The organism is Citrifermentans bemidjiense Bem (assembly GCF_000020725.1).
In the GTDB taxonomy this organism is placed as follows: Bacteria; Desulfobacterota; Desulfuromonadia; order Geobacterales; family Geobacteraceae; genus Geomonas; species Geomonas bemidjiensis.
This window is the reverse complement of record NC_011146.1, coordinates 3,477,448-3,535,118: the sequence shown is the minus strand read 5'-3', so window position 1 is coordinate 3,535,118 and position 57,671 is coordinate 3,477,448. Positions and strand designations below refer to the sequence as shown.

At 60.1% G+C, this 57,671-nt stretch carries 45 protein-coding genes (2 of these 45 only partly in view); 39 read left to right on the top strand and 6 right to left on the bottom strand.

Annotated elements, in window-relative coordinates:
* The 4 genes from GBEM_RS15240 to GBEM_RS15225 form a co-directional block, all read left to right on the top strand.
* Window positions 1–133, top strand: the end of a protein-coding gene (locus GBEM_RS15240; RefSeq protein ID WP_012531487.1) for a peptidylprolyl isomerase. Its footprint begins 845 nt before the window's first position; only the last 133 of its 978 coding nucleotides appear in the window; its start codon lies off the left edge, out of view; its stop codon occupies window positions 131–133.
* A gap of 24 nt (window positions 134–157) precedes the next feature.
* Window positions 158–9,892, top strand: coding sequence for a putative Ig domain-containing protein (locus GBEM_RS21320; RefSeq protein ID WP_012531486.1), 9,735 nt, complete (start codon window positions 158–160; stop codon window positions 9,890–9,892).
* A gap of 105 nt (window positions 9,893–9,997) precedes the next feature.
* Window positions 9,998–13,429, top strand: a complete 3,432-nt coding sequence (locus GBEM_RS15230; RefSeq protein ID WP_012531485.1) for a CxxxxCH/CxxCH domain c-type cytochrome — start codon at window positions 9,998–10,000, stop codon at window positions 13,427–13,429.
* 247 nt (window positions 13,430–13,676) lie between these two features.
* Window positions 13,677–16,520 (top strand): MASE3 domain-containing protein, encoded by a 2,844-nt coding sequence (locus GBEM_RS15225; RefSeq protein WP_012531484.1) that lies wholly within the window; start codon window positions 13,677–13,679, stop codon window positions 16,518–16,520.
* A gap of 186 nt (window positions 16,521–16,706) precedes the next feature.
* Here GBEM_RS15225 and mobB read toward each other — a convergent pair whose 3' ends face one another.
* Window positions 16,707–17,207: a molybdopterin-guanine dinucleotide biosynthesis protein B gene (mobB, locus tag GBEM_RS15220; RefSeq protein WP_012531483.1), complete on the bottom strand. Its 501-nt coding sequence runs from the start codon at window positions 17,205–17,207 to the stop codon at window positions 16,707–16,709.
* A gap of 49 nt (window positions 17,208–17,256) precedes the next feature.
* Window positions 17,257–17,454 (bottom strand): twin-arginine translocase TatA/TatE family subunit, encoded by a 198-nt coding sequence (locus tag GBEM_RS15215; RefSeq protein ID WP_012531482.1) that lies wholly within the window; start codon window positions 17,452–17,454, stop codon window positions 17,257–17,259.
* A 276-nt stretch (window positions 17,455–17,730) separates the two neighbouring features.
* Between GBEM_RS15215 and tssJ the strand changes: the two genes are divergently transcribed.
* From tssJ to GBEM_RS15115, 20 genes are all read left to right on the top strand, one after another.
* Window positions 17,731–18,219, top strand: a complete 489-nt coding sequence (gene tssJ, locus GBEM_RS15210) for a type VI secretion system lipoprotein TssJ (RefSeq protein ID WP_012531481.1) — start codon at window positions 17,731–17,733, stop codon at window positions 18,217–18,219.
* Window positions 18,216–19,610, top strand: a complete 1,395-nt coding sequence (gene tssK / locus GBEM_RS15205; protein WP_012531480.1) for a type VI secretion system baseplate subunit TssK — start codon at window positions 18,216–18,218, stop codon at window positions 19,608–19,610. Before tssJ ends, tssK begins: the two co-directional genes overlap by 4 nt.
* Window positions 19,611–19,630: 20 nt before the next feature.
* On the top strand, window positions 19,631–20,290 hold the full coding sequence (locus GBEM_RS15200; RefSeq protein WP_012531479.1) for a DotU family type IV/VI secretion system protein: 660 nt from the start codon (window positions 19,631–19,633) through the stop codon (window positions 20,288–20,290).
* Between the two features lie 15 nt (window positions 20,291–20,305).
* The gene (locus tag GBEM_RS15195) at window positions 20,306–23,707 is read left to right on the top strand and encodes a type VI secretion protein IcmF/TssM N-terminal domain-containing protein (RefSeq protein WP_012531478.1); all 3,402 of its coding nucleotides are present in this window, start codon (window positions 20,306–20,308) and stop codon (window positions 23,705–23,707) included.
* Between the two features lie 10 nt (window positions 23,708–23,717).
* Window positions 23,718–25,037, top strand: coding sequence for a type VI secretion system protein TssA (gene tssA, locus GBEM_RS15190; protein ID WP_012531477.1), 1,320 nt, complete (start codon window positions 23,718–23,720; stop codon window positions 25,035–25,037).
* Window positions 25,038–25,061: 24 nt separating this feature from the next.
* Window positions 25,062–25,592 carry a type VI secretion system contractile sheath small subunit gene (gene tssB, locus GBEM_RS15185; protein WP_012531476.1) on the top strand — a complete coding sequence of 177 codons (531 nt, stop codon included), beginning with the start codon at window positions 25,062–25,064 and terminating at the stop codon, window positions 25,590–25,592.
* A gap of 11 nt (window positions 25,593–25,603) precedes the next feature.
* Window positions 25,604–27,091: a type VI secretion system contractile sheath large subunit gene (gene tssC / locus GBEM_RS15180; RefSeq protein ID WP_012531475.1), complete on the top strand. Its 1,488-nt coding sequence runs from the start codon at window positions 25,604–25,606 to the stop codon at window positions 27,089–27,091.
* A 12-nt stretch (window positions 27,092–27,103) separates the two neighbouring features.
* A complete protein-coding gene (locus GBEM_RS15175; protein WP_012531474.1) occupies window positions 27,104–27,601 on the top strand; it encodes an Hcp family type VI secretion system effector in 498 nt (165 codons plus the stop codon).
* Window positions 27,602–27,603: 2 nt separating this feature from the next.
* On the top strand, window positions 27,604–28,083 hold the full coding sequence (gene tssE / locus GBEM_RS15170) for a type VI secretion system baseplate subunit TssE (protein ID WP_012531473.1): 480 nt from the start codon (window positions 27,604–27,606) through the stop codon (window positions 28,081–28,083).
* A 7-nt stretch (window positions 28,084–28,090) separates the two neighbouring features.
* A complete protein-coding gene (gene tssF / locus GBEM_RS15165) occupies window positions 28,091–29,863 on the top strand; it encodes a type VI secretion system baseplate subunit TssF (RefSeq protein ID WP_012531472.1) in 1,773 nt (590 codons plus the stop codon).
* Between the two features lie 14 nt (window positions 29,864–29,877).
* The gene (gene tssG, locus GBEM_RS15160) at window positions 29,878–30,909 is read left to right on the top strand and encodes a type VI secretion system baseplate subunit TssG (RefSeq protein WP_012531471.1); all 1,032 of its coding nucleotides are present in this window, start codon (window positions 29,878–29,880) and stop codon (window positions 30,907–30,909) included.
* 21 nt (window positions 30,910–30,930) lie between these two features.
* Window positions 30,931–32,037 (top strand): hypothetical protein, encoded by a 1,107-nt coding sequence (locus tag GBEM_RS15155; protein WP_012531470.1) that lies wholly within the window; start codon window positions 30,931–30,933, stop codon window positions 32,035–32,037.
* A 1-nt stretch (window position 32,038) separates the two neighbouring features.
* Entirely contained in the window at window positions 32,039–32,869 is an 831-nt protein-coding gene (locus tag GBEM_RS15150; RefSeq protein WP_041262811.1) for an ankyrin repeat domain-containing protein, read from the top strand.
* A 46-nt stretch (window positions 32,870–32,915) separates the two neighbouring features.
* Window positions 32,916–34,967 (top strand): type VI secretion system Vgr family protein, encoded by a 2,052-nt coding sequence (locus tag GBEM_RS15145; RefSeq protein WP_012531468.1) that lies wholly within the window; start codon window positions 32,916–32,918, stop codon window positions 34,965–34,967.
* Between the two features lie 35 nt (window positions 34,968–35,002).
* Complete coding sequence (locus tag GBEM_RS15140; protein WP_012531467.1) at window positions 35,003–35,536, top strand: DUF4123 domain-containing protein; 534 nt, start codon at window positions 35,003–35,005, stop codon at window positions 35,534–35,536.
* A gap of 20 nt (window positions 35,537–35,556) precedes the next feature.
* Window positions 35,557–35,955, top strand: coding sequence for a hypothetical protein (locus GBEM_RS15135; protein WP_012531466.1), 399 nt, complete (start codon window positions 35,557–35,559; stop codon window positions 35,953–35,955).
* Between the two features lie 177 nt (window positions 35,956–36,132).
* The gene (locus tag GBEM_RS15130; protein ID WP_012531465.1) at window positions 36,133–36,876 is read left to right on the top strand and encodes a DUF3793 family protein; all 744 of its coding nucleotides are present in this window, start codon (window positions 36,133–36,135) and stop codon (window positions 36,874–36,876) included.
* Between the two features lie 53 nt (window positions 36,877–36,929).
* Complete coding sequence (locus GBEM_RS15125; protein WP_012531464.1) at window positions 36,930–37,220, top strand: DUF2325 domain-containing protein; 291 nt, start codon at window positions 36,930–36,932, stop codon at window positions 37,218–37,220.
* A 162-nt stretch (window positions 37,221–37,382) separates the two neighbouring features.
* Window positions 37,383–37,979 (top strand): phosphatase PAP2 family protein, encoded by a 597-nt coding sequence (locus tag GBEM_RS15120; protein ID WP_226373869.1) that lies wholly within the window; start codon window positions 37,383–37,385, stop codon window positions 37,977–37,979.
* A gap of 254 nt (window positions 37,980–38,233) precedes the next feature.
* Entirely contained in the window at window positions 38,234–38,680 is a 447-nt protein-coding gene (locus GBEM_RS15115; protein WP_012531462.1) for a hypothetical protein, read from the top strand.
* A gap of 84 nt (window positions 38,681–38,764) precedes the next feature.
* On the opposite strand, the gene GBEM_RS15110 is transcribed toward GBEM_RS15115, so the two are convergent.
* Window positions 38,765–41,029 carry a Tex family protein gene (locus tag GBEM_RS15110; RefSeq protein WP_012531461.1) on the bottom strand — a complete coding sequence of 755 codons (2,265 nt, stop codon included), beginning with the start codon at window positions 41,027–41,029 and terminating at the stop codon, window positions 38,765–38,767.
* Window positions 41,030–41,334: 305 nt separating this feature from the next.
* Here GBEM_RS15110 and GBEM_RS15105 point away from each other — a divergent pair, with 305 nt between their 5' ends.
* The 8 genes from GBEM_RS15105 (at window position 41,335) to GBEM_RS15070 (ending at window position 47,892) form a co-directional block, all read left to right on the top strand.
* Window positions 41,335–41,790, top strand: coding sequence for a deoxycytidylate deaminase (locus tag GBEM_RS15105; protein ID WP_012531459.1), 456 nt, complete (start codon window positions 41,335–41,337; stop codon window positions 41,788–41,790).
* Window positions 41,787–42,239, top strand: a complete 453-nt coding sequence (gene nrdR, locus GBEM_RS15100; RefSeq protein ID WP_012531458.1) for a transcriptional regulator NrdR — start codon at window positions 41,787–41,789, stop codon at window positions 42,237–42,239. Before GBEM_RS15105 ends, nrdR begins: the two co-directional genes overlap by 4 nt.
* Before the next feature lie 9 nt (window positions 42,240–42,248).
* Window positions 42,249–43,358: a bifunctional diaminohydroxyphosphoribosylaminopyrimidine deaminase/5-amino-6-(5-phosphoribosylamino)uracil reductase RibD gene (gene ribD / locus GBEM_RS15095; protein WP_012531457.1), complete on the top strand. Its 1,110-nt coding sequence runs from the start codon at window positions 42,249–42,251 to the stop codon at window positions 43,356–43,358.
* Between the two features lie 139 nt (window positions 43,359–43,497).
* On the top strand, window positions 43,498–44,142 hold the full coding sequence (locus GBEM_RS15090) for a riboflavin synthase (protein ID WP_012531456.1): 645 nt from the start codon (window positions 43,498–43,500) through the stop codon (window positions 44,140–44,142).
* A gap of 107 nt (window positions 44,143–44,249) precedes the next feature.
* The gene (locus GBEM_RS15085) at window positions 44,250–45,452 is read left to right on the top strand and encodes a bifunctional 3,4-dihydroxy-2-butanone-4-phosphate synthase/GTP cyclohydrolase II (protein WP_012531455.1); all 1,203 of its coding nucleotides are present in this window, start codon (window positions 44,250–44,252) and stop codon (window positions 45,450–45,452) included.
* A 140-nt stretch (window positions 45,453–45,592) separates the two neighbouring features.
* On the top strand, window positions 45,593–46,060 hold the full coding sequence (gene ribH / locus GBEM_RS15080) for a 6,7-dimethyl-8-ribityllumazine synthase (RefSeq protein WP_012531454.1): 468 nt from the start codon (window positions 45,593–45,595) through the stop codon (window positions 46,058–46,060).
* Window positions 46,061–46,498: a transcription antitermination factor NusB gene (nusB, locus tag GBEM_RS15075; protein WP_012531453.1), complete on the top strand. Its 438-nt coding sequence runs from the start codon at window positions 46,061–46,063 to the stop codon at window positions 46,496–46,498.
* 83 nt (window positions 46,499–46,581) lie between these two features.
* Window positions 46,582–47,892, top strand: a complete 1,311-nt coding sequence (locus tag GBEM_RS15070; protein WP_012531452.1) for a homoserine dehydrogenase — start codon at window positions 46,582–46,584, stop codon at window positions 47,890–47,892.
* A 264-nt stretch (window positions 47,893–48,156) separates the two neighbouring features.
* Here GBEM_RS15070 and GBEM_RS15065 read toward each other — a convergent pair whose 3' ends face one another.
* The 3 genes from GBEM_RS15065 to GBEM_RS15055 all read right to left on the bottom strand — a co-directional run bounded on the left by GBEM_RS15065 (window position 48,157) and on the right by GBEM_RS15055 (window position 49,479).
* A complete protein-coding gene (locus tag GBEM_RS15065; RefSeq protein ID WP_012531451.1) occupies window positions 48,157–48,708 on the bottom strand; it encodes a hemerythrin domain-containing protein in 552 nt (183 codons plus the stop codon).
* 1 nt (window position 48,709) lies between these two features.
* The gene (locus GBEM_RS15060; RefSeq protein WP_012531450.1) at window positions 48,710–49,168 is read right to left on the bottom strand and encodes a hypothetical protein; all 459 of its coding nucleotides are present in this window, start codon (window positions 49,166–49,168) and stop codon (window positions 48,710–48,712) included.
* Between the two features lie 86 nt (window positions 49,169–49,254).
* Window positions 49,255–49,479, bottom strand: coding sequence for a hypothetical protein (locus GBEM_RS15055; RefSeq protein WP_012531449.1), 225 nt, complete (start codon window positions 49,477–49,479; stop codon window positions 49,255–49,257).
* A 184-nt stretch (window positions 49,480–49,663) separates the two neighbouring features.
* Between GBEM_RS15055 and GBEM_RS15050 the strand changes: the two genes are divergently transcribed.
* From GBEM_RS15050 to GBEM_RS15020, 7 genes are all read left to right on the top strand, one after another.
* Window positions 49,664–50,317 (top strand): peroxiredoxin-like family protein, encoded by a 654-nt coding sequence (locus GBEM_RS15050; RefSeq protein WP_012531448.1) that lies wholly within the window; start codon window positions 49,664–49,666, stop codon window positions 50,315–50,317.
* Window positions 50,318–50,670: 353 nt separating this feature from the next.
* Window positions 50,671–51,750 carry a 6-phosphofructokinase gene (locus GBEM_RS15045; RefSeq protein ID WP_012531447.1) on the top strand — a complete coding sequence of 360 codons (1,080 nt, stop codon included), beginning with the start codon at window positions 50,671–50,673 and terminating at the stop codon, window positions 51,748–51,750.
* A 115-nt stretch (window positions 51,751–51,865) separates the two neighbouring features.
* Window positions 51,866–53,857 (top strand): methyl-accepting chemotaxis protein, encoded by a 1,992-nt coding sequence (locus tag GBEM_RS15040; protein WP_041263329.1) that lies wholly within the window; start codon window positions 51,866–51,868, stop codon window positions 53,855–53,857.
* Between the two features lie 341 nt (window positions 53,858–54,198).
* On the top strand, window positions 54,199–55,002 hold the full coding sequence (panB, locus tag GBEM_RS15035; protein ID WP_012531445.1) for a 3-methyl-2-oxobutanoate hydroxymethyltransferase: 804 nt from the start codon (window positions 54,199–54,201) through the stop codon (window positions 55,000–55,002).
* Window positions 54,999–55,838: a pantoate--beta-alanine ligase gene (gene panC / locus GBEM_RS15030; RefSeq protein ID WP_012531444.1), complete on the top strand. Its 840-nt coding sequence runs from the start codon at window positions 54,999–55,001 to the stop codon at window positions 55,836–55,838. Before panB ends, panC begins: the two co-directional genes overlap by 4 nt.
* A gap of 5 nt (window positions 55,839–55,843) precedes the next feature.
* Window positions 55,844–56,248 (top strand): aspartate 1-decarboxylase, encoded by a 405-nt coding sequence (gene panD, locus GBEM_RS15025; RefSeq protein ID WP_012531443.1) that lies wholly within the window; start codon window positions 55,844–55,846, stop codon window positions 56,246–56,248.
* Between the two features lie 282 nt (window positions 56,249–56,530).
* Window positions 56,531–57,671, top strand: partial view of an amidohydrolase family protein gene (locus tag GBEM_RS15020; RefSeq protein ID WP_012531442.1) — the 5' portion only. The gene runs 104 nt beyond the window's last position; only the first 1,141 of its 1,245 coding nucleotides appear in the window; it begins with the start codon at window positions 56,531–56,533; the stop codon falls past the right edge of the window.

Here is a 57,671-nt window from a genome sequence, read left to right as displayed (position 1 = left end):
TCGGGTTCAGGAATTTGCCGAGGTTAAGGGTTTGTTGGAGAAGTTTCTTCTTAACCAGTACCAGGAGAGAAAGCGTACTGAAATTGCTATGGAACTAAGGAGAGATGCTCGCATCGAGGTTTCTCTTAAATAGAATGCAATTCAATAAGGAGGGATGATGAGAGGGATTACCATCAAAGCGCTGCTTGCGCTTTGTGTACTCATGGGAGCCTTGCTCTGGGGGGGCGATTCACAAGCCGACGACATAGATGGCACCAGTATCTGGACCATCGGCAACCTGGACATGGGAGTTATCGATGTATCCGGGTACGATTACAACCTTTATCCCAATGGCGCTACGGACTGGTACATTTCGTCGGCTATGTGGGACCCGCTGTACAAGCAGTGGTTTTGGTACCGGCTAGGAACTGCCGAGACGCAGACTCCGTTCAACTCGCTCCCGGTGACTGCCTCCTACAGTGCCGACCGCACCAGTGTCACGGCGGTTTACACTGCTCCGGAATTTGTGGCCACGGTTGTCTTCACCGTCCCGGACAAACTGGACGATTCCTTAAACTCCACCTTCGTGAAGAGTGTCAGCATACAGAACACCACCGCTGCGGATCTCGATCTCCATCTGTATAGCTACAACGATTTCGATCTCTCAGGCCTGGATAACGTACAGATCGTCGAGGGGAGCAGAGCGGCGCAGAGCGACATGCTCGGCATGACGCTGGTTCAAACCTCCTCCATCAAGCCGAGTCACTACGATATCGACATGACGGCCTTCGCTATAATCGACACGCTGCAAAACGGAATTTCTCCGCTTACTCTTTCCGACGCCGCGGGCCCCTTCCCCGAAGCGGGCGACATGCAGTTCGCCTTTCAGTATGACCTCACCATCCCTGTCAACGGCTCCTCTTCTGTCGTGGTCACCGACAAGACGTACACCACGCTGCCGCTGGACATCAGCTACTCGCAGGTGGGGGGCGCCTGTGGCAGCAACGGCAGCAACACCACCTATCAGGTCTGTGTGGGCAACTCCAACCTCGTCGACATCAACAACGTGAAGGTCAGCTCCGTCGTGACGCCGGGCGCTAGCGACATTCTCGGCACCTTCTCCTTTGTAAGCGCCACGAGTGGGGGGACCTATGACCCAACCACCAAAAGCGTGAATTGGACCATTCCGGTTCTTGCCGCCGGCGCTGCAGGCCAGTGCTATCAGGCGACGGTCCTGACAAACTTTATGGATGGTTTCAGCTCCAAGGCGAAAACCTACGGCGACGAAACCTACCCGGCACAGGCTGAGGTCGCCACTCCCCTTTGCAACTACCCTCCGGTTGTGACCTCGACCGCGGTTACCAAAGCAACCGTCGGCATGCCCTACGCCTACCAGATAACGGCAACGGACCGCGAACTCGACGCCCTCTCCTACACGTTGGTCCAGTCACCTGTGGGAATGACCCTGGACCCGGCTACCAACACCTTGAACTGGACCCCGACCATAGACCAGAGGGACGTCTATACCCCGGTCCAGGTCGACGTCAGCGACGGATATTCCGTGGTGTCGCACAAGTTCGGGGTTGTGGCCGAGGTTTTGAACCAGCCTCCCACCGCGCCGGCAACGCAAAGCGTCACCGGCCTGGCCACGGAACCCTTCTTCTACATGGTTCAGGCTTCCGATCCCGACCGGCAGGTGCTTAACTATTCCACCGCGGACCTGCTCCCTCCCGGGCTTTCGCTCGGCAATACCGGTCTCATCAGCGGCATCCCCACTGTGGAAGGGACCACTACCGTCAACGTGAAGGCAACGGATCCCAGTCTGGCCGCTGTGTTTACAGCGGTGACCATCACCATCGGCCCCGCTCCGATTCGTCCGCCCACCATCGCCTCCATTCCCGCCGCCAAGGTAATCGCGGGTATCGACTTCAGCTACCCGGTGGCGGCAACCGACCCGCAGGGGCAGACGCTAACCTACGGCATTACCGGGAATCCCCCGGGGATGACCATCAGCAGCACCGGTTTGATCAGTTGGCCCAAGACCGTAACCGGGACCTATACCATCACCGTCAGCGTCACCAATACCAGCATACTCAGCGCTGCCACCAGCTTTGTCCTGACCGTCACCAACTCCGCGCCTGTGGTGACCCAGATCGATAACCAGTTCAACTATCAGGGAGCCGTCATAAGCCTTCCGGTTGTGGCCATGGACGCAAACGGCGACACCCTCATCTACAGCGCGACCGGGCTCCCGCTAGGGCTCAGCATCAACAGCGCGACCGGTCTCCTCAGCGGCACGATCACCTACCTGGCCGCCGACACCCGCACCACCGTGACGGTCACGGACGGCGCCCTCTCGTCCCAAATGGGCTTCATGTGGTACGTCGTCAAGGTGAACAACCCGCCGACGGTGACGAACCCCGGCGCCAAGACCAATACCCCGGGGACCGCGGTCACGCTGCAGATCAAGGCAACCGATCCAAACGGCGACACGCTCACTTACAGCGCCACCGGTCTTCCCGAGGGCCTCAGCATCAACAGCGCCACCGGTTATATCAGTGGATCGATTTCCTACACCGCACTTGCAACCAACAACGTGACAGTAACCGTAACCGACGGCACCGCTCCGGTTTCGGTCAGCTTCGTCTGGAGCGTTACCGGGGGGCATGCGCCGGTAGTAACCAATCCCGGCATACAGATGAGCGCCCAGGGCGACGCGGCGACCCTGCAGATCGTAGCCACCGACGTCAACGGCGACGTCTTAAGCTACAGCGCGACCGGTTTACCGGACGGCCTTAGCATCAACGCCTCGACCGGTCTCATCAGCGGTACTGTTTCTTCCCTCGCACTCCTCAACAACAGCGTCACCGTGACCGTGACCGACGGCTTGGCTCCGGTTTCGGTCTCCTTTGTATGGAATGTCAGCAGGATAAACGCGACTCCGGTGGTAACCGCCCCTGGGGCGCAGACCAGCGTTCAGGGCGCGGCGGCGAGCCTGCAGATAATGGCCAGCGACGCCAACGGCGACGCCCTCAGCTACAGCGCCACCGGTCTTCCCGCGGGCCTGTCCATCAACGCAGCCACCGGTCTCATCAGTGGCACTATTTCTTCCATCGCGCTTGCCATCAATAACGTCACCGTCACTGTGAGCGACGGCGCGGCCTCGGTTTCGACCAGCTTCGTCTGGAACGTTACCAAGGTGAACGTGGCGCCTGTGGTAACCGCCATCGGCGCGCAGACCACTGCCCAGGGGGCGGCAGCGAGCCTTCAGGTCATAGCTACCGACGGCAACAACGACACCCTCAGCTACAGCGCCACCGGCCTTCCGGCTGGACTCATCATCAACGGCTCGACCGGTCTCATCAGCGGTATCGTTTCTTCCAGCGCACTTCTCACCAATAACGTCACGGTGACTGTCACCGACGGCACCGCTTCTGCTTCGACCAGCTTCACCTGGAGCGTCACCAGCGTGAACCCGGCGCCAGTGGTGACCCCGCTCGACAACCAGTTCAACTATCAGGGGGCGACGGTAAGCGTTCAGATCGTCGCCACCGATGCGAATGGCGACACACTCAGCTACAGCGCCACCGCGCTGCCGGCCGGCCTCAGCATCAACAGCGCGACCGGTCTCATCAGCGGTACGATCACCTACACCGCCGCCGATACCCGCGTCACCATAAACGTCACAGACGGTGTCGCCACCGTTCCGACCAGCTTCGTTTGGTATGTCACCAAGCTGAACAAGGCTCCGACCGTCACCAACCCCGGCGCTCAGAGCAGTACACCGGGGTCGGCGGCCTCCCTGCAGATCACGGCAAGCGACGTCAACGGCGACACGTTGACCTACAGCGCCACCGGCCTTCCGGCGGGCCTCAGCATCAACAGCGCCACCGGTCTCATCAGCGGGACCGTTTCCTACACCGCAGTTTTAAGTAACAGCGTGATCGTGACCGTCACCGACGGCACCGCTCCGGTTTCGGCCAGCTTCGTCTGGAGCGTCACCGGGGGGCATGCGCCGGTAGTCACCAATCCCGGCATACAGGCGAGCACCCAGGGCGCGGCAGTCTCCCTGCAGATTGCGGCTACCGACGCCAATGCTGACGTCCTCAGTTACAGCGCCACCGGCCTTCCTGCCGGCCTCGGCATCAACGCCTCGACCGGCCTTATCAGCGGTACTGTCTCTTCCACGGCACTTGCCAACAACAACGTGACCGTCACCGTAACCGACGGCACGGCTCCGGTTTCGGTCTCCTTCGCCTGGAACGTCAGCAGCATCAACGCGGCTCCGGTGGTAACCAACCCCGGGGCACAGACCGGCACCCAAGGGACGGCAGCGAGCCTGCAGATCGTCGCTAGCGACGCCGACGGCGACACCCTTAGCTACAGCGCCACGGGTCTTCCGGCGGGGCTTACCATCAACGCCTCGACCGGTCTCATCAGCGGCACCGTTTTCTCCACCGCGCTTTTGACAAACAACGTCACCGTCACCGTGACCGACGGCAAGGCTCCGGTCTCCGTCAGTTTCGTCTGGAACGTTACCAAGGTGAACGTGGCGCCTGTGGTAACCGCCATCGGCGCGCAGACCACTGCCCAGGGGGTGGCGGCGAGCCTGCAGGTAATAGCTAGCGACGGCAATGGCGACGCCCTCAGCTACTCCGCCACCGGGCTCCCGGTTGGGCTTAGCATCAACGCCTCGACCGGTCTCATCAGCGGTGTCGTTTCTTCCAGCGCACTTCTCACCAATAACGTCACCGTCACTGTCACCGACGGCACCGTTTCTGCTTCGACCAGCTTCACCTGGAGCATCACCAGAGTGAACCAGGCGCCGGTGGTGACCCCGATCGACAACCAGTTCAACTATCAGGGGGCGACGGTAAGCGTTCAGGTCTCCGCCACCGATGCGAATGGCGACACACTCAGCTACAGCGCCACCGCGCTGCCGGCCGGCCTCAGCATCAACAGCGCGACCGGTCTCATCAGCGGTACGATCACCTACACGGCCGCCGATACCCGCGTCACCATAAACGTCACAGACGGTGTCGCCACCGTTCCGACCAGCTTCGTTTGGTATGTCACCAAGCTTAACAAGGCTCCGACCGTCACCAACCCCGGCGCTCAGAGCAGTACCCCCGGGGCCGCGGCCTCCCTGCAGATCGCAGCCAGCGACGTCAACGGAGATACGCTCAGCTACAGCGCCACCGGCCTTCCCACCGGCCTCAGCATCAACAGCGCAACCGGTCTCATCAGCGGGACCGTTTCCTACACCGCAGTTTCAAGTAACAGCGTGATCGTGACCGTCACCGACGGCACCGCTCCGGTTTCGGCCAGCTTCGTCTGGAGCGTCACCGGGGGGCATGCGCCGGTAGTGACCAATCCCGGCATACAGGCGAGCACTCAAGGTGCTGCAGTCTCCCTGCAGATCACGGCGAGCGATGCTAATGCTGACGTCCTCAGTTACAGCGCCACCGGCCTTCCTGCCGGCCTCACCATCAACGCCTCGACCGGCCTTATCAGCGGTACTGTCTCTTCCACGGCACTTGCCAACAACAACGTCACCGTCACCGTAACCGACGGCACGGCTCCGGTTTCGGTCTCCTTTGTATGGAATGTCAGCAGGGTAAACACGGCTCCGGTGGTCACTACGCCCGCAATGCAGACCAGCGCGCAGGGCGCGGCGGCAAGCCTGCATATCATGGCTAGCGACGCCGACGGCGACACCCTCAGCTACAGTGCCAGCGGACTTCCGACGGGGCTCGTCATCAACGGCTCGACCGGTCTCATCAGTGGCACGGTTTCTTCCATCGCACTTCTCACCAACAACGTCACCGTCACCGTAAGCGACGGCGCCGCTTCGGTTCCCGTCAGCTTCGTCTGGAGCGTCACCAAGGTGAACGTGGCGCCTGTGGTAACCGCCATCGGCGCGCAGACCACTGCCCAGGGGGCGGCAGCGAGCCTTCAGGTCATAGCCAGCGACGGCAACGGCGACGCCCTCAGCTACAGCGCCACCGGGCTCCCAGCGGGGCTTGGCATCAACGTATCGAGCGGTCTCATCAGCGGCATCGTTTCTTCCAGCGCACTTCTTACCAATAACGTCACTGTCACTGTCACCGACGGCACCGCTTCCGCTTCGACCAGCTTCACCTGGAGCGTCACCAGGGTGAACCAGGCACCAGTGCTGACGCCGTTCGATAACCAGTTCAACTATCAGGGGGCCCCGGTAAACATTCGGGTCCAGGCCACCGATGCTAACGGCGACACTCTCAGCTACAGTGCGACTGGGCTCCCACTAAGTCTCAGCATCAACAGCAGCACCGGCCTCATCAGCGGCACGGTCTCATATAGCGCCGCCGACACCCGCACCACCGTGATCGTCACAGACGGAGTCGCCTCCGTCTCGACTACCTTCATGTGGTACATCGTCAAGCAGAATAAGGCGCCGACGGTCACCAACCCCGGCGCTCAGAGCAGTACCCCTGGGGCAGCAGCCTCCCTGCAGATCGCAGCCATCGACGTCAACGGCGACCCGCTGAGCTACAGCGCGACCGGCCTTCCTGCCGGCCTCAGCATCAACAGCGCAACAGGCCTTATCAGCGGGACCGTTTCCTACACCGCTCTTCCGTCTAACAGCGTGACCGTATCCGTAACCGACGGCACCGCCCCGGTTTCGGTCAGCTTCGTCTGGAGCGTCACCGGGGGACATGCGCCGGTAGTGACCAATCCCGGCATACAGGCCAGCACTCAGGGTGCTGCAGTCTCCCTGCAGATTGCGGCTACCGACGCCAATGCTGACGTCCTCAGTTACAGCGCCACCGGCCTTCCGGCTGGGCTGGGCATCAACGCCTCGACCGGCCTCATCAGCGGTACTGTCTCTTCCACAGCACTTGCCAACAACAACGTCACCGTCACCGTGACCGATGGCACGGCTCCGGTTTCGGTCTCCTTCGCCTGGAACGTCAGCAGGTTAAACACGGCTCCGGTGGTAACCAACCCCGGGGCGCAAACTACCGTCCAAGGTGCCGTGGCAAGCCTGCAGATCGCAGCTAGCGACGCCGACGGCGACGCCCTCAGCTACAGCGCCACCGGTCTTCCGCGGGGCCTCATCATCAACGGCTCGACCGGTCTCATCAGCGGCTCGGTTTCTTCCACCGCGCTTCTCACCAACAACGTCACCGTCACTGTAAGCGACGGCGCCGCTTCGGTTTCCGTCAGCTTCGTCTGGAACGTCACCAAGGTGAACGTGGCGCCTGTGGTAACCGCCATCGGCGCGCAGACCACTGCCCAGGGGGCGGCAGTGAACCTTCAGGTCATAGCTACCGACGGCAACGGCGACATTCTCAGCTACAGCGCCACCGGGCTCCCGGCGGGGCTTGGCATCAACGCATCGACCGGTCTCATCAGCGGTACCGTTTCTTCCACAGCGCTTCTCACCAATAACGTCACTGTGACCGTCACCGACGGCACCGCTTCCGCCTCAACCAGCTTCACCTGGAGCATCACCAGGGTGAACCAGGCTCCAGTGGTTACCCCGCTCGACAACCAGTTCAACTATCAGGGGGCGACGGTAAGCGTTCAGGTCGCCGCCACCGATGCGAACGGCGACACACTAAGCTACAGCGCAACAGGGCTCCCGCCAAATCTCAGTATCAACAGCGCTACTGGTCTTATCAGCGGCACGATCACCTACACTGCCGCCGATACCCGCGTCACCATAAACGTCACAGACGGGGTCGCCACCGTCCCGACCAGCTTCGTGTGGTATGTCACGAAGCTTAACAAGGCGCCGACCGTCACCAATCCCGGCGCTCAGAGCAGTACTCCTGGGGCAGCGGCCAGCCTGCAGATCGCGGCAAGCGACGTCAACGGAGATACGCTCAGCTACAGCGCCACCGGCCTTCCCGCCGGTCTCAGCATTAACAGCGCCACCGGTCTTATCAGTGGGACAGTTTCCTCTACTGCGCTTACAAGCAACAGCGTGACCGTGACCGTCACCGACGGCACCGCTCCGGTTTCAATTGCATTCTCTTGGAGCGTCATCAGCTTAAACCAGGCGCCGGTTGTCACCACTCCTGCTGCGCAGAGCAGCGCCCAGGGCGTTGCGGCGAGCCTGCAGTTGGTGGCCACCGACGCTAACGGCGACACCCTTAGCTACAGCGCCACCGGTCTTCCGGACGGTCTCAGCATCAATCTCTCGACCGGCCTCATCAGCGGCACGGTTTCTTACGCTGCTGCTCTCACTAACACCGTGACCGTCACCGTCACCGACGGCACCACACCTGTGTCGGCCACCTTCACCTGGAGCGTCGCCAAGACGAATCAGGCACCTGTTCTGACCGCACCCGCTGCGCAGACCAGCGCCCAGGGAGCGGTTACGAGCCTGCAGATGGCCGCCACAGACGCCAACGGCGACAGCCTCACCTACAGCGCCACCGGTCTTCCGGACGGACTCAGCATCAACTCCGCGACCGGTCTTATCAGCGGCACGGTCTCCTACGCCGCCGCCCTCACTAACACTGCGACCGTGACCGTCACCGACGGCACCACACCTGTGTCGGTCACCTTCATTTGGAGCGTCACCAAGGTCGACCAGGCTCCGGTTCTCACTGCCCCCGCTGCGCAGACGACTGCCCAGGGAGCGGTTACGAGCCTGCAGATGGCCGCCACAGACGCCAACGGCGACAGCCTCACCTACAGCGCCACCGGTCTTCCGGATGGCCTCAGCATCAACTCCGCGACCGGTCTCATAAGCGGCACGGTCTCCTACGCCGCCGCCCTCACCAACACTGCGACCGTGACCGTCACCGACGGCACCACACCTGTGTCGGTCACCTTCATCTGGAGCGTCACCAAGGTCGACCAGGCTCCGGTTCTCACTGCCCCCGCTGCGCAGACAACTGCCCAGGGAGCGGTTACGAGCCTGCAGATGGCCGCCACAGACGCCAACGGCGACAGCCTCACCTACAGCGCCACCGGTCTTCCGGACGGACTCAGCATCAACTCCGCGACCGGTCTCATAAGCGGCACGGTTTCTTATGCCGCTGCGCTTAATAACACCGTGACCGTGACCGTCACCGACGGCACCACTCCCGTTTCGGTCACCTTCACCTGGAGCGTCACCAAGACGAATCAGGTTCCGGTTCTGACCGCACCCGCTGCGCAGACCAGCGCCCAGGGTGCGGCGGCGGCGCTACAGACCGCGGCTAGCGATGCCAACGGCGACAGCCTCACCTACAGCGCCACCGGTCTTCCGGCCGGCCTCAGCATCAACTCCGCGACCGGTCTCATCAGCGGCACGGTTTCTTATGCCGCTGCCCTCAGCAACACCGTGACCGTAACCGTCACCGACGGCACCACCCCGGCCTCGGCCACCTTCACCTGGAGCGTAACCAAGGTGAATAGGGCGCCTGCGATAACCGCCCCTGGTAACCAGTCCAACTACACCGGGGAGGTCATCTCGCTGCCGATCGTCGCCACCGATCCTAACGGCGATACCCTCAGCTACTCCGCAAGCAACCTCCCGTTAGGACTCAGCATCAACAGCAGCACGGGCGTCATCAGCGGCACGATTTCCAGCAGCGCGAGCTCCAGCTATTCAGTGACCGTCTCCGTCAGCGACGGCTCGCTATCCAGCTCCACTAATTTCACCTGGAGCGTTGCTAAACACACGCTCAGCATAACTTCCTCTCCCTCTAAGACTGTCACTGCGGGCAGGACCTACACTTACCAAGCCAGGGCGACGGATTCCCTGGGGCATCCGCTGACTTGGTCGCTTGTCACGCCGCCCAGCGGGATGACCATCAACTCCACCGGGTACGTTAGCTGGAGAACGAGCACCAGGGGGACTTTCCGCATCAACGTAAAGGTCACCGACGGCACTGTGTCCGCCACACAGAGCTACGACCTTGTGGTCAGCTAGCAAACCTGGAGTGAAAATGAGGACCCCGCGCACTCTGGCGGGGTCTTCTTCACCATCTCCGGCCCAGCAACCTTGGCGGGATATCAATTTTGAAAGGAGCCAAAAATGAAGAGCTGCCGCAGTCTGAAATGCTGCAACCTGATGTTGAGTTTGACGATGCTGTTCCTTTTAATGGGCATTCTCTCCGTCTCCGGTCAACCGGCGCATGCTTCAGCACGGCAGTACGTCATGACCTGCATCTCCTGTCACAAAATGCCTCCCCTCGACTCGGCCGACGGCAGCAGGATTCCGTTCACGGGTGCCGTCATGGGGAGCCATTCGGGGCATGCCTCGGCCTCAACCTCCTCCTGCGCTAAATGCCATCGCGACGATGTCGCCAACTACCGTACCGCCCATCGAAACCGTTTGATCGAAATTTCTACCGGAATCAACAACGTGGCCGGCGCCACCTACAGTCGCGGCTTCTTCAACCAGACCTCGGTTCCCCCCCAAATCTTGGGGACCTGCTCCAACGTCGACTGCCACTTCGAGTCGACTACCCCCTCTTGGGGAACTTCCATGCTCAAAGCTCCAGAGGACTGCTCGGCCTGCCACGGCTCCGCACCTGCCGACGGCAACCACCCGGGATCGGGGCAAAAACACGGCGCCTACTACGGCACCGGCACCGGCTCCTGCGCCGTATGCCATCCCGATCATCTTGGGGACGCGAAGCCCTTTGCCCACGCCACCAGCGCAGGGAGCCGCGCCCTCGCGGTTCAATTCACCACGCTTCCCAACAGGGGGGGGAGCTATTCGCGTGACCTTAGTTACCCCAATTACCTCCCCAGCAAATCAGGGCTGCGCAACGGCAGCTGCCTTGGTCTGTACTGCCACAGTCCGGGCAATAAAAACAGCAGCTTCGATGCCCCGAACCAGGTCGCCACTTGGGGGGGGACACTCAACTGCGCCGGCTGCCACAAGGCAGGCCTCGCCTCCGGCAGCGTCATGACCAGCGGCAGCCACGCCAAACACGTCGACGGTTCGGTCTCTTCTTTTGCCTGTTCCAAATGCCACTTTGCCACCGCCACTAGCTCGATGACCATCGCCGACGTGGCGCAGCACGTAAACGGACGCGTCGACATCTCCTTCGGCTCCAGCACTAGCGCCGTCAACGGCTCGTACAACGGTATCGTTTCGCCGGTATCGAAACTCCCCGGCAGCGGATACGGGGCCTGCTCCAACGTCTATTGCCACTCCAACGGACAAAGCGAAGGGGGCGTCGGCATCGCCTACCGCGCACCGGTCTGGGGCAGCGGCACTACCGGCAAATGCGGCTCCTGCCATGCAGACGGCAGCAACCACAACGAGGCCGCTGCGGCCATGTCCAGCGGCAGCCATCAAAAGCATCTTTCTTACACGCTTCTTGCCACCAGCGGCCCGGTCCGTTGCACCATCTGCCACAACGTAAAAGGTGCGAAATTTGTTGCGTATGCCTCGTGCAGCCAGATGAGCTGTCACTCAACCGGCGGGGCGCTCAACCACTCCGACCAGGAAGTGAACGTGAGCCTGGTAACTTATTTTGGCGGAACTTATGACGGCACCCGGGCTCCCGGCGACGGCTACGGCGCCTGCGCCAACGTCTACTGCCACAGTAATGGGCAAGCCGTCCCGAGCTACGCCCCTCCCGTCACCTGGGGCGCCGGGACCTTGCGCTGCGATGCGTGCCACGGCTCCGCCACCAGCAAGGGGGGCAGCGACACCACGACCGCTCTTTCCGGCAAGCACGGAGCACACGTGAACAACCCGGCGGCGCTCGGCGCAGGCAAAAGCCTGCACTGCATCGATTGCCATAGCATCACCGTCAGAAACGACACGACCATCGCCTCGACCGCGGTTCACGTCAACAAGATGCTCAACTACACGGGGCTCTATGCCGGCGGGCCCAAACGCTACAACAGCACCACCAAGGTCTGCTCCAACATCTACTGCCACAGCTCCGGGCAGGCGAAGCCCGTGTTCCGCAACATGACCGGCACCAAGTCCTGGGCCTCGACCGGCACTCTTTCCTGCAACGGTTGCCACGGCTACGGACCGGGCGCCTTCGCCTCGGTAGCGGGGGAACCGAACTACCCGAACGGAGGCATCGGTTCGGGCACCGCGAACTCGCACCAGAAACATACGGCAGGGGCGAACCTGCTGGATTCGCGCGTCTGTGCCAGGTGCCACCGCGGTACTGCGGATCAGGGTGTTGCCGGAAAGCTGCGCGATTACAGCTCGGCGCACCTAAACGGCTCCCGCGACGTGAGATTCGCCGTGCTCGGCAATATCTCCGGTGACTACAGCGCTGCCACCAAGAGCTGCTCCAATACCTATTGCCACGGTGGAGGCTCCGTCCAGTGGGGTGGTCAAGGGCCGCTTGCCTGCAACAGCTGCCACGGTGACGCCGAGACGCTCAGCACCAACGCCCACGCCAGCCACGTAAGCCCGAGCTCCGGCAAGGGGATCTCCTGTGCCGTCTGTCATGCCGCGACCGCAGCCGCCGACGGTTCAATCTCAAACCGGACTATTCATGCCGATGGCCAAAAGGACGTCGTCTTCTCCGGCGCAGCCCTAGGGACACAGATGGATCTCACCGGCAACTGCTCGACGAGTTACTGCCACAGTAACGGCAAAGGGAGTTACTCCACCCCGAAGTGGTCCGCGACGTCTACCGGCGCCTGCGGTACCTGCCATGCGACGGCGCCCGGGCTCGGCAGACCCTTCATCGCAAGTGGCGCCCATTTCAGCCACTTCAGCACCGCCGCTACCAGCTACGGGCCGATGTTAAGCGGCGGGAACGCGACCGGCTGCCAGGCCTGCCACGACTTCGCCAACGAGTCGGCTTCCACCCACATCGACCAGAGCGTGAATCTGAGCAGCTCGCTTGGGTACTCCACAAGCGGCACCGGCACCTGCTCTCCCTGCCACACCAAAGCGGTTAGCTGGACCGCCGGTGCCGTCTCCTGCGAGAGCTGCCACACAGGCACTCTCTCCGTGATAAACGGCGTCACCGCCAGCGACAAGAGTCAGGCTGCCACGCGCGGCCACGGTGCTTCGGGGGTCGGGAAGGGATGTGCCGACTGCCACGAACGCAACGCGCGGCACATAAACGGCGGCTCCCGTCTGCGGGCGCAACTTTCCGGCGGGCTGAACCTTGAGTGCAACTACTGCCATGACGACTCCTCCCAAGTGCTGAACTCGAGTTCCCGGAACATGGGTACCCACGTCTTGGTCAAGGGGGGGATCCCGGCCATGGAGTGCGCGCAATGCCACGACCCGCACGGCTCGGCTAACCTCAAGATGATCAGAGCCGTCATCAACGGCAAGGAGATCGTCTTCAACGACATGGTGAACGGTTTGATCGACACCGTGACCAACCATGGCATTTGCCAGGTCTGCCACACCCAGACCGCCCATTACCGCGCCGGAATTCCCGAAACCGATCACCCGACCTCGGGCTGCCTCTCCTGCCACCCTCATGGCGGAGCCGGGGGCGCGTTCAAAATTCAGGCACCCTGACGTCTTTGTAAAAAAGGGGACAGGCTACTTTTCCAAAACAAAAAGTAGCCTGTCCCCGTAGCTGCAATATATGGGCTCCCGGGCGTTTTTACTACAATGGGGACAGGCTACTTTTTCAAATCGAAAAGTAGCCTGTCCCCCTTTGCTCCCTTTGCGGCCGGCCTCCTTGATTTCTTTGACTTTCGGCTTTACTTGTCTTAATCTGCTGCGAAACTCTGGCCGAGCGACTTGGAATACGAGGAGTGGCATGGCAACAAAGACAGATCTAGCTGACAGAGACGTCGCAATTCCTCTCATTGTTTTTATTTTTGCCGTATGCGGACTCTATGTAAGCAGCCTCAGCTCTTACCTCTTGTTTCATGCCCTGGTGGAAATCTTCTGCATCCTGGTACTGCTCGGTTCTTTCGTGGTGGCATGGAACTCACGCAGGCAGCTGGATAATCACTACTTCCTGTTTCTCGCCATTTCTTTTCTCTCATCCGGTACCTTTGAGCTTTTGCACACCCTGTCCTACAAGGGATTGTCGATATTCCCAGGGTATGACGCCAATCTCCCCACCCAGTTCTGGATAGCTTCGCGATACGTCTTCAGCCTCTCCTTCCTCATAGCCCCTGTGTTCATCGCCCGCAGGCTTAAGGTGGCGGTTACGCTGGCTGCATTCGCCTGCATCACCGCCTTGCTGGTCAGCGCCGTATTCTCGGGCAGCTTCCCTGACTGCTTCGTAGAAGGAGCAGGGTTGACGCCGTTCAAGGTGTACAGCGAATACGTTATTATCGCCGTCCTGGCAGCTGCCATCATGCTGCTGCTTGCCAAGAAGGAGGCGTTCGATACCCGTGTCCTGCGGGCGCTCATCTGGTCGCTGACGACCGCGGCGGCGGCCGATGTGGCCTTCACCAAGTACGTCAGCGTTTATGGTTCGGCAAACCTCTTGGGGCATCTCTTTCTCCTTCTGTCCGCCTTCCTGGTATACCGGGCCATCGTGGTGACGGGGATCGAGGATCCCGCTGCCCTGTTGTTTCGCAGCCTCGAGCTCAGCAGGGAGCAGTTCCGCAGATCCATAGCAGACGCGCCCATCCCTGTCATCATGCATGCCGAGGATGGCGAGGTGTTACAGGTGAGCGGTTCCTGGACTGAACTCACCGGGTACGCTGTGGAAGATATCCCGACCCTGAAGGCCTGGCTCGACCGGGCGGTTTCTGCCGCAGACTGTGATGCCGTACGCACGGCCGTAAGTGAACTTTGTGCCGGCAACAGGCAGAGCTTTCGGTGGGAGATGTCGATTCTCACCCGTGACGGGCGCTCTCGTTATTGGAACATCAGCGCATCTTCACCGGGAACCCTGCAGGATGGCCGGCGTTTCGTGGTCTGCATGGCGGTGGACATCACCGAGCGCCGGGAAAGTGAAGCCGCCCTGCAAAGAGGGAACCTGCGCCTGGACCTGCTGGCCTCCAACGCGAGCAGGCTCTTGGAAAGCGACGCGCCGCAGCAACTGGTCGATGAGTTGTGCCAGAAGGTGATGTCCTATGTTTCCTGCGATGCCTATTTCAACTTCCTGGTAGATGAGCAGGCGGGATGTCTGCGCTTGAATGCCTGCGCCGGCATAAGCGCCGCATGCGCGGAGTCCCTGCGGTACCTAGAGTACGGGGTGGCGGTCTGTGGCTGTGCTGCCAGGGATGCTTGCCGCATAGTGGCCGAGAACATTCCGGAGGTGCCAGATCCACGTACGGAACTGGTGAAATCGCTCGGCATCACGGCCTATGCCTGTCATCCTCTCATGTCGCACGGACGGGTGCTCGGGACTCTCTCCTTCGGGACCAGGACCAGGAAAACCTTCAGCGAGGACGACCTTTCGCTCATGAAGGCGGTGGCGGATCAGGTTTCCATAGCAATGGAGCGAAAAACCACCGAGGAGAATCTGCAGCAGGCCAAACAGGCGGCAGAAGCGGCCAGCAGGACCAAGAGCCAGTTCCTTGCCAATATGAGCCATGAGCTGAGAACCCCTATGACGGGGGTGCTGGGGATGCTGGACCTGGCACTGCAATCCCCTTCCGATCTGGAGCGAAGCGATTACATCCGGACCGCCTACCGCTCGGGGCGATCGCTGTTGCAGATACTGAACGACATCCTCGATCTCTCCAAGGTGGAAGCCGGGAAGTATTCGCTGGATTTAAAGCCTTTTTCCCTCAAAAGTTGCGTAGCTGAGGCGGTAGATATCGCCGCTCCCGAGGCGAAGCGCAAGGGGATCGAACTGGAACTCGACCTCGCGCAGGACCTGCCTGCGCGTGTGGCCGGCGACCAGGTCAGGCTGCGCCAGGTACTGACCAACCTGGTCGGCAACGCCGTGAAGTTCACGGAGCGGGGGAGGGTAACGGTGCAGGTCGAGGTGGCGGACAAAACGCCTGAGGGAGAGTCGCTGCTGCGCTTCCGTGTGAGTGACACGGGCATAGGGATTCCGCAGGACAAGAGGCACCTGCTCTTCCAGGCCTTCAGCCAGATCGACGATTCCAATACCCGCAACTACGGGGGGACCGGTCTTGGCCTTGCCATCAGCAAGGAGATCGTTCAGCGGATGGGAGGGGAGATCGGTTTCGAAAGCGGGGAGGGGGTGGGAAGCACCTTCACCTTCACTGCGCGCCTGGTCGTCCCGCACCCTGACGAACAGCCTGCCGAGGTAGCCGTGAGCGAGAGCGTCGCGCCCGATCCCGGGGGACAGGAGCTCGCCGGGTTGCGCCTGCTGATTGCAGAAGACGACGCCACTATCAGGCAGGTGCTGGCAACGATGCTGCAGAGGCTGCAGTTCTCGGTGGATTTCGCCGAGGACGGCGCAAAGGTCGTTGAGATGTGGCGGCAAGGGGAGTACGACCTGATACTGATGGATGTGCAGATGCCGCGTATGGATGGCTTTCAGGCCACTCGCGCCATCCGGGAACAGGAGCAGGGGGGGCGGATTCCCATCATAGCCATGACGGCTCATGCCATGAAAGAAGACCAGCGGCGCTGCCTCGACGCCGGCATGGACGACTACATCTCCAAGCCGATCAACTTCAAGGAGTGCATCGAAAAGGTGATGGGGTTCGCCTGCAGACGGTGAACAGCCGGATGTCACAGAAGATAATCAAATCTTCAGGGGATGAGGCCGATAGCGGACCTGTAGCGGATCTTGCAGCGGACTTCAGAGCCAGCAATAAAAAAACCCGGCGCCTTTTGGCTTGCCGGGTTTTTTATTGCCCTTCGTTGGTCTAGGCTGCGGCGCGGCAACCCCTTCCAACTGCAACTTTTACTGCAGAAAAGTCTTCTCGATGAAATCGGCAACGGCCTCCGGGTCGTTCAAGCCCAGCACCGGCACGTCGAGTTCCAGCGGAGCGTCGCTGGCAACGGCGATCAGCGTCGGGTCCGTTACCTCGCCGCGGCAAAGCAGCGTAGCGCTCCGTTCCTGGCGGTTTACCTCTATCTTCGGCATTCCGCTCTTCTTGAATCCCTCGGTAAGGACGATGTCCACATCGGAGAAATAGGTCTCGATCAGTTCCTCTATGGCAGGAGCCTCCCGGTGTTTCTTCACCAGCGCCAGTTTCTCCGGCGACGAAATCAGCATGGTGTCGGCGCCTGCCGCGGTGAGGCGGTGGCTGTCCTTGCCGGGGTGGTCGATGTCGAAGCGGTGCGCATCGTGCTTGATGACGCCGATCTTGTAGCCGCGGGCCTTAAGGGACACGATTACCTTTTCGAGCAAAGTGGTCTTGCCCGTCCCCGATTTAGCGACGAATGAAACTGCCTTTACCATCAACACTCCTCCATGGGCTAAGCCCGGATTCCCTGGCCGGCCGCAAAGGCTACTGATCCTTTCTGGCCTGGTCCTGCTTCCCTTCGTCCGACGGGTTTATCACCTTGCCGTCTTCATTTTGAGCCTTCTTGAAGTTCCTGATTGCCCCTCCCAACGATGCCCCCAACTGCGGGAGTTTGCCGGGGCCGAAAACCACCAGCAGGATGACCAGAATGACGATGAGCTCCGGCATGCCGAATCCAAACATTTGAGACCTCCCGATTGCCTTCTCATGTGGTTTCTGAGACAGCACCGTTTATATCACAATTAGTGCGCGTTGAGGCAGCAGAATCTGTCCGTTCCGATCCCTTCCGGCCAAAAATAAAATTTGTCTCCGCGAAGTTTGCACTTAATAAAATTATGTTAATCTTGTCTGTCGTCGGGGGCGGAACTCCGGTTGTCTTTCAAGCTACCGAAAATACAGCGTTTATTCCTCTATGGGTAGGGGTCCTGTTCCCATTGGGAAACGGCTGATGGAGTGATCATGAAAAGAATGCTTGTTGCGGTGCTGCTGGCTTTAATTGGTGTCGGTTGCTCGACCGGCGGCGGAACGGTCGGCGCGCGGGGAAGTGATTCGAAGGACTCGGTCCTGTTCGAAATAGCGGCGGACCCTCAACTGAACCGCTATGAGAAAAACTCACATGCGCTCGTGCTTTGCCTCTACCAGTTAAGCGATGCCGACAGCTTCACGCGGCTGGCCCAGGGAACCGAGGGGATGCCGAAACTTCTTGAATGCGGCAGGTTCGACGGGACGGTGGTGCACGTACGGCAGGTGGTGGTGCAGCCTGGGCAGGAACTGAAAGAGATTGCCGAGAGGGGAAACGGCGCACGGTACCTCGGAATAGCTACCGGCTACTACAGCACAGGCAAAAAGAAGATGACCGCGCTCGCGACGATTCCGGAGGACCAGAGGGAGAGCGTGCTCCGTATCGAACTGGGGGCACAGGAAATAGGACAGGTGAGGGTGAAATGATGCCAATCGAGAGGCCCGTATTCTGGCACCAGGGGCTGTTTCTGCGGCCCCAGCATTTCCAGTTGTCAGAGCGCTCGTTGCAGTCGCAACTGGCTCCGTACCAGTTGTGCCTCATGCCGGACTTTTGGGGCGTGCAACGGATGGAGATCAGGTGCACGGCCGGCGGGATACCTAGCCTCGAAATCTCCGGCGCCTTCCTTTTTCCCGACGGCACCTATGCCGTCGTCCCAGATAACGCGCGGGTCGAGTCCAGGCCGGTCCTGGAAGTGGCACTGGCGGGAAGGGATTCCTGCACCGTCTACCTTGGCCTGAAAAAGTGGAGCCCCGCCGGCCATAACGTCGCCACCTTGCTCCCTGGCGACCCCCTCTCCAAGGTCGCTACGCGGTTCGTTGCCGACTCAGACGCCCCGCCCCGTGCCGATCTCCACGCAGGGGGGGCTCAGGCGGAGGTGCGGCAGATGGCCTTGGCCCTGCAGCTTTTCTGGGAGAGCGAGTTGGAGTCGTTGGGGGATTACCTGCTCATCCCTGTCGCCCGGCTCGCGCTGCGCGGCGAAACTGCCGTGCCTTCCCGTGACTTTATCCCCCCCTGCATCACCCTGGCGGGCTCACCCGCGCTCCTCGACCTGCTCCAGGAAATCCGGGAACAGCTGGCCTCACGCTGCCGCTGGCTGGAGGGATACAAGAAGGAACGCGGCATTCAGGCGGCCGAGTTCGGTTCCAAGGATCTGGTCTTCCTCCTAGCCCTCAGAACCGTGAGCCGGCACCTCGCCAGGCTTAGCCACTGGATCGAGGCGGTTGAGGTTCACCCTTGGCAGGTTTACGGGCTTTTGGGGGAGCTCGCCGCGGAACTCACCTGCTTCTCGGAGAGCATCGGTGCCTTCGGTGAGTCCGTAGCCGACGGGGGAAGGCTCATGCCGCAGTACCGGCACCAAGAGCTGGCGTGGAGCTTTCGGCTGGCCCGTGATCTCATCGTCCAGTTGCTGAACGAGGTGACCGCGGGGCCGGAATACGCCCTGACCCTCGCCTTCGACGGGACCTGGTTCGCCTCCGATCTCAAGCCCGCGCACTTCCAGGGTCACAGCAGGTTTTACCTGGTGCTGAATACGAACGAGGATCCGAAACTCGTCCTGGCTTCGGTCGCGACCGCAGCGAAATTGACCGCACGCGAACGGCTGCCGCTGCTGATCTCCCAGGCGCTCCCGGGGATCGCCCTGGAGTATATTCCCGATCCCCCCCGCGAACTGCCGCACCGCTCGACCTCCCTCTTTTTCAGCATAGACAGCCGCTGCGATCAGTGGAAGCTGGTGCAGAAGTGGAACAACATCGCCCTCAGCTGGGACCAGGCCCCAGCTGACCTAGAAGTGCAGGTCATGATCGTTGCCAGGTCCTAGGGGACCCGGGAGGATGCGCCATGCGATTGATCGACTCTTTCATGCCGCTCATAGCTTTCGTGGTCGACTTCCGCGCCGCTTGCCGCGACACGCCCCGCAGTTACCAGGAGGTAAAGGGGGATATTGCGCAGTTGCTGCTGCAGGCGGAGCAGGCCTGCGACAAGGAAGCGGTCCCGAGCGACGAGTTCGACCTGGCCCGCTTTGCGGTCTGCTCCTGGGTCGACGAGACGCTCTTAGGTTCCGACTGGAGGGACAAGCAGCTCTGGCAGCGGGAGCAACTGCAGCGGCTTTATTACCGCACCACCGAGGCGGGGGTGGAGCTCTTCGAACGGCTGCAGGCGCTGGGGGCGCGGGGCGAGGTGCGGGAAGTCTATTACCTCTGCCTCGCCCTTGGCTTCAAGGGGCGCTATATCGGGCCAGGAGACGAGGCCAAGCTGGAACATCTGCAACAAGAGAACCTGAAGTTGCTGCTCGGGACCCCGGCCGGCATCCCGTCGCTGGAGCAGGGGGAGCTTTTCCCGGGTGCCCGTGCTCCCGGCCGTGAGAGTGCGGCACTTAAGGCTCCCTCTGGAATTTCCCCGCTGACCGCGATGCTGGTCGCAGCACCCATCATCCTGTTCGTGGCGCTGTTTCTCATTTACCGCTACCTGTTAAACGGCCTGGTACTTCCGGTCCTCTAGGAGAGGAGGTGCATCTTGAAGAAAGAGACCATCCTCATCTGCTGCAAGTACGTCCTTTTCGCCTCCGCCTTTTGCCCTTTCCTGGTGATCGCGTTCGTGATGTTTCCGCTCCTCACCTGGTCCTGGCGTATCGGCGCCTTTTTACCGTTTTTTGCCCTTGCCCTGTGGGGGACTTTGGTTCTGATCAAAAAGGGGGTGCTCCTGGCGAGGGGCCGGCGGCAGGCGCCCGCAGCGGTGAACCCTCCGCAACCAGGCAAGGAAGGGGAGGCGCAGGATCCGCTCGCCGACCTGCAGCAGCACTGGGCGGGCGGGCTGGAGATCTTGCGGCGGTCGCACCTGAGCCGGGAGGGAAACCCGCTCTACGTGCTCCCCTGGTTCCTGGTACTTGGCGAGGCGGGATCCGGAAAGAGTGCCGCCCTCAAGGACGCCCGGCTTTGCTCCCCATTCCCCGGGACGGAGCAGGGTACGGCGCCGACCAGCAGTTGCCGCTGGGTGTTCTACGACCAGGGGGTGCTGCTGGACACAGCCGGGAGATACGCCGTCCCGGCGGCAGCGGAGCGAGACGATGCGGAGTGGCGCCGGCTTCTGTGGCTGTTGAAGAAATACCGGCACGAAGATCCTCTCAACGGCGTGATCCTGACCCTCCCCGCGGACAAACTGGCAAGGGGGGCGCAAGAGGAACTGGAGAACTATGCGCGTGCGCTGCGAGCTCGAATCGATGAAATGATCCGCCTGCTCGGGATCAACTTCCCGGTCTACCTCCTGATCACCAAATCCGACCTGATCGAGGGGATGGAGCCGTTTTGCGCGGCACTCCCCGCCTCGACGCTCAATCAGCCCATGGGGCTGGCGAAGGAGGAACTGTCGACCGGCCTGTCCCTGTTCATGGAACGTTTCTCCCTGGGGCTCGACGAAGCGTTGAGGCGCCTGCGCCTGATCCTTTTGCAGCACAGGGAAGCTGGAGCCGGCGCCGCGAGCTTGCTGCTCCCCGACCGGATCCGGGGCCTGTACGCTCCGCTGAACGCCTTCGTGCAGGCGGCATTCGGGGCAAACCACTACCAGGAGACGCCCCTGCTGCGCGGCATCTACTTTTGCAGCGCCAACCCTGCGAAAACCCCGCTGGCGTCCGGCGAGCCTTCCCCATCCGCACATCCGCTTTTCCTGCATGAGTTTTTCGAGAAGGTTCTCCCTGGCGACCGGGGGCTGTGGGCTCCGGGAGCGCAGGCCCTAAAACGGCAGAGGGTGGTGCTTAATTGGGCACTCACTGGGTGGGGCCTGACCGGACTCGCATTGTGCCTGATGCTGAGCTATTCCTTCGCGAAAAACATAAGGGTGATTCGGGACGCGTCACAGCTGGTGTCGCGCACGCAGGAACTGCAGGGAACGGTCCCGATTGATTTGCCGGCAATGGGACGTTTGAGCGGCATGATTTCCGAGGTCGAGCAGCAGAACCGGGAGTGGTGGGTCCCGCGGTTTGGCCTCAATCGCAGCAAAGAGATCGAGTTGGAGCTTAAAGCCCGCTTTTGCAGCGGCTTCCGCGACCGCTTCCTGGTTTTTTTCGACCGCAGCCTTGCCGATACCGTTTCCAGTTTTTCCCCCAGTACCCCGGACCAGCTCTTTGGAACCTGCGTGATGCACCTCAGCCGACGCTGCAATTTGCTGAAGGCTCGGCTCGAAGGGGAGAACTCGCAACTGCTGGCGTCACGGCCGCTCCCCGACTACCCGTTGATATTGCTGCCCCAGCAAGCCGGCGGCCCCGCCTTTGGAAACCTCTACCTCGACTACCTCAATTGGCGCGCCGATCGCGAAGGGATCAACAAGGAGCTGGAGTGGCTGCAATTGCTGCTGAAACAGGCCTACCTCGTGAAGGGAAGCGACCTTTCCTGGCTTTTGGAGTTCGTGGACCGCCTGCACCCCGAGGCGGCGATAACGCTGCAGCAGTTTTGGGGCGGGTCACGGCCGCTGCCGCAAGAGCCGGCGATCCCCCCGTCGCTGACTGCCAAAGGAAGCGAGCGGATCCGCTCGATGCTCGCTCAGATAGCTGCCGCTCATCCCGAGCCGGGGATACTGGCTAGGGAGAAGGGAGAATTCGAGGCTAGGTACCGCGCCGCCTGTTTCACCGCGTGGCAGCGGTTCGCCTGGGAATTCCCCAAAGGGGACCAGCGCCTGGTGGCGCCCAAGGAGTGGCGCTATGTCGCTGCCAACATGGCGAGTGACAAAGGTCCGTACCTCAGTTTCATGAGGAGGGCCCTGGCGGAACTTCAGCCTCTGGCCGGCGCCGGCCATCTTCCCCCCTGGGTGATGCAGATGTACCGTTTCCAGCTGTTAAGGGCAGCGGGACCTGCTGCCGGCGTCGCAGCCTCAATGGCACCCGCGGCCGACGGCGTAGCCGGCCGCCTGCAGAGGTTGGCAACCAGGAAGGGTAGCGGTCCGGACGGGGTTCAGGGCGCCGATGTGACCAGGGAATATCTTGATGCGTTGGCTCGCGTTGCCCCTGTCGCAAAATCAAGATCGCTCGCGCTCCAGATGGCGCGGGAGGCGTTCGCCAACACTCAGGAACAAAGCAAGTCTCCTCTTTTCCTTGCCGCCGATGCCGCTCAGAGGCTAAACGCCCTCCTGATCCAGGCCGATGGCGACGACACTTTCTTGCGACTGGTTTCCGGGCCCATCGCCTTTTACGGGACCTTCGTCAGGATGGAGACCGCTTGCGAGCTGCAGGCCCAGTGGGAAGAGAAAGTGCTGAAGGAAGTGCAGGGGGCAAACGACGCCCAGACGCTGCAATACCTCTTGGGCAAGGACGGCCCTGTCTGGCGTTATGTCGGCCAGTTCGCTGATCCATTTCTCGGGTGGAGCCCCGGACGCGGTTACTATGCCCGGTCCGCCCTGGGGGGTGCGGTTCCCTTCAGCACCGAGTTCTATGCCTTCCTGGCCAAAGGAGCGAAAACGAAGATCGCTGCCTCCGCCCCCTCAAGGGGGAGCTACCAGGTCACCATCAAGGGGCTTCCCACCGACGCCAACGCTGAGGCGCGCGTGAAGCCGCAGGGGACCCGGCTCGAACTGCAATGCGCGGCCGGTTCGCAGGTGATCTCCAACATGAACTACCCCGTGAGCAGGCCCTTCGTCTGGTCGCCCGACAGTTGCGGCGACGTGCTGTTCCACATCGATATCGGCGACACGGTCCTCACCAGGCGTTATTCCGGGACCCGCGGGTTTGCCGCATTCCTTAAAGATTTCCCCGGCGGCAGGCACACCTTTTACCCCAGCCACTTTCCAGCCGAACGCGAGGCTTTGGAGAAAATGGGGGTCCGCTTCATCAGGGTGAACTACCAGATCTTCGGCGCCGGCGACATCTTTGAAGGGCAAGGGGAGACGCTCCCCGGACGGGTACCCCAGAAGGTAGCGGAGTGCTGGGATTGAGGAGACTGTCATGCAAGACGTAACAGTGGACGAACTGCTGGCCCCCATCAGCACGGAAGCGCCGGCGGGAAGCGATCTGCGCTACACAACCTTCTACGAGGAGATAATGGAGGCCCGCAGAAGCGATGATGCCGTAGCGCTCGGGGACTGGCGCCATGATGTAAAGGCTGCCGACTGGAACAAGGTGATCAAGCTCTGCGTCGCCGCCCTTTCCACCAAGAGCAAAGACCTGCAGATAGCGGTCTGGCTTTGCGAGTCGCTTATCGTGGTCGACGGTTTTCCCGGTTTGGATGCGGGGTTGCGCCTGCTCAAGGAACTGATGGGAAGATACTGGGATTGCTTTTACCCGGTAAGCGGGGACGAGGACCTGGAATACCGGGCAGCTCCGTTGGACTTTCTGAACGAGAAGGTGGCCACGCAGCTAAAAAGGATCCCTCTCACTGACCCTTTGGTGACGCCGGGTTACTCCTGTCTCAAATGGGAGGAGTCCCGCCGTGTCGGCTATGAGGCCGAGACCAGGAACAGTTACGGCGAAGTGGAGGAGGAATGGAAGCAGCGCCGGGATGCGCGCATTTCGGAGGGAGGGCTCACCGCCGAGGAATTCGATGCCGCAGTGGAAAAATCTCGCGGCACCTTTTCAGAGCAGCTTCTGGAAAGCCTCAAACGCTGCGAAGAGAGCCTGCAGGGGCTGGAATGGGGGGTCGAGGCGAAGTGGTTCCCCGCGCCGGCACCGAGCCTGGCCGCTTTGGGGGCGGCCATGAACAGTTGCCAGATGCTGGCAAGGAAGTGCTACGGCGTCGAATCTCCTCCCCAGGCAAATGAGCCTGAAGCAAAAGGCAGCGAAGTACAGGGGACGGAAGAGAAGGAAACAGCAGAGGTGGCGCCGCCGGCGCTCAGGCAGCCAGACGGCATCGCCGGCGTATCCCGTCCCGGCGCTGCGCAGCAACAGGAGAGCTCGCTTTGGGGTGAAGGGCTCGCCCTGCTGGAGGCGGGACATCTCGAACAGGCGCTGACCATGCTGCTTTACACCAGCAACAGCTGCGAATCCACCAGAGACCGCAACCGGATCCGCCTCCTGATGGTGAAGCTCTGCCTGAAAGCAGGAAGGGGGGATCTGGCCAGGCCGATAGTGGAGGAGTTGCACGACATGATCGAGGAGTTGAAGCTGGAGCGTTGGGAGTCGCCGGTGTGGATCGCGGAGGTACTGCACGCCTACTACCAGTGCCTGCAGGCGGGCGAGCTTCCGGATGAAGACCTAACCTTGTCGCGGGTCCTGTTCAAACGGATCTGTTCCCTCGACGTCACCAAGGGGATCCCTTACCGGATCTGAATTCAACAAACAAAAGGAGAGACCATGGCAAAGTCCGAGAGCCTGCAACACAAGTTGGAACGCGTGCGGGCGCCCCGTGTCCGCATCACCTACGACGTGGAGACCGGGGGCGGCATCGAGATGAAGGAGATTCCTTTCGTGGTGGGGGTGCTTGCCGACCTGTCGGGGAAGCGGGATCAACCCCTGCCGAGGCTGAAGGAGAGGAGCTTCGTGGAAGTCGACCGCGACAACATCGATTCGGTCCTGGAGGGGATGCGGCCGAGAGCGGCATTCCGGGTTCCGAACCGGCTGGTGGAAGACGGCTCCCAACTCGCCGTCGACCTTAGTTTCACAACTCTCGATGACTTTCATCCAGAGAAGGTGGCCCTGCAGGTGGAGCCGCTCCGAAGACTGGTCGAGGCGCGGAAGAGGCTCTCGGATCTGCTTGCGAGGCTCGACGGCAACGACCGGCTCGAACAGTTGCTGCAGGAGGCGCTGTCCAGCCCGGATGCGCTGAAACTCATCTGTGAGGAGGCGAAGTGCGCCAAGGAACCAGACACTGAGAGCGCCGGATAAAGGGGGGGATCATGGGAGAGCAAGATAGGGAACCGGAAGTACTGTACGCGGAGCCGCTACCTGCGGGAGGCCTGCTGGAGCTGATAATCCAGGAAGGGCGACTTGCCCGCGGCGTCTGTCGCCGTGAGCATGCAGTGGACCTTGTGGGCGAACTGGCGCAGCAGGTCCTTGAGGGGGGGATGACGGTGAGCCGCGACACGGAACAGATGATCAACCAGAGGATCGCCCAACTGGACGCGCTCATCTCCGCGCAGGTTAACGAGATCATCCACCATCCCGAATTCCAGAGGTTGGAAGCCTCCTGGCGCGGCCTTGACCATCTCGTGCACCAAAGCGAGACTGGAGCCAACCTGAAGATCAGGGTTCTGAACGTCTCGCGCCGGGACCTAGTGCAGGACATGGAGAAAGCGGCAGAGTTCGATCAGTCCGCCCTGTTCAAGAAGGTGTACGAGGAGGAGTTCGGCAGCTACGGCGGGGCTTCCTACGGTTGCCTGGTGGGTGACTTCGAATTCGGCAACACGCCGCAGGATCTTTCGCTTTTGACACGGATATCCGAGGTCGCGGCTGCCGCGCACGCACCGTTATTGACCGCAGCGTCTCCTTCCCTGTTCAACATGGAGACCTTCGGCGAACTCGACCGGCCCAGGGACTTGGCCAAGATCTTTCAAGGGCCGGAATACGCCAAGTGGAAATCCTTCCGCATCTCGGAGGACGCCCGTTACGTGGCCCTTTGCCTCCCCCGGGTGCTGATGCGGCTCCCCTACGGACCCGACGCCGATCCGGCTGAACTATTCCAGTTCAATGAGGATGTGGACGGCACCGAACACGGCAATTATCTCTGGGGCAATGCAGCCTATTGTCTGGCCGAACGGGTGACCGAAGCTTTCGCGAAATACGGCTGGACCGCGGCGATCAGGGGAGTGGAAGGTGGCGGTCTTGTGAGCGACCTGCCGGTGCACTGCTTCAAAACGGGGGAAGGGGAAGTAGCCCACAAGTGCCCGGCTGAGATTGCCATCACCGACCGGCGCGAAAAGGAGCTGGCGGACCTGGGCTTCATCCCGCTGGTCCATTGCAAAGGGACCGACAACGCCGCGTTCTTCAGCGCCCAAAGCGCACACCGTCCCAAGAGCTACGACTCCGATGCGGCCAACGCGAACGCAAGGCTCTCGGCGCAGTTGCAGTACATTCTCGCCGTCTCGCGATTCGCGCATTACCTGAAGGCGCTGATGCGCGACAAGGTCGGCAGCTTCGACACCAGGAAGAACGTGGAGGACTACCTCAACCGCTGGATCAGCAACTACGTGCTTCTGGACGACGACGCCGGCCAGGAGATGAAATCGCGCTACCCACTGCGGGAGGCCCGGGTGGAGGTTTTCGAAGATCCCGCCAAGCCCGGTGCCTACCGCGCCGTCGCTTTTTTGAAGCCGCACTTCCAGCTTGACGAACTTACCGTCTCGCTGAGGCTTGTGGCCAGCCTGCCGGCACCGGCAAGAGAATAAGGAGGATAAGCCATGGCATTTGACGCGTTCCTGAAAATAGAAGGGATACCGGGGGAGAGTACGGACGACAAGCACAAGGAATGGATCGAGATCCTTTCTTACAATTTCTCGGTGATGCAACGCCCCTCCGGTTCGGCGAGCACCTCCGGCGGCGCTTCCTCCGAAAGGGCGACCTTCTCGGACTTCAACATCGTGAAGGCGCTGGACAAGGCGTCTCCGAAGCTTTTCGAAGCCTGCGCCACCGGCCGGCACATCCCCACCATCACGCTGGAACTGTGCCGGGCAGGCGGAGACAAGCTGAAGTACATGGAGTACAAGCTCAGCAACGTCATCATCAGCATGAACCGCCCCGGCGGCACCTCGCACGCCGACGAAACCCTCCCTCTTGAAGAGATCTCCTTCAACTACGGCAAGATTGAGCTGGCCTACACCCATCAAAACCGCGCCGACGGTTCGAGCGGCGGCCAGATTGCCGCCGGCTGGAACCTCGAAAGCAACAAGAAGGTTTGAAGGTGACAGCTCGCAGGGGAAATACCCCCTACCTGAAAAGATCGTTGCTGGACAGGCTCATTGCTGCTCCGGCACGCAGTGGGCCTGTCCAGGCCGGGGCGGGAGTCTTGGGTGACATCCTGGACTCCCTGCTTCGCGACCTGGAAAACCTTCTCAACACGAGGAGAAGTGTCCCGCTCGCGCCGGACTGCAGGCAAGAGTCGCAGAAGTCCGTTCTCAGCTACGGCACAAGGGATTTCAGCACGCACAACCCACGCACGGCCTTGGCCAGAGAGCAGATCCGGCTGGAGATACAGAGGTTGCTGCTGTCGTTCGAACCTCGTCTTAAAGAGGCAGTGGTTCGGCTCGATGTCCTCCCAGAATCGGACCGGACCCTGCAGTTCAGGATCGAGGGGGTCTTGATGGTCGAGCCGCAGCCGGCTCCGGTTAGCTTTGCTACTAGCTTCGACAGCAACAGCGGCGCCTACTCCGTCTTCAAGTGAGAATTAAATGGGTGATGACTTTCTAGACTATTACGAAAAGGAACTCAGCTTCATTCGCGAGATGGGGAGCGAGTTCGCCAGGAAATATCCAAGGATTGCGGGAAGGCTTCTGCTTGAGCCGGACAGGTGCGAGGATCCGCATGTCGAGAGGCTCATCGAAGCCTTTGCCCTTATCTGCGCGAGGATGCACAAAAAGCTCGACGACGATTTCCCACAGATCACGCAGTCCCTTCTGAACGTTCTTTACCCGCACTGCACAAACCCCATACCTTCTCTGTCGGTGGTCAGATTCTCTCCCCTGATGAAGAACGTTCCTGACACCGGCTACCTGATCCCGAAAGGGACGACCATGTTTTCCCGGGCGCTCGACGGCGTTCGCTGCCGGTTCGCCACCGCCTACCCCGTGACGCTCTGGCCTATGGAAGTGGTGCATGCTGAGCTAGCGGATCAGGTCATCACCATAAGGCTGAAGCTGCACAACAAGGTAACCTTCGCGCGCTTACCCTCCGACAGCGTCCGTTTCTACCTCAATGGGCAGCGCCAGCACACCTTTCAGCTCTACGAGCAGTTGCTCAATAACGTCTCCCGCATCGAATGCGTGGCGGTTGGGAAAAAGATTCCCCCGGTAGCGATGACGAAGAACTGCATCCGCCCGATGGGATTTGATGAACAGGAAATGCTGCTCCCCTTCCCAAGGCAGTCGTTCAAGGGGTACCGCCTGCTGTTGGAATACTTCGCCTTCCCGGAAAAGTACCTCTTCCTGGAAGTGGCGGGACTCTCCTCTGCGCCCCTCGGTGATTTCGGAGATGCCCTGGATCTGATCATACATCTCGAACACGCAGCCGAACCTTCCTTTCCTGTCAGCGCCGATACCTTCTGTCTAAATGCCACCCCCGCCGTAAACCTCTTCAGCAAAATCGCCGAGCCGATCAGGATCGAGCACCGTCAGGCAGAGTACCGGGTAGTCCCCGATTTACGGTCCCCCGAAGCGATGGAGATCTTCAGCATCGACCGAGTAAGCGGCATATCGGATACGCCCACCCCGGTCACCAGGGTCTACCGCCCGCTCTATGAAATTACCCGTCTCGACTGCGGAAGCAGCGACAACATCGAAGGGGTTTGGTGGCTAATGCAGCGCAAGGCTTCAGGAATAGCTGGGGATAGCGGCACCGAGGTGTTTCTTTCTTTTTGCGATCTCGCCTCAGATCCCGCCGATCCGCCAGATGAAACCGTGACCCTGCGGCTGACCTGCAGCAACCGGGATCTTCCCGGCACGCTTCCGTGGGGGGATCCGGCTGGCGATTTCGATATCGAGGCTGCTGCGCCGGTCGAAGCGATCAATGCCGTGGTCAGGCCGACGGCTGTGCGTCGTCCCGCCTTGTCCGGGGCTTCGCAATGGCGGCTCATCTCGCATCTTTCCCTCAACCATCTTTCGCTTCTGGAATCTGAGGGGGCAGCGCTCAAGGACATGCTGAGGCTGTACGACTTCGAGGATTCACCCGCGACACGACAGCAGATAAATGGAATCGTGTCGGTCACATCCAGGCACGTCACCAGGAGGATCGGCGCTCTTTTTTGTCGTGGCGTCGAAGTCACCATCGAGTTCGACGAGCGGCAGTTTGTCGGGAATGGGGTCTACCTTTTCGCCTCAGTCCTGGAGAGGTTCCTGGGAGAGTACGTTTCGCTGAATTCCTTCGTGCAACTCGTCGCCAAAAGTCGCCAACGTAAGGAGGTCATGAAGAAATGGCCGCCCAGGAACGGGGACCGGGTGCTGCTGTGACAGGAGGTGAGGTGATGCATTCAGCCGGGACCGAAGAGTGTCCAAAAATAAGAAAGCGCCTGTTGCTGGAGTTTCACCGCTACTCCTTTTTCCAGGCGGTGAATTATCTGGAACGAAGCCGGTTGGAGGGGCGCGATCTCGGGCAGGCCTTGAGTCCGAAAGAGGAGCCGGTCCGCTTCCGCGCCCGCACCGGCTTTTCGTTTCCCGCCAGCGACATAGCGAACCTGGAGGAGGGAAGGGACGGAGCTCCCCCGCAGATGGAAGTGGCGTTTATGGGAGTGGTCGGGCCGTCGGGAACGCTTCCTAACTGGTACCACGAACTGGCGCTGGAGCGGGGTCGGGCGAAGGACCCGGCGATGATAGCCTTTTACGATCTCTTCCATCACCGGCTCATCTCGCTGTTTTACCTTGTCTGGAAGCGAAGTCGTGTCATGCCTGGCAAGAAGAGTGACCATTCGGACCGCTTTTCCAACTATCTCCTCAACATCATCGGGCTGGGAACACCGGGACTAGCCGGGGTCTGCTCTCCTGGGGGGGTACCGCTTTTTTTCTGTGGACAGATCTCCCGAAACATCCCCACCGCTGGAATGGTAGCTGCGGTGGTGCAGTACCAGCTAGGCCTGGCGGCGGAAGTGGAGCAGTTCGTCCCCAGGCTGATCACTTTGGAGCCGGAGGACAGGACGATCATTGGAGAAGGCAATTGCGAGCTTGGTAAAAATGCGAGCTGCGGCGGCGAAGTATGGGAGAGCCAGACAACCTTCCGCCTCTGTCTCGGTCCCATGTCGCTTCGAGAGTTCAACGACATGCTCCCCGGGGGGGGAAGGCTAACCTCGTTAGTCGCGTTTGTCAGGTATCTGGTAGGCGTGGAGTACGAGTTCGAGGTGCGGCTGGTTTTAAAGAAGGAAGAAGTCCCAACGTTGATGCTGGGAGAAGCAGGACCGGATGCGCCAAGGCTTGGCTGGTCCATGTGGATGAAGGCGCCGGGGACGACGCTGTCTGACGATCCTTACGTGACACTGCGGGAAGTCTATGCAACCAGCCACTGAAATTGTGTAAGAGGAGCGGTCATGCTTGCAGATCCGATTAAGGCTGTTCTGGCACCACGCCTTGCGAGGATGAAGTCTCAGGAATTGAAGCGTGCCGCGGCGGGCAAGACGGACGCCATGCGTCAGCACGAATACATGGTGGCGCGGGAATCGATCCTCGGAGATCTATCATCGATGCCTGTTTCCACCACGCAGGAGTGCATAAGAAACACGAAAGCGGCGCGGCGCAAGGAGAGACTTGACCTGGTAAGCAGAGAATTAGTCGCCTGCCCGAAGCATGCAACGGAAGCGGTCCGGCTGCGCAAGGATATGGACGAGGTGGAGAACATGCGGTGTGCGAAGCACGTCTACTTGGCCAACGATCCAAAAGCGCCCCCCGAACTGCGCGATAACCCGCCCCCGGGGTTTTTGAAGCCAACACAGGAAGAATTGAAGAAGATTGGACTTGACCAGGAGATGCTCACACCGACTAAAAGCAATTTTAGAGCTGCCATATATATCAAAGACCCAACTGTTTGGGGTAAGGACCCGAAACCTAGCGCAGTGCTCTCCTTAAGAGGTTCGACGCCGGAAGAGGAGGATTGGGAAAACAACTTCAATCAGGATGCTAACAAGGAGGCACCTTACTACAGGAATGCAGTGCAAATGGGAAATATGCTGGCCGCCGTAAAAGCTAGCGTACATATCGTCGGACATTCATTAGGTGGTGGTTTAGCTAGTGCCGTCCAAGGTGGGAGTGGGCTTACAGCATCTACTTACAATGCAGCCGGTCTTCATCCTGCTACGGTTGCACGTTACTCCCAAGATACCGAACATGTGGCGGCCGAGGCAGAAAAAATAACAGCCATTCGATTGAAAGGTGAGGTGCTGACCAAAACGCAAGAGGAGTTTTTGGGTTCTAAAGGTTTATCACTCATTGCCAATGATGCCGCAGGCACCAAGCACGATGTTACGCCCTCTCATGACCAAGCTTCTTTTCGCAATCTTAAGAAGACCGGATACATACCGAGCGAAGAAAGCTATGACACCTACTTGCATGGAATGGACGAAGTAATAGCAGCGACAGAGAAGAGTAAGACCTCCGACGAAGCAACTATGAGAAGCTGCAAGGAGAATAGGAGTGGATAAAATGTTGACTTCTTTCTTTAGTGGCTCATGGAGCTGTTTTAAACTAATAGGAGTTTTTTTTATGATGACAACCTATGCAAATGCAGGGCCTTCCTTCAGGTTGAATTCGCCGCAGTACTATTTCAACGATCCAAAAACACTGGAGCTGTTGGGTGCGGCTTTGAAAGGCGATACTGCAAAGACTAAAGACTGTGTCGGGAAGGGAGCCAATCCGAACGATGAGGGGCCAGTAGACAATGATTACAAGCGCCTACGCCTGTTGCACTATGCTATTGCAGCGAAGAACCCTGGCGCCGTTGGGATTTTAATAGATGTGGGGGCTGATCCTGAAATGGTCGCACTTGGTAATGGGGCAGCATTTCAGTTCGTGAGCACACTTGAGGATATGGACATGTTGAACTTTCTTCTTGATCTTTGTCCAATCAGTACATTGTCAAGGATAAGTATAAAAAAATTGATGTTCGACTCGGTCATCCAGCCTTGTCTTCCCTGTCTGGATGTTCTCCTAAAACGTGGTGTACCAATCGATTTTCCTGACGATGCCGAGTATACGGTATTGATGCGGGCAATGGATTGTCAGGACTACGACATGGCTCAGTGGCTTGTGTCGCGCGGTGCCTCCGTACAAGTAGAGGCTTATAACGGCATGACCCCGGCTTATTTGATTCAGTTTCACCTGAATAAGTACAAGGTCGGCAGCCCCACCTATAACAAGGTGCTTCGTTTAAAGGAAATGATGCAAGAGCGAGGCGCTGTTTTCCCTCCACTTACACCTGCAGAAGTAAGGGCAAAGCGGGGAATAAAAGAAGATCCAAGATTGTATCAGCACTAACTCTCGCAGCGTTCAGACCTACATTTCCGCGCAAACAGGGACCTCCATGGCCTACACGCAGGAAAATAAACTTATCTCTATAGTGACTCCGCTGGGCCCTGACGTGTTGTTACTGACGGCATTTAGCGGAGCAGAAAGCATCTCGAAGATGTTCAACTTCGAGCTCTCGATGGTCTCTGAAAACCATGGAGTTTCTTTCGATGGGATCATCGGCAAAGGCGTGACCGTTACCATCCAATTGGCAGACGGCGGCAAGCGTTACCTCAACGGAATCATCTCCAGCTTCTCGCAAGGCAGAGGCGGAGGAGGAGAGGGGACCGACGCGAGGTTCAGCTACTACCGCGCCACCATAGTCCCTTGGTTATGGGTGCTGACCAAAAGGTCCGACTGCAGGATTTTTCAAAACCAGTCGGCGGTTGAGATCGTGCAGGAAGTATTCAAAGGCCACGGTTTCAGCAACTTCCGCCTTGAGCTTCGTTCCAGTTACACCCCCCGTGAATTCTGCGTCCAATACCGTGAAACCGACTACAATTTCGTCTCGCGCCTGCTTGAGGAGGAAGGCATCTTTTACTTCTTCGTGCACGAGGCCGGCAAGCACACGCTGGTACTTGCCGACACTCCCGGAGCACATAAGCCATGCCCCGGGCAAAATACCGCGTCCTGCCAACTAAGCGCCAGTGCCGTCAGGGATAAGGATGTGATCACCTCGTTTGAAATCACCAGGCAACTCGGCGCCTCCAAGTACATCATCAACGACTTCAACTTCAAAGTACCGAAAGCAGGTCTCGCTGTCGAAGTGAAGGGGACGGACAAACGACAGGTCGGGAATCGCGAGATCTATGAACAGCCGGGAGGCTATGACAACAAAGCGGCCGGCGATTCATTGGCGAAAGTGCGTATGGAAGAAGATGAAGCGCATTCTATAGAGATCGCCGGTACTAGTGACTGCCGCAGTTTTACCTCCGGTTTCCGGTTCACCCTCAAAGAGCATCCTCGCAAAGATCTGAACGCACAAGATTACCTACTGGTGTCGTTGCAACATCAGGCAACCGAAGGGTACGGAGATGCCGGCGGGGCTTCCTACGAGAACAGCTTCAATTGCCTGCCTTACAATGTCCCCTACCGCCCGCGTCGCCATTCACCCAAGCCTGTCATCCATGGCACCCAGACCGCAATCGTTGTCGGGCCGCCAGGAGAAGAGATCTACACCGACGAATACGGCAGAGTCAAGGTGCAGTTCCACTGGGACCGAGCTGGGAAAAGCGACGACAAAAGTTCCTGCTGGATCAGGGTGAGCCAGACCTGGACAGGGAACGGTTGGGGAGCGCTCCAGGTACCTCGCGTAGGTCAAGAGGTTGTGGTGGATTTTCTGGAAGGGGATCCCGACCGCCCCATCATAGTCGGGCAGCTCTACAACGGGGTGAACCTGCCGCCGTACTCCCTGCCTGCGCACAAAACAAAAAGCTGCACCAAATCGCACTCCTCCCCCAAGGGTGAGGGCTTCAACGAAATCCGGTTCGAGGACAAAAAAGGTGAGGAGCAGCTCTTCATTCACGCGGAAAAGCAGCAGGACAACCGGGTAAAAGGTGACTCCCTGGAATGGGTGGGGGAGGATCGTCATCTGATCGTAGTGAGGGACCAGTACCGGCAGGTTTCAGGAGACCAGCATTTCACTGTGGCAGGAGACCGCAACGAGAAAGTGACGGGAACAGTATCAATCACCGTCGGCGCAGACCTGCAGCAAAAGATCGGCGGAAAACATGCGCTGGCCGCAGGAGAGGAGATCCATCTCAAAGCCGGGACGAGACTTATCGTTGAGTCAGGGACCAGGATCTCTCTCAAGGTCGGCGGCAGTTTCATCGACATCGGCCCGGCCGGTGTGAGCATAGTCGGGCCCTCAGTCCTCATCAACCAGGGGGGGACAGCCGGGTTCGGTTCCGGAGCAAGTCCCGACCTGCCGCGGCCGCCGAAAGAGGCGGACAGATCCGTTGCCGCAAAAGCTGAAGGGACCATGCGCGGCAAACCGCCAGAAGTAGGCGCCCAGGCGGCATCACTTAGATCGGCAGCAGGAGACCACAAGATGTTTTGCAATGTCTGAGAACCGGAAGCTGCCGGTCCGTGAGACTGGAGATCATGAAAAACATCACGCTGAATGCCTTGAAAACAGAGCTCTTCTCCGGCGAGCCCGCCACCGTCTTTGCCATCCTGGATGGGGCGACGGTTTCTGGCCTGACGCAGTATCTGTCAACCTTCAGTCCTCGGCACGTCTGCCTATACCCCGGTGAATTGGACCCTGATATGGCGGAGGTAGCTCCCTATCTTGCGTTATTGGAGCCCGATGCCGCGTTTACCGACTGGCTTTTGCGCTACGGGTGGGGGAGGGGATGGGGGATCTACGGGAAAACCGCCAGCCGGTTCAGTGAACTGCGCAGCCACTTCAGGCGCCTGGCGAAGGTGGCGGATCAGACGACAGGCAGGGCGCTTTACTTTCGATTTTACGACCCGAAGGTGCTGCAACTCTACTTGCTTGGGTGCAGCCCTCCTGAATTGCACCAATACTTCGGTCCGGTGCAGCAGTACCTCGTCGAGGATGACGAGCCGACCCGGCTGACCAGGATGCACCTGGTCGATAACGAGCTGCGACAGGACTCTTTATCCTTCGGATAGCCCGAACAGGAGAAGACGATATGGACATCAGATCCGAAAAAATAGAAGAATTGGCGCGTGCCGCTTTTTTGGCCAAATTGGATGCCGCGTTCACACGGGACCTGCAGGACTACGTGCTGATAGATCAGGCCGAGCGACACCAGTTTCTGACACTTGCCATGGCAATGGCAGGGGCGAGGGGACTGGTTTCCGAGCAGGGGATAGCTTCCTACGCTCTGGCTCTGTGGTATCTGGGAGTCGATTTCGTAGACAAAAGCGTCGAGCTAAAGGCACTGCTTGCCGGTCCATTGCCAGAGGTACGCAAAATCCACGCTATGAACAAATGGGTGGAAACCGTGATAGGTGACCCCGAGAACATAGCGGCAGCCGACCAGGCACTATTCATGGCCCTCAAGCTCAGCGAGCCATGGGGCAGATAGATTTTTTTCTCCCTCCCTCACAATTACATGTTGACACAGAGAAACATTCCCTTTATAAGTGATAACAGTTTTCATTATCGTGAAATTTGCTTTCCAGCCTAGGTGATTGCCTTGGCGGGGGCATCTCTGAGTCATGCGGTAAGTCGCTATGACTTGAGCAGACTCAGTGGAGGGATTATGGCTGCAATAGGGAAGAGGGAAGATCGTCGTTGGGCACAGACGGAACCGACTGTGGCAGCGGTTGCTGCACGCTCGGCAAGACCTGGTTGGCAGGATTTCTCCCCGCTTTATACCGAAGACCGCGACTGTCTCGCCTCTTTCCTGGCATTGGAGCTGGCCGAGGTGCTGCAGGAAGCCAAGCCCGCCAACCTCGTCTGCCTCGCCAACAAGCGCCGCTCCTGCGGACGGAACCTGTACCTGCTCTGGAAGGAGCATGGCCAGGCGCTCATCGAGGCCAGCGGGCTGAAGGTGCGTGTGTTGGCCGACCGTGGTAGCTCGGTGCTTCTGCTGCTTTACTCACAGTCCGCGTTGGGGGCTTTGCTGGATCAAAAAAGCGTACGTGTGATTCTGCAAAAGGCGGGATATCCCGAGCCGGACCGGTTCGAAGCGGTGCTGTCGGAACTGGAGCACCGGGTCGAGGGAGAGGGGTTCCCCCACGAGATCGGCGTGTTCCTTGGCTACCCGCTGAAGGACGTGGTGGGGTTCATGGGATGGGCACCGCTCTCTTTCACCTGCCAGGGCCCCTGGAAGATCTTCGGAAACCCCGTGCCCAGCCTGGAACTGGCGGAAAATCATCGCAAGTGCCGCTGCGACATGTCGCTGCAGCTCGCTTCCGGTTGCAATCCGCTCGACTGCCTGAAGGGGACAGCACACCGTGCTGAATCGACGCCGAACCAGCAGCTTTTTATATCAGCAGCTTGAAAGTGGATGTCAGAACCGTTCAGCGCGCTGGCGGTTTTTGAAAGGAGGACGATATGTGCATAGCTCTTATTGGCGGCATGGACCGCTTAGGCAAACATTATCAGGAAGAGGCGGAGCGGGCGGGCATCTCGCTGCAGGTATTCAGCAGCTCCCAGACCAACATCGCAGCCAAGCTCAGGAAAGCCGACGCTATGGTCATCTTCACCAACAAGGTGTCGCACCGGGTGAAGATTGAGGCGATGCAGGTGGCGAAGGCGATGGACATCCCTGTCTTCATGCACCATGCCTGCGGAGTCTGCACCTTCAGAAATTGCCTGAAGTGCATCGCAAACCGGCAACAGTGATTACGCCTCCCGGGATCCATTCCGGCCCAGTTATGTCTTCATATCGGCAGCGGAATATGGTAGGAGTATCGGGTTCTCAAATCCTCTCCTACCCGGGGTGATATGCACACGAGCCGGTTCGGCACATTTCAGAAAACGATCGGCAGTACTCTTGCGGCTGCGTTGATCACTGCGTTTGCTATCTTCTGCCTCGATGTACCTCTGGCGACGTTCGTAAAGAACCATCTCTACGCCAACACTTCGTGGTCGAAGCTCACTTCCGACATGCCGGACTTGCTGCTGGTGATGGTGCTCTTTTCCATGCTGGCTTCACTGTCGGCATACCTGGTGAGGTCGAGGCGAGGCCTTTACGACGCTACCACCTTCTTCTGCCAACTGGTGCTGTGGGTAGCCCCACTGTCTTACCTGGCCAAGATGGTGCTGAAGATCGCCTTCGGTCGCATCAACACCAGGTATTGGCTGCAGCATCCGGATCTTTACGGCTTCTACTTCTTCCAGATGCGGGAGAGGTGCGACGGCTTCCCCTCCGGCCACATGCTCGTCATAGTCGCCATCATTGCCGCCGTCTGGCGCTTTTACCCCAAGACCCGCCCCCTTTGCCTCTTAACTGGCACCCTCCTTGGCTGCGCCCTGATCGCGACCAACTATCACTTTCTGAGCGACGTTATTGCCGGTGCTTCCATAGGGATCGCGCTGGAGGCGATATGCTGCCGCCTGCTGATACGCGAGCCGCTGCAACTCCCCGCGGACCGCTGCTGAACCTGGTAACCGCGGCCCCTGCAGGCCCGTCCAGCGCACCTTTTAGGACAGCGCCGGCCGCTTTTTCCCTTGCATCTGCTGCCGAATTCCCTTATATTTCAACAGCACATCAATGACATAAAACCGCTTAAACCAACGATTCGTACAGATGCGGGACCGCAGTCGGGGTCCGCGTTCCTATAACGCAATGGAAAGGGTTTAGCCGCCGACGGTTAAGCCCTTTTTGTTTGAGCAACACAGGTCAGGGAGGCCCAATGCAAAAAAGAGTATTAGCGGCAGGAGACATGGTCGATTCGCAGTGCACGCGGTGCAAGGCACTTCTCAACCACACCATCATCGCCATGGTGGACGGACAGGTGGTCAGGGTGAAATGCAATACCTGCGGCAGCGAACACAACCATCGCCCTGCCAAAGAGCCGAAGGTTGCGGCGGCGAAGGCGCCCAAGGCGGCTAAAGAGGCTAAAACGCCTCGCGCCCGGTCGGTAAAGGCACCGGCCATCTCCGACGAGGCTGTCTGGGAAGAAATGATCCGTCCGCTCGACCCGGATCTCGCCGTCCCCTATAGCATGGAGGGGAAATTCCGGGCCAACACCCTTCTCACGCATCCGACCTTCGGCATAGGCGTCATAGCCTCCTCGCAGGCAGGGAAAATCGAGGTTGTCTTCAAGGAGGGCCGCAAGCTTTTGAGAAGCGCCTGCTAGAGTAACCGGCAAATACACAAAAAGGGGATGGAGCCCTCGAAGTTCCATCCCCTTTCTTTTTCCCGGCAGAAAATTTCCCTGCCCTTATTTCTTCACCCTGAACCCCGCCTTTTCCCACGCCGACTGCTCGTTCACCGGCTTTTCTTTGGGCTGCGGCTTCCTGACTTCGGCGCTCTTCGGCGCCTTCTCGGGCTCCGCCTGCTTGATCGAGAGCGAGATCCTCTTTCTCTCCGGATCAGCCGAAAGCAGCTTTACCTTCACGATCTCCCCGACCTTGACTGCATCGTTGGGGTCCTTGGTAAAGCGGTGCGAGAGCTGGCTTACGTGTACCAGCCCGTCCTGGTGTACCCCGATGTCCACGAAGGCGCCGAAGGCGGCGACGTTGGTCACCACCCCCTGCAGGATCATCCCCTCCTTCAGGTCGGCGATGGTCACCACGTCCTCTCTGAAGCTCGCGCTCTGGAACTGCTCGCGCGGGTCGCGCCCCGGTTTCTTAAGCTCCGCCAGGATATCGCGCAGCGTCGGAATGCCGATGGTGTCGGTCACGTAGCGCTCGATCCTGATTCCGGCCGAAAGACCCGGGTCCGCCACCAGTTGCGACAGGCTCACCCCGAGGTCAGCCGCCATCTTCTCGACCACCGCGTAGTTCTCCGGGTGTACCGCAGTATTGTCCAGCGGGTTCTCCCCACCCCGGATCCGTAAAAAGCCCGCCGCCTGCTCGAACGCCTTCGGACCGAAGCGCGCGACCTTTAGGAGCGACTGCCGCGACGCGAAGGCTCCTTGCTCGTCCCTGTGCCTGACGATGGCCCGCCCCTGCCTTTCCGAGAGGCCGGCGACGTAGGAGAGCAGGGCCCACGAGGCGCTGTTCAAGTCGACGCCGACGAAGTTGACGCAGGATTCCACCACCGCGTCCAGCGCCTTTTTCAGCAGGGTCTGGTTCACGTCGTGCTGGTACTGGCCCACCCCGATGCTCTTGGGGTCGATCTTCACCAGTTCGGCGAGCGGGTCCTGTAGCCTGCGGCCGATGGATATGGCGCCGCGGACGGTCAGGTCGAGTTCGGGGAACTCCTCCCTGGCGATCTCCGAGGCGGAGTAGATGCTGGCGCCCGCCTCGTTCACCATCACCGTCTCCGCCTTTATCCCCGCCTTCCTCAATGCGTCGCGCACGAAGATCTCGGTCTCGCGCCCCCCGGTGCCGTTGCCTATGGCAATGAGAAGGCAGTCGTTGCGCTGCACCATCCCCGCCAGTTCGGCGCCGGCCGCCTCCGCCTTGGCTCCGCCTGTGTGCGGGTAGATGGTGACATGCTCCAGAAAGCGCCCGGTCTCGCTGATCGCGGCGAGCTTGCAGCCGGTTCTAAGGCCCGGGTCGATCCCCAGCACCCGCCTCCCTCCGGCCGGCGGCAGGAGCAAAAGGTTCTTCAGGTTCTGCGCGAAAACGGCGATGGCCGCCTCGTCTGCGCGGGTCTTTGCCTCAAGCCGCAGTTCCACCTCGATCGAGGGGGCGATGAGCCGCTTGTAGGCGTCGGCTGCCGCCGCTTCCAGGATCCCCTTGAAGATGCTCTCCCGTTTGACCAACGCCCCCTTCAGCCTCCCGACGATCTCCTCTTCCGGCGCCAGCAGGGCGAGCCTTAAGACGTCTTCCTTTTCGCCGCGCCGCATGGCGAGCATGCGGTGGGACGGTATCGACTTCAGCGGCTCCTGGTAGTCGTAGTACATCCGGAACTTGCCGTCTTTGTCGGCCCCTTCGCCGATCAGCAGCGAGCCGAATATCCCCTGCTCCCTGGTAAGGTCGCGCACCATGCCGCGCAAGTCCGCGTTCTCGCTCAACTGCTCGGCGATGATGTGTGCAGCCCCTTCCAGGGCGGCCTCTGCGTCGGGTACGCCCAACTCGGCGTTGATAAAAGGAGCCGCCGCCTCAGCCGGGCTTCCCGTGGTCAACTCCTGCGCCGCGATCAGTTCTGCCAGGGGCTCCAGCCTCTTCTCCCGCGCGATGGTGGCCTTGGTGCGGCGCTTCGGCTTGTAGGGGAGGTACAGGTCTTCCAGGTCGGTCTTCTTGCGGCAGCTCGCGATGCGAGCCGAAAGCTCCGGGGTGAGCTTTCCCTGCTCCTCGATACTTTTCAGCACCGTCACCTTGCGCTCGGACAGCTCGCGGTGATAGATCAGCAGGTCCTCGATCTGGCGGATCTGGACCTCGTCCAGTTCTCCGGTCTGCTCCTTCCGGTATCGCGCGATGAAGGGAACCGTTCCCCCCTCGTTCAAAAGTGCCACCGTCTGGAGCACGCCGCCGCGCGGCAGCCCGCTTTCTTCGACTATGATTTCAAGCAATTGAGGTGTGTCTGTTGCGTGCATGGCCACTGGTTATCCTCCCAAAAAAAGAGGGTACTTCTTACACTCTTTGGGCCTTTCGGGCAAGAACTTTCCCAAAGCGCCGTACCCCAGCCACGGCTGGCTCATCCCGCCCCTCCGCCACAAAAAGCACTGCTGAATGCCCCGGCGCACTCTCGTTACAGGCATTTCGCTGCAGCCTCATCTGCGCCCGTACCGGCTCCTTGCACACCTTTCACGGCAGTAACCGCATGGCGCCCCTCTCACGCTTCTTGACCGGATTCGCGAAAACCGCTATTCTGGCCCAATTTTAAATGAGAGGACTATCTATGGGCCGTCCGAGTTGGGATGAATATTTCATCGAAATCACACGCCTGGTAGCCAAACGCTCCACCTGTCTCAGGCGGCAGGTGGGGGCGGTGCTGGTCAAGGACAAGAACATCCTTGCCACCGGTTACAACGGTGCACCCTCCGGGACCGCCCATTGCCTCGACATAGGCTGCCTCAGGGAGAAGATGGGGATCCCGTCCGGCGAGCGCCACGAGCTTTGCCGCGGTCTCCACGCCGAGCAAAACGCCATCATACAGGCGGCGAAGCACGGCACCTCCATCGAGGGCGCGACCCTTTACTGCAACACCATGCCCTGCATCATCTGCTCGAAGATGGTGATCAACTCCGGCATCAAGCGCGTGGTGTACCTTTCGGGATATCCCGACCAGTTGGCCGAGGAGATGATCCGTGAATCCGGTGTCCTCGTCGAGAAATACGAGGAGCCCAAGCCATGAAATGTCCCTTCTGCAATTTTTCCGACAGCAAGGTAGTCGACTCCCGCCCGGACAAGGGGGGCGCGGCGATCAGGCGCCGGCGCGAGTGCGAGTCGTGCGGCAAGCGCTTCACCACCCATGAGCGCGTGGAGGAGGTTCTCCCCCTGGTCACCAAGAGGGACGGCAGGCGCGAACCCTTCGAGCGCATGAAGCTCGTCAACGGGATCCAGAAGGCGTGCGAGAAGCGGCCGGTCTCGGTGGAGACCATCGAGAAGATGGTCGACCGCCTGGAGACGCGCCTGCAGGAAAGCGGCGAGAGGGAGATTCCCACCACCACCTTAGGCGAATGGATCATGTCGGAATTGCACGGCGTCGACCAGGTGGCCTACGTCCGCTTCGCCTCGGTCTACCGCTCCTTCAAGGACATCAACGAATTCATGGAAGAACTGCAGGACCTGCTGAAAAAGTAGCGGGGGGACATGGCCGATCTACACCTTAAAATGATGCGCCTGGCGCTTGCCGAGGCCAGAAAGGGAATCGGCAAGACGGCCCCCAACCCCGCCGTCGGCTGCGTCATCGTCCGTAACGGCGAAGTGGTCGGGACCGGCTGGCACAAAAAGGCGGGGACTCCGCACGCCGAGGTGCATGCCTTGAAGGCGGCCGGCGATAAGGCGGCCGGCGCCGACGCCTACGTTACCCTTGAACCCTGCTCCCACTTCGGCAAGACCCCCCCCTGCGCCAAAGCCCTCATCGAGGCCCGTGTGGCGCGCGTTTTCGTCGCCATGGTCGACCCCAACCCGCTTGTTTCCGGGCGGGGGATCCAGATGCTCAAGGACGCGGGGATAGCAGTCGAAGTAGGCCTTTTGAAAGAGGAGAGCCGCGAGCTGAACCTCCCCTTCATCAAGTGGATCCAGACCAAGCTACCTTACGTGGTGCTTAAGAGCGCCCTCACCCTGGACGGCAAGAGCGCCACGGCAAGCGGCGACTCCAAATGGGTGACCAGCGACCGTGCCCGGCGCGAAGTGCACCGGTTGCGCGGGCGCCTCGACGCCATCATGGTCGGTGTAGGCACCGTGGTGAAGGACGACCCGCTTCTAACCTGCAGGGTTCCCGGCGGCAAAGACCCGCTGCGGGTGATCGTCGACTCGACCCTCAGGATACCGCTGCACGCCGCGATCCTCGGCGTCAAGTCGAAAGCCGAAACCGTCATAGCCACCTGCAGCTGCGACCATGCAAAGATGGAAGCACTCAAGGCCCACGGGGTCGAGATTCTCACCTGCTGCGAGAGCGATGGGCGAGTCGATCTTGCCGACCTCTTCGAAAAGTTGGGTGCGCGCGGCGTGCAGTCCGTGCTGCTCGAAGGTGGGAGTCACTTGGCCGGGGCCGCTCTTCGTGCCGGGCTCATCGACAAGTGCATGATCTTTCTGGCGCCGAAGCTCGTGGGAGGAGCCGGCATGGGGCTCTTCGCAGGGGAGGGGGCGACGCTCATGGCGGACGCCATACGGCTGGAGCAGGTGAGGGTGAAGCGAGTGGGAGTCGACCTCCTGGTGGAAGGCGTCCCCGTAAAAACAAAAAGTCAGAACCCCTAACAAGGAGAACATCTGAGAAAATCTGAGCACAGGCAACAGCCCGAGAGAGTCAAAGTCTCAAGGTCTTGTTTCTCTCCGGTTGTTGGCGTCTCAGATGTCCTCAGATTTTCTCCGTGTTAATGGTTTAAGAGGTTTTTTCATGTTCACAGGTCTGATAGAAACAGTAGGCGAGCTCGTCTCCATCGAGAAGCGCGGCGCCTCGGGTAGCCTCACGGTGAAGACGTCGCTGCCGCTGGACGAAGTCGCCATCGGCGCCTCGATCGCCATCAACGGCGCCTGCCTCACCGTGGTCCGCAAAGGGGGCGGAGCGGTGACCTTCGACATTTCGCCCGAAACCATCGACCGCACCGGCTTCAAGAACCTGAAAAGCGGCTCACCGGTCAACATGGAGCGCGCCATGAGGCTCTCCGACCGCCTGGACGGGCACCTGGTCTCCGGCCACGTCGACTGCGTCGCCACCGTCATCGAGCGGCGGGAGGTCGCCGGCAACATCGTCTTCTCCTTCCGTTTCCCGCCCCAGTACGGCAAGTACATCGCTGCCAAAGGCTCGGTCGCCATCGACGGCATCAGCCTCACCGTCAACTCCGCCGGCCCCGACAGCTTCAGCATCAACGTGATACCTCACACCGCGGCAAAGACTACGCTCATCGGGAAGCGCGTGGGGGACGAGGTGAACATCGAGACGGACCTTTTGTGCCGGTACCTCGAACGCTTGCTGGCGGGTAGGGAAACAGGCGGCGAAGGAGTGACGCTGGACCTGCTGGCAAAAACCGGGTTCCTGTAACGGCTTTCTCTTTCACTTTGCCCCTTTTTTTGTTATGGTCGACGATCTAGATTCAGTTACGGGAGCGGGTGCATCCATCCCGACCCAGAGGAAGAGAGGTTAAACCCATGTCTGTTGCAAGCATAGAGGAAGCGATTGAGGAGATCAGGGCCGGCAGGATGGTCATCCTCGCGGACGACGAGGACCGCGAAAACGAAGGCGACCTCACCATGGCGGCCCAGTGCGTGACGCCTGAGGCCATCAACTTCATGGCGAAGTATGGCCGCGGCTTGATCTGCCTCACCATGACCTCGGAGCGTTGCGACCGCCTCGACCTGCAGCCGATGGTGCAGACCAACACCTCATCCTTCGGCACCGCTTTCACCGTTTCCATCGAAGCGAAGAAGGGCGTTACCACCGGCATCTCGGCGGCGGACCGCGCCCATACCATACTTACCGCCGTGGCACCCGACGCCACTGCTGCGGACCTGGCGCGGCCGGGCCACATCTTCCCGCTCAGGGCCCGCAACGGCGGCGTCCTGGTGCGCTCCGGGCAGACCGAAGGCTCGGTCGACCTGGCGCGTCTCGCCGGGGTGGAGCCTGCCGGCGTCATCTGCGAGATCATGAACGACGACGGCACCATGTCGCGCATGCCCGAATTGAAGAAGTTCGCCAAGGAGCACGGCATCAAGGTCTGCACCGTCGCAGATCTCGTCGCCTACCGCCTCAAGCACGAATCGCTGGTGCGCCGCTCGGTCGACGTGGCGCTCCCGAGCCAATACGGCAGCTTCCGCGCCGTTGCCTTCGAGAACGACATCGACAAGCTTGAGCACCTGGCCCTGGTCAAAGGGGACATCAAAGGCGACGAGCCGGTATTGGTGCGGGTCCATTCCGAATGCCTCACCGGGGACGTCTTCGGCAGCGTCAGGTGCGACTGCGCCGATCAGCTGCACAGCGCCATGGAGCGGATCGAGAAGGAAGGAACGGGAGTAATCCTTTACATGCGCCAGGAAGGGCGCGGCATCGGGCTCACCAACAAGCTCAAAGCGTACGCACTGCAGGACCAGGGGCACGACACGGTGGAGGCCAACCTCGCCCTCGGCTTCAAGGCGGACTTGAGGGACTACGGCATCGGCGCGCAGATCCTGGTGAACCTGGGCGTGAAGAAGATTCGTCTCATGACCAACAACCCGAAGAAACTCATCGGCCTTCAGGGGTACGGCATCAACATCGTCGAGCGTGTTCCCATCGAGATCGCGGCTTCCAAAAGCAACGAGAAATACCTGAAGACCAAGCGCGAGAAGATGGGACACCTGCTGGAAAACATTTGAAAAACAGATAAAAATAGATTGAGATTAAGATTAAGTAAACCTTCAGTCAGCTGAACATTGTCTGACACAGAAGATGAGTCCGACTTGCTCTAGTTTGATCTTAACCTCAGTCTTAATCTTAATCTTAATCTGGAGGCATCATGCCAAAATACGTAGAGGGAAAACTCAACGCCGAGGGACTTAGGTTCGGTATCGTCGTCGGCCGTTTCAACAGCTTCATCGGCGAGCGCCTGCTTGAAGGGGCTCTTGACGCGCTGCTGCGCCACGGCGCCAACGACGCGCAGATCACCGTGGTCCGCGTCCCCGGGGCCTTCGAAATCCCGCTTACCGCGCAGAAGATGGCCGGCAGCGGCAACTACGACGCCCTCATCTGCCTGGGCGCCGTGATCCGCGGCTCCACCCCCCACTTCGATTACGTTTCCTCCGAGGTCTCCAAGGGGATCGCCCACGTATCGCTCGCTACCGGCGTGCCCGTGGCCTTCGGAGTGCTGACCACCGATACCATCGAACAGGCCATCGAACGTGCCGGGACCAAGGCAGGCAACAAGGGTTTCGACGCCGCCATGACCGTCATCGAGATCGCCAACGTCTTCAAGGAGATGAAATAATTGACGACACGCAGAGAAGGGAGAGAACTTGCGCTACAGGCGCTTTACTCCAAGGACTTGGTGCTGCAGGATGCCAACACCACGCTGAAGAGGATCACTGAAAGCTTCAGCGAAGGTGAGGAGCCGACCCTGTCGGTCAACTCAAAGGCCTACGCCTTTGCTTCCGAACTGGTGAACGGCGTGGTCAGCAACCTGCAGGCGATCGACAGCCGCATCGCCGAAAAGTCAAAGCACTGGAGCATGGCCCGCATGGCGCGCGTGGACCTCAACATCCTGCGCCTGGCCGTGTTCGAGCTTTTGTACCGGCCGGACATCCCGAAGAACGTCACCATGAACGAGGCCATCGAGGTTGCCAAGAAATTCGGCGCCGACGATTCCGCCTCCTTCGTCAACGGCATTCTCGACGAGATCGCCTCCACCGTCACCGACAAAGAGTAGCCGCCACGGCTCCCGCAGCGGAAAGGGAGCAGGGATCTGTCGGCTCGGCTGCAAAATTATCATGTATTGACCAACGAGGGATTATGAAAGAGATAAAGATTGGCCTTCTCGGTTTCGGCACCATCGGCGCCGGTGTGGTAAAGCTTCTTGCCTCGAACAGCGCGCTTTTGACGGAGAAGACCGGCACCCGGATTTCCCTGAAGAGCATCGTCGACCTCGACATCACCACCGACCGCGGCGTCAACACCGAAGGGATCATCCTCACCCGCACCGCCGAAGAAGTGCTGACCGATCCGGAAATCTCCGTAATCATCGAGCTGATCGGCGGCTACGAGCCCGCCCGCAGCTTCGTCCTTAAGGCCATCTCTCACGGCAAGCACGTGGTAACCGCCAACAAGGCCCTCCTGGCTGTTCACGGCGAGGAAATATACGCTGCAGCCAAGGCAAACGGCGTCGAAGTCCTTTTCGAGGCTGCCGTGGGCGGGGGCATCCCGGTCCTTTCCGCCATCAAGGGGAACCTGGCGGGGAACCGTTTCTCGACCGTGCTCGGCATCGTGAACGGCACCTGCAACTACATCCTGACCCGGATGACCCACGATGGAGCGGACTTCTCCGAGGTGCTGAAGAGCGCCCAGGAATTGGGCTATGCCGAAGCCGACCCCACCTTCGATATCGAGGGGGTCGACACGGCGCACAAGCTCTGCCTGCTGCTCTCCCTCTGCTTCGGCACCAAGATCGACCTGAAGGACATCTACTCCGAAGGGATCACCTCGATTTCTTCCGAAGACGTCGACTTCGCCAAGTCCTTCGGCTACCGCATCAAGCTTCTGGCCATAGGGAAGATGGACGACGGGCAGATCGAGGCGCGCGTGCATCCGACCATGATCCCGATCGACTACCCGCTGGCCGACGTGCACGGCGTGTTCAACGCTATCAGGCTCACCGGCGACTTCATCGGTCCGGTGATGTTCTATGGCAGGGGCGCGGGGATGGACGCCACCGCCAGCGCCGTCGTTGGCGACGTCATCGACCTTTCCCGGAGCATGGGGGCCGGCATCTCCCGCCGCTGCGCGCCGCTTGGGTACCTCGACGAGAAAGTCAGCACCCTGACCATCAAGCCCATGGGCGAGATCGTGAGCAAGTACTACATCCGCTTCCAGGCTCTCGACCGTCCCGGCGTGCTGGCCCGCATCGCGGGGGCCCTGGGCGCCAGCGGCATCAGCATCGCCTCGATGCTGCAGAGCGCGAGAAGCGCGAGCGAAGTAGTTCCCATCGTCATCATGACCCACGAGGCCCGTGAGTCAGATATGCGCCGGGCGCTTGCCGAAATCGACACCTACGAAGTCATCCGCGGCAAGAGCACCTTCATCAGGATCGAGGACAACCTCGAATAAACCCGGGAAGGCGAGTAAATAAATAGAAAGGGCGAGGTCAATTGACCCCGCCCTTTTTAATTTAAACCCGGAACACAGAGGACACTGGGGAACACGGAGGTCCCGGAGGAAAGCAAAAGCTTTTGGGTTAACCTCAAGAAGCTTTTCCTCTGTGGTTCCTCTGTGTACCTCTGTGGTGAGTGCCTTTCGCCTTACCGGAAAAGCACCTCTGTGACCTCCTCGAACCTCCGTGACCTCTGTGTTCCGCCTTTTGGCTTTAAGCTTTTATCCTTCCGCCTCGTACTTTTCCACTACGCTTTTGTAATGCGCCTCGAAACCTGCTTCCGACTTCTCCTCGGCCGTGCGGTAACCAGCCACGATATTCTCGCGCATCTCCTCCGGTAGCACCCGCTCCGCCAGGGGGTAGAGGATGTCATCCTCCTTGGCGATATGATCGCGCAAAAGCTCCAGGTAACCCCTCGCGTTGGCGACTATGGCTTCTTCCTGTTCCGCCTCGCCATTGATAGCGCGGGTGGCGGCCTCCTCCATCCCTTTAACGAAGGCCCTTCCCAGGTCATGCTCCATCAGCATCGCCGCTACCGGGCTGTTGGCCCTGGGCATGCCGTTTGTCACCAGGGCTTCGAACAGGACATCCTCCTCCTTGGCATGGTGGAAACGGTCGGCGTAATTCCTGATGAAGTCGACCCCGTCCAGGTAGAACTGGTAATTCTTGAAGGTGCCCTCTTCAGTGCGTTTCGCGTTCTGCTCCAAAAGGGCGAGCATGCGCAGGATCAGCTGGTGTTCGTCCTTGAGCCTCTGGGTGATGTCCCGTTTCATCCTAGTTCCTCCTCTCCCCGTTGATGCCGATCACTGCGGTCTCCAGCGGTATCTCTTTCCCGGACTGGGTGAGAGCCTGCCTCACCATCATGTCCAGGCCGCGGCAGCAGGGGACTTCCATGATGGCGACGGTGATGCTCTTCACCTCGTTTTCCCTGAAGATCGTGGCTAGCTTCTCCACGTACGCGGCGCTGTCGTCGAGTTTGGGGCAGGCGATCGCCAGAGCCTTTCCCTTCAAGAGGTCGCTGTGGAAGCTCCCCAGCGCGAAAGCGACGCAGTCGGCCGCGATCAATATGTCGCTGTCCTGGAACCAGGGGGCGGTAGGGGGAACCAGGTGCAGTTGCACCGGCCACTGCCGCAACTCCGAAGCCGCCTTTACCGTGTTCTCCTGCTCAGTTGCCTCGTTCCTCTCGATAACCCTCGCCATGCTGCCCGGGCAGCCGCATCCTGCATGTGCCATGATCTTGTCTCCTGTTCTTAAAAAATTAGTTGTTAACGCTGTCGGTGTATGTGTATGTGTTGGTGCACGAACTAGCCGGGCACCTGTTAATTTTCGGCTTTACGATCCAAATAGTCATTTATTTCTTTTTCTACCGAGGCTTCCTGCTCCTTGGTCAGCCCGTGAATGGAAACCACGTCCTTCAGGAGGCAGATGCCGACCTTGCAGGAGACGCAACCGATCTCGTAGCGGTTCAGGATGTCGCCGATCTCCGGGTGACTCGCTATCACGTTCTGTATGGCCGCATCTCCCAAGCCGTTTTTGAATTCCATCTGTTCCCTCCTTTGTGCGTTTCGTTGAACTGAAGATAGCGCCGGCAAGGAAAATTGTTTATGACATGGGTCAAAAATATACGATTGTCTGCATGCGTTGAAAAAAGACGCTACTGATGGAAATCATTGACCTCTTCATGGATCTGCGTAGAATTGGTGGCTAAAACAATAACCGGAGGGGGCTATGGAACGTGATCTGAGGTCGCAAATAGATGCGCTGGAGCATTCGTATCGTGCCAACTCGCCGGAGAAGGCAGAGCTTCTCGACAAGGCATACCGGGACATCGCCGCCTGCGCCAGCACGGCGGGCGCTCCCAAGGCCGGCGCAGAGGCGCCCGATTTCACCTTGCCCAATGCCGTGGGCATTCCGGTCCGGCTGAGCGATGCGCTTGCCAACGGGCCGGTGGTCCTCACTTTTTATCGCGGGATCTGGTGACCGTACTGCAGCCTTCAGTTGAGGGCATACCAGAAAATCCTCCCCCAGGTCCTGCACTTGGGTGCGTCGCTCATCGCGGTTTCGCCGCAGAGCCCGGACAAGACCCAGGCAACGCTCTTGAAAAACTTCCTGCAGTACGAAGTGTTGAGCGACCTGGGAAACGAGGTTGCCCGTGGTTATGGGCTTGTGTACCGGCTCCCGGACTGGGTGCGTCAGCTGTACATCTCGCTGGGGGTAAACCTTCCCGACTTCAACGCGGACCAGTCGTGGGAACTGCCTTTGGCCGGCACCTTCGTCATCGGGCGGGACGGGCGCATCATCCTGAGCTACGTGGACAGCGATCCCAGGAAGCGCCTGGAGCCCCAGGCGATACTCGATGCGTTACAGGCAAGACCCGGTTAGCCCGTCTAGAAAGAGCCTTCCCTCACCCCGGCCCTCTCCCAGAGGGAGAGGGTGAGTTGATCTCGTTCCCAAGGTCCACCTTGGGAACGCAAGGCCCGTCCGAAGCTCCAGCTTCCCAGGATGCAAAGCTGGAGCTTTGCACCGCATCGGGTTCCCAAGCTGGAGCTTGGGAACCAGTGGAAAATGGATGAGTCCCTGAAGGAGCCAGACCCCTCTCCCTGTGGGAGAGGGTGGCCGCAGGCCGGGTGAGGGAGATGCCAGGAGGCCGTGCTGCACCTTGATCTGGATATTTGAATTTGAATGCATTTGAAACAGGGGGGCTTGCCCCCCGTAGCTTCAGCGAAGGAGGGGTGATGAAGATTGGAATACTCACTGGGGGAGGGGATTGCCCCGGGCTGAACGCCGTCATCAGGGGGGTAGTCAAATCGGCCACCGGCCGCGGGTGGGAGGTAGTCGGGATCGAAGACGGTTTCGACGGATTCCTGCACCCGGAGAAATGCCGCTGCCTCGGGCTCGAAGAGGTGCGCGGCATCCTGCCGCTAGGGGGCACCATACTCGGCACCAGCAACAGGGGAAACCCGTTCTCCTTTCCCATGGTGCGCGAGGGGAAGGTGGAACTGGTCGACGTCTCCGACGAAGTCTGCTCCCGCATCGAGCACCTGGGGCTTTCCGCCTTGATCGTAGTAGGGGGGGACGGCTCACTCAAAATCGCCCAGGAGATGATGCGCCGGGGCGTCCCCATCGTCGGTGTTCCCAAGACCATCGACAACGACCTGCTGGAAACCGACGTCACCTTCGGCTACAACACCGCCCTCGAGACCGCCACCGAAGCCCTCGACAAGCTGCATTCCACTGCGGAGAGCCACCACCGGGTCATGGTGCTAGAAGTCATGGGACGCTATGCCGGATGGATCGCGCTTGAGTCCGGGATAGCCGGCGGCGCCGACGTCATCCTCATCCCCGAGATCCCCTACGACATCGACAAGGTCAGCGAGGCGATACTCGCGCGCTGTCGCCGCGGCCGCCGCTTCAGCGTCGTCGTGGTTGCCGAAGGCGCTTTCCCCAAGGGAGGCGGGCGCGTGGTCAAGGAGGCCGCGGGCGGCAAGTCGGTCGTGGAACGTCTGGGCGGAGTGGGCGAGGCCTTCTCCCGCGAGTTGGGCGGGGTGCTTGAGATGGACATCAGGGTAACCGTGCTCGGGCATCTGCAGCGCGGCGGTTCCCCCTCGACCTTCGACCGCTGCATAGGAAGCCGCTTCGGGGTGAAGGCGGTGGAGCTGATCGAAAGCGGCGCCTTCGGTCACATGGTCTGCCTCAAGGGTCGTCATATCACCTCGGTGCCGATAGAGGACGCAGTGCGCAGCCTGAACCTCATCGATCCCGCCGGCGAGATGGTGCGTCACGCGGAGGCGCTCGGCATCATGCTGGGGAGGTAAGTTGCTGTTGACTTTGACTAATGTCTGCACTAGACTGCGGAACCTGGAGCAGACCGTGAAAAATCCCGCCGGGGCCTTTCGGGCGTCTAACGGGAGCAAAGAGGTGCCCTTGAACATGAAGAATCCTATCGCCGGAGCCAACAGAAGTGTGATCTATGCGCTCATCGGCTTTTTCCTTGGCATATCGGCACCGCTTGGCTGGATAGTGCTGCGCTTGCTGCTTTTCGCCGACCCCAACCTCCCCATGGCCATCCAGGCATTCGCCGAGATGAAGCAAAGCGCGCAAGGAATGGCGCTCTATATCTACATGGGAGGGGGCACCGCCTGCGTCCTCGCCGTGTTCGGCTATTTCATCGGCCGCGCCATTGACGAGCTGCACCAAAAGGGAGAGAGGCTCGACGTCCTGGTGCAGGAAGTCGACGCCCAGAAGAAGCTCTTCGAGAACCGGTACAAGGTGCTGGACAACAACATAAAGAACTTCCACAAGATCGGCAGCCGGATCCAGAAGGCGGTGCGCAAAGACGACGTGCTCGCGCTCTGCGTGGAGGGGCTGCACGAGGTGCTGGGGTACGAGCGGGTCAACGTCCTCATGGCGGACCCGGAGCGAAAGCATCTCTATTTCGCCGTTACCGCGGGAAACGAAGCGCCGGTCGGCGCCGAGGTGACCATCCCTCTGGATGGACGCTCCGGCGTCATCTACAAGAGCTTCCAGGACCAGCAGGTCTACTTCATAGAGAACATCACCGATTATCCGGCTGATTTTATGCTGCAGCCGCCTTTCAACGGTATCGAGCCGCTGCGCTCCACCACCTTCATCCTCTGCCCCATCATCCTGAAAGGCGAGACCATCGGCGTCTTCGGCCTCGACAACAAGAAGAGCCACCGGGCACTGAACGACACCGACGTCGACACTATCCGGCTCTTCGCGGACCAGGCGGCTGCCGCGCTGATGCGGATCAGCCTGCTGCAGTCCATAGACCGCCTTACCCTCGAACTCGGCAAAACCTTCTCCGAGACCCTGATGAAGAGGGACAGTTATTCCTCCACCCTGTACCGCCTGAAAAACGCCGCCGACTCCCTGGCCAACGGCGCCCTGAAGATCGACGCCGCCGCGCACGGCATGATGGAGTCGGTCGACAGCGCCAGCGTCTCCGCCGCTGAGATCTCCGTCGCCACCGACCAGATCACCCACAACATGGACGCCCTCTCCGACTCGGTGTACAAGTCGGTTTCCGCGATGGAGCAGATCACCACCACGCTGAGGCAGGTGGAAAAAAGCACCGGGCATTCGCATAATCTCTCCAGTCGCGTCAAGGAGCATGCCGAGCAGGGGACGCAAATCGTGCGGGAGACGGTGGATGCGCTGGCGGAAATCCAGAGCTCCGTGGATCTTTCCTACCAGGGGATCAAGAGGCTCAGCGCCAACAGCGGCAGGATCGAAGGGTTTGTCAGCGTCATCAACGACATCACCAAGCGTACCAACCTCCTGGCGCTCAACGCCTCCATCATTGCGGCGCAGGCGGGCGAATACGGCAAGAGCTTCGGCGTCGTCGCCGACGAGATCAGGAACCTCTCCCTGCAGACGGGGCTCTCCACCGGCGAGATCACCGGCATCATCGAGGAGATCATGACCGAGTCCAGGGTCGCCGCTGACAGCGTCACCGCCACCAAAGAACTGGTGAAGAAAGGGGTGAAACTCGGCCAGCAGACAGGCGTCTCCCTGGCCAGCATCCTGGACAGCTCCCAGAAAGCGCTCGATATGACACAGGAGATCAAGCTCGCCACCGAGGAGCAGGCGACTTCGGTGCAACTGGTGAGCCGTTCCATCGAGGACGTAAGCTCTATGACCATGCAGATCTTCAAGGCTTCCAAGGAACAGGCACAGGCGACCAAGACAGTGGCCCGGGCCCTTGAGGACGTGAAAGAGATGAGCCACAGCGTCGTGTCGTCCGTCGGCAGGCAGACCGCGGACAGCAACGAGATCAAGGGCGCCGTTGATTCAGTCACCAGGATGGCCGATGCCATCTTCGACGGCATAGAGCAGCGCCAGGATGAAAGCGGCGGCGTGGTGAATGAGCTCGAACAGATCAGGGCGAGCGCGGAGTAGTATCCGGGGCAGAAATAACTGGACATTTATATATCCATGTGTTAATTCACTAACGGTGTTTGGCCCGCTATAGTCAAGTGGAGCCGCAACGGACACCGGAAAAAGATACATACCGCCTGGATTTCGCAAGGAACCGGTACGGGAAGCGATAGCTTGGAAAGCGTCTTGCGCCAGTTTTGCGTGCATCCCGCTATTTGACAGCGTCTTCCTACCCGAAGGCGTTTTTTTTTTGCCCGAACGCCTGGAGCCGCGCTGCGGCAACACCTTGTTTCGACATGGTGTATACAATTTTTTCCCGTTGCGGAAACGGGGGCGGGGAAACCCGCGGGAGCAGCGTCCAGATGCAGAAGCAGAGAACCATCCTCGACTTTCAAAGGATGAAAGCTGAAGGTGAGAAGATAGCGGTCCTGACCTCCTACGACTTCCCCATGACCGGAATCATGGACGCCTGCGGCATCGACATGATCCTCGTGGGGGATTCGGTGGGGGTCGTGGTGGCAGGGTACGACAACACGCTCCCCGTCACCATGGAGGACATGATCTACCACACCCGCGCGGTAATGCGGGCGCGCCCCAAGGCGTTCGTGGTGGCGGACCTCCCCTTCCTCTCCTACCAGACCGACCTGAAAAGCGCGAGGCTGAACGCCGGCCTCCTGGTGAAAGATGGCGGCGCCGCCGCCGTCAAGATCGAAGGGGGCGTCAACGTGGAGGAAACCATAACCGCCATCACCGACATGGACATCCCGGTTGTCGGGCACATCGGCCTTACCCCGCAGTCGCTGCACCGCATGGGCGGCTTCAAGGTGCAGGGAAAGGGGGAGGAGCAGGCCGAGAAACTGATGGCGGACGCCCTCGCCGTCGAGCGCGCCGGAGCCTTCGCCGTGGTGCTGGAAGGTATCCCCATGTCGTTGGCAGCTAGAATAACCGCGGAACTTTCCATCCCGACCATCGGGATCGGCGCGGGCCCCCACTGCGACGGGCAGGTGCTGGTGATCCATGACATCCTGGGCCTTTGCAGCAAGTACTCCCCGAAATTCGTCAAACGCTACGCCGAACTCGCCCCATTGATCGGCGAGGCGTGCTCCAACTACATAGCCGAGGTAAAAGGCGGCATCTTCCCGGAAGAGAGGCACGGTTTCAAATGATAGTCATCCATTCGGTCGCGCAGATGCAGCAGTACGCACGGGATAAGCGGGGTGAGATCGCCCTGGTTCCCACCATGGGTTACCTGCACGAGGGGCATGCCTCCCTCATGGTGGAAGCGCGCAAGCGCGCGAAGTACGTGGTGGCGAGCATCTTCGTCAACCCCACCCAGTTCGGCGTCAACGAGGACCTGGACAGCTACCCGCGCGATCTCGAACACGACAAGGAAATAGCAGCCAAGGCCGGCGTCGACGTCATCTTCGCCCCGATCGCCGCCGAGATGTACCCCGAGGGGTACCAGAGCTACCTGAACGTCGAGGAGATCAGCGCGCACCTTTGCGGTGCCAGCAGGCCGGGCCATTTCCGCGGCGTCACCACCGTGGTCGCCAAGCTCTTTAACATCGTCGCCCCCAAGGTGGCCCTTTTCGGCAAGAAGGACTTTCAGCAGCTCGCCGTCCTCCGGCGCATGGTGCAAGACTTCAACTTCGACCTCGAAATCGTGGGGATGCCGATCGTGCGGGAGGCCGACGGGCTCGCCATGAGCTCCAGGAACACCAAGCTCTCCCCCGTGGAAAGGGAAAAGGCCCTCTGCCTCTCCCGTTCCATAGCCGCAGCCAAGGCGGCTTTCAGAGGAGGGGAGCGGAGCGTGGCGGCGCTGCAAAAGGTTGCCGCAGCCGTGATAGAGGGTGAGAAGTCGCCGCAGATCGATTACCTGGAGTTCAGGGATCAGGACAGCCTGCTCCCGTTGGATAAAGCGGATGAGAGGACGCTCCTCGCACTTGCCGTGCGGGTGGGCTCGGTTCGATTGATTGATAACAGCATACTAGGGGAGGATTAGAAGATATGGACAGGAAGATGCTGAAGAGCAAGATCCACAGGGCAACCGTCACCGGGGCGGACCTTCATTACGAGGGGAGCATCACCATCGACCTCGACCTCATGGAAGCGGCCGACATCATCCCTTACGAGGCGGTCTGCATCTGGGACGTCACCAACGGGAGCCGTTTCGAGACCTACGCTATCGAGGGCGAGCGCGGTTCCGGCGTCATCTGCATCAACGGCGCCGCCGCAAGGCTCGTGGCCCCGCAGGACCTGGTGATCATCGCCAGCTTCGTCAACATGGAGAATGCCGAGGCCATAGCGCACGAGCCGAAGCTGGTCTTCGTGGACGACAAAAACCGCATGCTCGAAAGCCGCAAGGAAGTAGCCGGCCAGGCCACCCTGAAGAGCGTGCACTGGAAGAACTAGGGATTTCCCGGTCTCCGCAGAAAAATCAAGGGACGCTGATAGAATCTGTGTGTCTTTTTAAGACTCGCCCGGTTCCGTCGGCGTCCCCATTTTTTATGGTTCAACACAGCTCTCAGCTCCCCCCCTCCCGCCAGTGGAGGGGGGACTTTTTAGGCAATTGCAATATTCTAACCGGACAGCGCTGGGGGCAACATCCATTTGACCCGGTCTATTTGGGCCGCTCCATGCTTATCTTTCTGGTCAGCTGTCAACGTTTTTGGGGGTCGTTCCTTGGGTTCGAAGATGAAAATATACGCCGCGTCATATCTGCTCCCCATTTCCTCTCCCCCCATCGCCGGCGGTGCCGTCGCCGTGGAGAACGGGGTGATAGCCGCCGTCGGAACCCTCCCCGAGGTCTCCGCCGCCTGCGCCGCACCGGTTACCGATCTGCCCGGGTGCGTCATCATGCCCGGGCTCGTCAACGCCCACACGCACCTGGAACTGACCCATTTCCCCGCCTGGAAGCTGCGCAAGGACCTCGACTATCTCCCCAAGCGTTACGTGGAATGGATCCAGCAGGTGGTGAAGATCAAGCGCGCCCTTTTGCCCGGCGAGACGGAGCACTCGGTGCGGGAGGGAATGCGCCTTTGCCTCGAATCCGGCACCACCTCCGTCGGCGACATCCTCTCCGACTTTTCCTTGGCCCCTCTCTACCGCGACGCGCAGCTTGCCGGAAGGGTGTTCCTGGAGGCGATAGGGCACGACCCCGTACTGTGCGAAAACCTGTTGCGGCGGATCGAGACCACGCTCGACACCTTCGCGGGGAGCCTTCTGCCTGCCATTTCTCCGCACACTCCCCACACCGTGTCGCCGCAGCTTTTGCAGGCCTTGCACGCTCTGGCCGTGAACCGTGCCGTACCGAAGGCAATCCACCTCTCGGAAACCGCGGACGAAGCCTCCTTCATGCATGACACCACCGGGGAAATCGCCGAACTCATCTATCCCATGGCACACTGGGAACAGTATCTGCCGCACCCGATGTACACCACTTCCACCCGTTTCCTTTGCGATCTTGGCGTCCTCGACCGCTCCACGATTGCCGTCCATGCCGTGCACGTCACCGTGGACGACGTGAGACTGTTGAAGGAAAACGGTTGCAGCGTGGTCCTTTGCCCTCGCAGCAACGACCGGCTATTCGTCGGCACCGCACCGCACAAGCTCTTGAAGAGCGCCGGAGTTCCGCTCGGCCTTGGAACCGACTCCCTGGCGAGCAACGACTCCCTTTCGCTTTGGGACGAGGTGCGCTACCTGCAGCAGCAGGCACAAGGCGTCTTCCGCGCCGAAGAGCTCATAGCCATGGCGACCATCGGGGGAGCCCGGGCCTTGCAGATAGAGGCGAGCGCCGGATCCTTGGAGCCAGGCAAGCGTGCCGACTTCCAGGTCC

Coding starts and splice junctions, on each gene's coding strand:
- GBEM_RS15060 (WP_012531450.1), bottom strand. CDS start 49,168: ATGGCACATGCAGGATGCGGCTGCCCGGGCAGCATGGCGAGGGTTATC.
- GBEM_RS15070 (WP_012531452.1), top strand. CDS start 46,582: ATGAAAGAGATAAAGATTGGCCTTCTCGGTTTCGGCACCATCGGCGCC.
- GBEM_RS15045 (WP_012531447.1), top strand. CDS start 50,671: ATGAAGATTGGAATACTCACTGGGGGAGGGGATTGCCCCGGGCTGAAC.
- tssF (WP_012531472.1), top strand. CDS start 28,091: ATGGGTGATGACTTTCTAGACTATTACGAAAAGGAACTCAGCTTCATT.
- GBEM_RS15175 (WP_012531474.1), top strand. CDS start 27,104: ATGGCATTTGACGCGTTCCTGAAAATAGAAGGGATACCGGGGGAGAGT.
- nrdR (WP_012531458.1), top strand. CDS start 41,787: ATGAAATGTCCCTTCTGCAATTTTTCCGACAGCAAGGTAGTCGACTCC.
- panD (WP_012531443.1), top strand. CDS start 55,844: ATGGACAGGAAGATGCTGAAGAGCAAGATCCACAGGGCAACCGTCACC.
- GBEM_RS15135 (WP_012531466.1), top strand. CDS start 35,557: ATGGACATCAGATCCGAAAAAATAGAAGAATTGGCGCGTGCCGCTTTT.
- GBEM_RS15155 (WP_012531470.1), top strand. CDS start 30,931: ATGCTTGCAGATCCGATTAAGGCTGTTCTGGCACCACGCCTTGCGAGG.
- GBEM_RS15040 (WP_041263329.1), top strand. CDS start 51,866: ATGAAGAATCCTATCGCCGGAGCCAACAGAAGTGTGATCTATGCGCTC.
- GBEM_RS21320 (WP_012531486.1), top strand. CDS start 158: ATGAGAGGGATTACCATCAAAGCGCTGCTTGCGCTTTGTGTACTCATG.
- GBEM_RS15105 (WP_012531459.1), top strand. CDS start 41,335: ATGGGCCGTCCGAGTTGGGATGAATATTTCATCGAAATCACACGCCTG.
- GBEM_RS15115 (WP_012531462.1), top strand. CDS start 38,234: ATGCAAAAAAGAGTATTAGCGGCAGGAGACATGGTCGATTCGCAGTGC.
- GBEM_RS15130 (WP_012531465.1), top strand. CDS start 36,133: ATGGCTGCAATAGGGAAGAGGGAAGATCGTCGTTGGGCACAGACGGAA.
- GBEM_RS15200 (WP_012531479.1), top strand. CDS start 19,631: ATGCGATTGATCGACTCTTTCATGCCGCTCATAGCTTTCGTGGTCGAC.
- GBEM_RS15145 (WP_012531468.1), top strand. CDS start 32,916: ATGGCCTACACGCAGGAAAATAAACTTATCTCTATAGTGACTCCGCTG.
- GBEM_RS15090 (WP_012531456.1), top strand. CDS start 43,498: ATGTTCACAGGTCTGATAGAAACAGTAGGCGAGCTCGTCTCCATCGAG.
- GBEM_RS15085 (WP_012531455.1), top strand. CDS start 44,250: ATGTCTGTTGCAAGCATAGAGGAAGCGATTGAGGAGATCAGGGCCGGC.
- tssC (WP_012531475.1), top strand. CDS start 25,604: ATGGGAGAGCAAGATAGGGAACCGGAAGTACTGTACGCGGAGCCGCTA.
- tssJ (WP_012531481.1), top strand. CDS start 17,731: ATGAAAAGAATGCTTGTTGCGGTGCTGCTGGCTTTAATTGGTGTCGGT.
- GBEM_RS15225 (WP_012531484.1), top strand. CDS start 13,677: ATGGCAACAAAGACAGATCTAGCTGACAGAGACGTCGCAATTCCTCTC.
- GBEM_RS15125 (WP_012531464.1), top strand. CDS start 36,930: ATGTGCATAGCTCTTATTGGCGGCATGGACCGCTTAGGCAAACATTAT.
- tssB (WP_012531476.1), top strand. CDS start 25,062: ATGGCAAAGTCCGAGAGCCTGCAACACAAGTTGGAACGCGTGCGGGCG.
- GBEM_RS15065 (WP_012531451.1), bottom strand. CDS start 48,708: ATGAAACGGGACATCACCCAGAGGCTCAAGGACGAACACCAGCTGATC.
- mobB (WP_012531483.1), bottom strand. CDS start 17,207: ATGGTAAAGGCAGTTTCATTCGTCGCTAAATCGGGGACGGGCAAGACC.
- tssA (WP_012531477.1), top strand. CDS start 23,718: ATGCAAGACGTAACAGTGGACGAACTGCTGGCCCCCATCAGCACGGAA.
- panB (WP_012531445.1), top strand. CDS start 54,199: ATGCAGAAGCAGAGAACCATCCTCGACTTTCAAAGGATGAAAGCTGAA.
- GBEM_RS15055 (WP_012531449.1), bottom strand. CDS start 49,479: ATGGAATTCAAAAACGGCTTGGGAGATGCGGCCATACAGAACGTGATA.
- GBEM_RS15110 (WP_012531461.1), bottom strand. CDS start 41,029: ATGCACGCAACAGACACACCTCAATTGCTTGAAATCATAGTCGAAGAA.
- ribH (WP_012531454.1), top strand. CDS start 45,593: ATGCCAAAATACGTAGAGGGAAAACTCAACGCCGAGGGACTTAGGTTC.
- tssK (WP_012531480.1), top strand. CDS start 18,216: ATGATGCCAATCGAGAGGCCCGTATTCTGGCACCAGGGGCTGTTTCTG.
- ribD (WP_012531457.1), top strand. CDS start 42,249: ATGGCCGATCTACACCTTAAAATGATGCGCCTGGCGCTTGCCGAGGCC.
- GBEM_RS15215 (WP_012531482.1), bottom strand. CDS start 17,454: ATGTTTGGATTCGGCATGCCGGAGCTCATCGTCATTCTGGTCATCCTG.
- panC (WP_012531444.1), top strand. CDS start 54,999: ATGATAGTCATCCATTCGGTCGCGCAGATGCAGCAGTACGCACGGGAT.
- GBEM_RS15230 (WP_012531485.1), top strand. CDS start 9,998: ATGAAGAGCTGCCGCAGTCTGAAATGCTGCAACCTGATGTTGAGTTTG.
- tssG (WP_012531471.1), top strand. CDS start 29,878: ATGCATTCAGCCGGGACCGAAGAGTGTCCAAAAATAAGAAAGCGCCTG.
- GBEM_RS15150 (WP_041262811.1), top strand. CDS start 32,039: ATGTTGACTTCTTTCTTTAGTGGCTCATGGAGCTGTTTTAAACTAATA.
- GBEM_RS15140 (WP_012531467.1), top strand. CDS start 35,003: ATGAAAAACATCACGCTGAATGCCTTGAAAACAGAGCTCTTCTCCGGC.